Annotated in this window: 51 protein-coding genes and 1 pseudogene (2 of these 52 cut by a window edge); 44 read left to right on the forward strand and 8 right to left on the reverse strand. The window is 50.5% G+C overall.

From position 1 onward, the window contains the following. The 3 genes from FE784_RS12350 to FE784_RS12360 form a co-directional block, all read left to right on the forward strand. Positions 1-138 carry the end of an MBL fold metallo-hydrolase gene (locus tag FE784_RS12350; protein WP_139602503.1) on the forward strand. 750 nt of this gene lie to the left of the window's left edge, so 138 of the gene's 888 nt are visible here — the last part of the coding sequence; its start codon lies beyond the left edge, outside the window; its stop codon occupies positions 136-138. 85 nt (positions 139-223) lie between these two features. Beyond that, positions 224-1,195: a glycoside hydrolase family 43 protein gene (locus tag FE784_RS12355; RefSeq protein ID WP_139602504.1), complete on the forward strand. Its 972-nt coding sequence runs from the start codon at positions 224-226 to the stop codon at positions 1,193-1,195. A 56-nt stretch (positions 1,196-1,251) separates the two neighbouring features. After that, positions 1,252-2,412 carry an enolase C-terminal domain-like protein gene (locus FE784_RS12360; protein WP_139602505.1) on the forward strand — a complete coding sequence of 387 codons (1,161 nt, stop codon included), beginning with the start codon at positions 1,252-1,254 and terminating at the stop codon, positions 2,410-2,412. Between the two features lie 78 nt (positions 2,413-2,490). Here FE784_RS12360 and FE784_RS40820 read toward each other — a convergent pair whose 3' ends face one another. The 3 genes from FE784_RS40820 to FE784_RS12370 form a co-directional block, all read right to left on the reverse strand. Next, complete coding sequence (locus FE784_RS40820; RefSeq protein WP_176706150.1) at positions 2,491-2,637, reverse strand: hypothetical protein; 147 nt, start codon at positions 2,635-2,637, stop codon at positions 2,491-2,493. Positions 2,638-2,703: 66 nt separating this feature from the next. Then, entirely contained in the window at positions 2,704-3,603 is a 900-nt protein-coding gene (locus FE784_RS12365; protein ID WP_176706151.1) for a LysR family transcriptional regulator, read from the reverse strand. A 109-nt stretch (positions 3,604-3,712) separates the two neighbouring features. Next, positions 3,713-4,492, reverse strand: a complete 780-nt coding sequence (locus tag FE784_RS12370; RefSeq protein WP_139602507.1) for a helix-turn-helix domain-containing protein — start codon at positions 4,490-4,492, stop codon at positions 3,713-3,715. 211 nt (positions 4,493-4,703) lie between these two features. Between FE784_RS12370 and FE784_RS12375 the strand changes: the two genes are divergently transcribed. The 12 genes from FE784_RS12375 (at position 4,704) to FE784_RS12430 (ending at position 22,008) form a co-directional block, all read left to right on the forward strand. Continuing rightward, positions 4,704-5,453, forward strand: a complete 750-nt coding sequence (locus tag FE784_RS12375) for an SDR family NAD(P)-dependent oxidoreductase (RefSeq protein ID WP_176706152.1) — start codon at positions 4,704-4,706, stop codon at positions 5,451-5,453. Positions 5,454-5,788: 335 nt separating this feature from the next. Further along, entirely contained in the window at positions 5,789-10,459 is a 4,671-nt protein-coding gene (locus tag FE784_RS12380) for a hypothetical protein (RefSeq protein ID WP_139602509.1), read from the forward strand. A 205-nt stretch (positions 10,460-10,664) separates the two neighbouring features. After that, complete coding sequence (locus FE784_RS12385) at positions 10,665-12,005, forward strand: ABC transporter substrate-binding protein (protein WP_176706153.1); 1,341 nt, start codon at positions 10,665-10,667, stop codon at positions 12,003-12,005. A gap of 146 nt (positions 12,006-12,151) precedes the next feature. Next, entirely contained in the window at positions 12,152-13,165 is a 1,014-nt protein-coding gene (locus FE784_RS12390; protein WP_139602511.1) for a zinc-dependent alcohol dehydrogenase, read from the forward strand. 1 nt (position 13,166) lies between these two features. Next, positions 13,167-14,195, forward strand: coding sequence for a Gfo/Idh/MocA family protein (locus tag FE784_RS12395; RefSeq protein ID WP_139602512.1), 1,029 nt, complete (start codon positions 13,167-13,169; stop codon positions 14,193-14,195). A 12-nt stretch (positions 14,196-14,207) separates the two neighbouring features. Further along, positions 14,208-15,188 carry an NAD(P)H-quinone oxidoreductase gene (locus tag FE784_RS12400; RefSeq protein WP_139602513.1) on the forward strand — a complete coding sequence of 327 codons (981 nt, stop codon included), beginning with the start codon at positions 14,208-14,210 and terminating at the stop codon, positions 15,186-15,188. Between the two features lie 56 nt (positions 15,189-15,244). Further along, entirely contained in the window at positions 15,245-16,705 is a 1,461-nt protein-coding gene (locus FE784_RS12405) for a 4-hydroxyphenylacetate 3-hydroxylase family protein (protein WP_139602514.1), read from the forward strand. A 1-nt stretch (position 16,706) separates the two neighbouring features. After that, complete coding sequence (locus FE784_RS12410; RefSeq protein WP_139602515.1) at positions 16,707-17,468, forward strand: SDR family NAD(P)-dependent oxidoreductase; 762 nt, start codon at positions 16,707-16,709, stop codon at positions 17,466-17,468. A 25-nt stretch (positions 17,469-17,493) separates the two neighbouring features. Beyond that, complete coding sequence (locus FE784_RS12415) at positions 17,494-18,336, forward strand: 3-hydroxyacyl-CoA dehydrogenase NAD-binding domain-containing protein (protein ID WP_139602516.1); 843 nt, start codon at positions 17,494-17,496, stop codon at positions 18,334-18,336. Positions 18,337-18,347: 11 nt separating this feature from the next. Further along, the gene (locus FE784_RS12420; RefSeq protein ID WP_246132005.1) at positions 18,348-19,931 is read left to right on the forward strand and encodes a class I adenylate-forming enzyme family protein; all 1,584 of its coding nucleotides are present in this window, start codon (positions 18,348-18,350) and stop codon (positions 19,929-19,931) included. A gap of 77 nt (positions 19,932-20,008) precedes the next feature. Continuing rightward, on the forward strand, positions 20,009-21,187 hold the full coding sequence (locus FE784_RS12425) for an acetyl-CoA C-acetyltransferase (RefSeq protein ID WP_139602517.1): 1,179 nt from the start codon (positions 20,009-20,011) through the stop codon (positions 21,185-21,187). 8 nt (positions 21,188-21,195) lie between these two features. Continuing rightward, on the forward strand, positions 21,196-22,008 hold the full coding sequence (locus tag FE784_RS12430; protein ID WP_139602518.1) for an enoyl-CoA hydratase-related protein: 813 nt from the start codon (positions 21,196-21,198) through the stop codon (positions 22,006-22,008). Between the two features lie 97 nt (positions 22,009-22,105). Here FE784_RS12430 and FE784_RS12435 read toward each other — a convergent pair whose 3' ends face one another. Continuing rightward, on the reverse strand, positions 22,106-23,413 hold the full coding sequence (locus FE784_RS12435) for an FAD-dependent oxidoreductase (RefSeq protein ID WP_139602519.1): 1,308 nt from the start codon (positions 23,411-23,413) through the stop codon (positions 22,106-22,108). A 167-nt stretch (positions 23,414-23,580) separates the two neighbouring features. Between FE784_RS12435 and FE784_RS12440 the strand changes: the two genes are divergently transcribed. From FE784_RS12440 to FE784_RS12460, 5 genes are all read left to right on the forward strand, one after another. Further along, positions 23,581-24,357, forward strand: coding sequence for a helix-turn-helix domain-containing protein (locus FE784_RS12440; protein ID WP_139602520.1), 777 nt, complete (start codon positions 23,581-23,583; stop codon positions 24,355-24,357). Beyond that, positions 24,350-24,517 carry a helix-turn-helix domain-containing protein gene (locus tag FE784_RS42830; protein WP_139602521.1) on the forward strand — a complete coding sequence of 56 codons (168 nt, stop codon included), beginning with the start codon at positions 24,350-24,352 and terminating at the stop codon, positions 24,515-24,517. The genes FE784_RS12440 and FE784_RS42830 overlap by 8 nt, the downstream gene beginning before the upstream one ends. Before the next feature lie 151 nt (positions 24,518-24,668). Further along, a complete protein-coding gene (locus FE784_RS12450) occupies positions 24,669-25,805 on the forward strand; it encodes an amidohydrolase family protein (RefSeq protein ID WP_176706154.1) in 1,137 nt (378 codons plus the stop codon). Next, positions 25,802-26,209 carry a Rieske (2Fe-2S) protein gene (locus FE784_RS12455; protein WP_139602523.1) on the forward strand — a complete coding sequence of 136 codons (408 nt, stop codon included), beginning with the start codon at positions 25,802-25,804 and terminating at the stop codon, positions 26,207-26,209. The genes FE784_RS12450 and FE784_RS12455 overlap by 4 nt, the downstream gene beginning before the upstream one ends. Positions 26,210-26,661: 452 nt before the next feature. After that, on the forward strand, positions 26,662-27,963 hold the full coding sequence (locus FE784_RS12460; RefSeq protein WP_176706155.1) for an ABC transporter substrate-binding protein: 1,302 nt from the start codon (positions 26,662-26,664) through the stop codon (positions 27,961-27,963). A gap of 203 nt (positions 27,964-28,166) precedes the next feature. Here the strand turns inward: FE784_RS12460 and FE784_RS12465 are convergent, their stop codons facing one another. Beyond that, the gene (locus FE784_RS12465) at positions 28,167-28,946 is read right to left on the reverse strand and encodes an AraC family transcriptional regulator (protein ID WP_176706156.1); all 780 of its coding nucleotides are present in this window, start codon (positions 28,944-28,946) and stop codon (positions 28,167-28,169) included. 352 nt (positions 28,947-29,298) lie between these two features. Here FE784_RS12465 and FE784_RS12470 point away from each other — a divergent pair, with 352 nt between their 5' ends. The 9 genes from FE784_RS12470 to FE784_RS12510 all read left to right on the forward strand — a co-directional run bounded on the left by FE784_RS12470 (position 29,299) and on the right by FE784_RS12510 (position 37,805). Next, positions 29,299-30,351: a Gfo/Idh/MocA family protein gene (locus FE784_RS12470; RefSeq protein WP_139602526.1), complete on the forward strand. Its 1,053-nt coding sequence runs from the start codon at positions 29,299-29,301 to the stop codon at positions 30,349-30,351. 117 nt (positions 30,352-30,468) lie between these two features. Further along, on the forward strand, positions 30,469-31,446 hold the full coding sequence (locus FE784_RS12475) for a sugar phosphate isomerase/epimerase family protein (protein WP_139602527.1): 978 nt from the start codon (positions 30,469-30,471) through the stop codon (positions 31,444-31,446). A gap of 214 nt (positions 31,447-31,660) precedes the next feature. Then, a complete protein-coding gene (locus FE784_RS12480; protein WP_176706157.1) occupies positions 31,661-32,791 on the forward strand; it encodes an ABC transporter substrate-binding protein in 1,131 nt (376 codons plus the stop codon). A 117-nt stretch (positions 32,792-32,908) separates the two neighbouring features. Continuing rightward, positions 32,909-33,163 carry an MBL fold metallo-hydrolase gene (locus FE784_RS12485; RefSeq protein ID WP_139602529.1) on the forward strand — a complete coding sequence of 85 codons (255 nt, stop codon included), beginning with the start codon at positions 32,909-32,911 and terminating at the stop codon, positions 33,161-33,163. A gap of 481 nt (positions 33,164-33,644) precedes the next feature. Further along, positions 33,645-34,541 (forward strand): AraC family transcriptional regulator, encoded by an 897-nt coding sequence (locus FE784_RS12490; protein ID WP_139602530.1) that lies wholly within the window; start codon positions 33,645-33,647, stop codon positions 34,539-34,541. A 208-nt stretch (positions 34,542-34,749) separates the two neighbouring features. Then, the gene (locus FE784_RS12495; RefSeq protein ID WP_139602531.1) at positions 34,750-35,886 is read left to right on the forward strand and encodes an amidohydrolase family protein; all 1,137 of its coding nucleotides are present in this window, start codon (positions 34,750-34,752) and stop codon (positions 35,884-35,886) included. After that, positions 35,883-36,275: a Rieske (2Fe-2S) protein gene (locus FE784_RS12500; protein WP_139602532.1), complete on the forward strand. Its 393-nt coding sequence runs from the start codon at positions 35,883-35,885 to the stop codon at positions 36,273-36,275. Before FE784_RS12495 ends, FE784_RS12500 begins: the two co-directional genes overlap by 4 nt. Positions 36,276-36,468: 193 nt before the next feature. Beyond that, positions 36,469-37,572 (forward strand): ABC transporter substrate-binding protein, encoded by a 1,104-nt coding sequence (locus FE784_RS12505; protein WP_139602533.1) that lies wholly within the window; start codon positions 36,469-36,471, stop codon positions 37,570-37,572. Continuing rightward, complete coding sequence (locus FE784_RS12510) at positions 37,548-37,805, forward strand: hypothetical protein (RefSeq protein WP_139602534.1); 258 nt, start codon at positions 37,548-37,550, stop codon at positions 37,803-37,805. Before FE784_RS12505 ends, FE784_RS12510 begins: the two co-directional genes overlap by 25 nt. Before the next feature lie 345 nt (positions 37,806-38,150). Here FE784_RS12510 and FE784_RS12515 read toward each other — a convergent pair whose 3' ends face one another. After that, positions 38,151-38,936 (reverse strand): helix-turn-helix domain-containing protein, encoded by a 786-nt coding sequence (locus FE784_RS12515; RefSeq protein WP_139602535.1) that lies wholly within the window; start codon positions 38,934-38,936, stop codon positions 38,151-38,153. A gap of 216 nt (positions 38,937-39,152) precedes the next feature. Here FE784_RS12515 and FE784_RS12520 point away from each other — a divergent pair, with 216 nt between their 5' ends. The 9 genes from FE784_RS12520 to FE784_RS12560 all read left to right on the forward strand — a co-directional run bounded on the left by FE784_RS12520 (position 39,153) and on the right by FE784_RS12560 (position 48,866). Further along, positions 39,153-40,271 (forward strand): amidohydrolase family protein, encoded by a 1,119-nt coding sequence (locus FE784_RS12520; protein ID WP_139602536.1) that lies wholly within the window; start codon positions 39,153-39,155, stop codon positions 40,269-40,271. Then, entirely contained in the window at positions 40,271-40,666 is a 396-nt protein-coding gene (locus FE784_RS12525) for a Rieske (2Fe-2S) protein (RefSeq protein WP_139602537.1), read from the forward strand. The genes FE784_RS12520 and FE784_RS12525 overlap by 1 nt, the downstream gene beginning before the upstream one ends. 140 nt (positions 40,667-40,806) lie before the next feature. After that, entirely contained in the window at positions 40,807-42,111 is a 1,305-nt protein-coding gene (locus tag FE784_RS12530; RefSeq protein ID WP_139602538.1) for an ABC transporter substrate-binding protein, read from the forward strand. Between the two features lie 377 nt (positions 42,112-42,488). Next, entirely contained in the window at positions 42,489-43,343 is an 855-nt protein-coding gene (locus tag FE784_RS12535; protein ID WP_139602539.1) for an AraC family transcriptional regulator, read from the forward strand. Between the two features lie 367 nt (positions 43,344-43,710). Further along, positions 43,711-45,015, forward strand: a complete 1,305-nt coding sequence (locus tag FE784_RS12540) for an NtaA/DmoA family FMN-dependent monooxygenase (protein WP_139602540.1) — start codon at positions 43,711-43,713, stop codon at positions 45,013-45,015. 60 nt (positions 45,016-45,075) lie between these two features. Then, positions 45,076-46,131 (forward strand): NAD(P)/FAD-dependent oxidoreductase, encoded by a 1,056-nt coding sequence (locus tag FE784_RS12545; RefSeq protein ID WP_139602541.1) that lies wholly within the window; start codon positions 45,076-45,078, stop codon positions 46,129-46,131. Positions 46,132-46,151: 20 nt separating this feature from the next. Beyond that, positions 46,152-47,153: an ABC transporter substrate-binding protein gene (locus FE784_RS12550; protein ID WP_139602542.1), complete on the forward strand. Its 1,002-nt coding sequence runs from the start codon at positions 46,152-46,154 to the stop codon at positions 47,151-47,153. A gap of 250 nt (positions 47,154-47,403) precedes the next feature. Then, positions 47,404-47,889 carry an RrF2 family transcriptional regulator gene (locus FE784_RS12555; protein WP_139602543.1) on the forward strand — a complete coding sequence of 162 codons (486 nt, stop codon included), beginning with the start codon at positions 47,404-47,406 and terminating at the stop codon, positions 47,887-47,889. Between the two features lie 56 nt (positions 47,890-47,945). After that, entirely contained in the window at positions 47,946-48,866 is a 921-nt protein-coding gene (locus FE784_RS12560) for an NAD(P)/FAD-dependent oxidoreductase (RefSeq protein ID WP_139602581.1), read from the forward strand. A gap of 370 nt (positions 48,867-49,236) precedes the next feature. Here FE784_RS12560 and FE784_RS12565 read toward each other — a convergent pair whose 3' ends face one another. After that, positions 49,237-50,673, reverse strand: coding sequence for a DHA2 family efflux MFS transporter permease subunit (locus FE784_RS12565; protein ID WP_139602582.1), 1,437 nt, complete (start codon positions 50,671-50,673; stop codon positions 49,237-49,239). Between the two features lie 284 nt (positions 50,674-50,957). Between FE784_RS12565 and FE784_RS12570 the strand changes: the two genes are divergently transcribed. The 4 genes and pseudogenes from FE784_RS12570 to FE784_RS12585 all read left to right on the forward strand — a co-directional run bounded on the left by FE784_RS12570 (position 50,958) and on the right by FE784_RS12585 (position 54,224). After that, positions 50,958-51,560 (forward strand): TetR/AcrR family transcriptional regulator, encoded by a 603-nt coding sequence (locus FE784_RS12570; protein ID WP_246132006.1) that lies wholly within the window; start codon positions 50,958-50,960, stop codon positions 51,558-51,560. Between the two features lie 62 nt (positions 51,561-51,622). Further along, positions 51,623-51,895: pseudogene (locus FE784_RS41870) on the forward strand (C40 family peptidase); the annotation flags it as partial. Positions 51,896-52,193: 298 nt separating this feature from the next. After that, positions 52,194-53,171: a carbohydrate deacetylase gene (locus tag FE784_RS12580; RefSeq protein ID WP_176706158.1), complete on the forward strand. Its 978-nt coding sequence runs from the start codon at positions 52,194-52,196 to the stop codon at positions 53,169-53,171. A gap of 204 nt (positions 53,172-53,375) precedes the next feature. Then, the gene (locus FE784_RS12585) at positions 53,376-54,224 is read left to right on the forward strand and encodes a sugar phosphate isomerase/epimerase family protein (protein WP_176706159.1); all 849 of its coding nucleotides are present in this window, start codon (positions 53,376-53,378) and stop codon (positions 54,222-54,224) included. 180 nt (positions 54,225-54,404) lie between these two features. Here the strand turns inward: FE784_RS12585 and FE784_RS12590 are convergent, their stop codons facing one another. Further along, complete coding sequence (locus FE784_RS12590) at positions 54,405-55,199, reverse strand: helix-turn-helix domain-containing protein (protein ID WP_139602547.1); 795 nt, start codon at positions 55,197-55,199, stop codon at positions 54,405-54,407. 261 nt (positions 55,200-55,460) lie between these two features. Here FE784_RS12590 and FE784_RS12595 point away from each other — a divergent pair, with 261 nt between their 5' ends. Together FE784_RS12595 and FE784_RS12600 are read left to right on the forward strand one after the other, a co-directional pair. Further along, positions 55,461-56,414: a carbon-nitrogen hydrolase family protein gene (locus FE784_RS12595; RefSeq protein ID WP_139602548.1), complete on the forward strand. Its 954-nt coding sequence runs from the start codon at positions 55,461-55,463 to the stop codon at positions 56,412-56,414. Positions 56,415-56,462: 48 nt separating this feature from the next. Beyond that, positions 56,463-57,671, forward strand: partial view of an ABC transporter substrate-binding protein gene (locus tag FE784_RS12600; RefSeq protein WP_139602549.1) — the 5' portion only. Its footprint extends 102 nt past the window's final position; 1,209 of the gene's 1,311 nt are visible here — the first part of the coding sequence; its start codon is at positions 56,463-56,465; its stop codon lies beyond the right edge, outside the window.

The following is a 57,671-nucleotide window of genomic DNA, read 5'->3' on the forward strand; positions in this document are numbered from 1 at the left end:
GATCTCTTTACCGGAAACAGCGAGAAACCGGGGAATTTCGTGCAAGAGCTTTACGAACGATATCCCGAACAGAAGTGCCACGTCATGGCGCGAAGCGAACGTTTCATCTATTGTAGCCCCCGATCGTTCCTTACATGAATACGCCATAACATAAATGCAGCTGAGCTTTTCTTAAAAGACCGGCTGCATTTATGCATGAACCAAACCGGAGGGGATGAATGTCATGGACCAAACGGTAACGGAAGTTTATCGCAACCCGCTTGCTATTCAACGCATCGGTGATCCGTTCGTGTTGAAGGCTTCGGACGGAAAATATTATTGCTATCCAACGTCGGCAGGCGATCAAGGATATAAAGCTTGGACCTCGGAGGATTTGGTGAACTGGCGGGAGTTAGGCTTCGTATACGAGAAAAACGAAAAAAGTTGGGGCTATAAGCAGTTTTGGGCGCCGGAGGTCGTCGAGTATAACGGCCGATTTTATATGTATTATACCGCGAGATGGACGGAGAAGGACAGTCTTCGCATCGGCGTCGCCGTGGCCGACAAGCCGTTTGGTCCTTTCATCGACGTCTACGACCGGCCCATGTTCGACTTCGGCTATGCGGCTATCGATGCAAACATCCTGATTGACGAGGACGGCGGCAAATACTTGTATTACTCGCGCGATTGCTCGGAAAATTACATCGGTGAACGGCGCGAAAGCCATATTTATGGCGTTCGTCTTGCTGAAGATATGATAGGCGTCAATGGAGAACCTGAGCTGCTGTTGAAGCCGGAGCAGGAATGGGAAATGAAATCCGGTCCGAAGGTGTATTGGAACGAAGGCGCCTTTGCGCTTAAACGAAACGGAATTTATTATTTGATGTATTCGGCCAATTTTTATGCGAGCAAGCATTATTCAGTCGGCTACGCGATTTCGGAACATCCACTCGGGCCTTTTCACAAATATGAGCACAATCCGGTGCTGGCTTCGAATACGGACGATATTTCGGGACCGGGGCATCACTGCGTCATCGATTCGCCGGATGGCTCGGAGCTATTTGTCGTTTACCATACTCACACCGACGCTGCGCTCGGAGGCGGCAATCGCCAAGTTTGCATCGACAGGATGGGCTTTAGGGAGGACGGCTCGATCTATGTGAACGGTCCTACGCTGACCGATCAGCCGATTCCGTCCAATCGGATCGTTGAATGAGTGGACAGCAGTAGTCCTCGATCCTATGTAAAACAATAAAGGAGGGGGTCTCACCTATGGATTTGACAAGTTTGCAAGAGTCGTATCGGTTGGATGAAATCGAATGGGCGATGCTTCCAGGGGAACGTCCAAGAGAAGCGGGCTGCAACGCGAGACTTGCTGCACACGGTAAAAATCCGGTCGCCCGCATTGCTAAAATCAGGGTCGGGGATACGACGGGATTCGGCATTTCGAGAATAAGCAAGGAACAGGCTCAGAAGCTTGCAGGTACCCCTGTACAGGAAATGTTTTACGAAAACGGTGCTGTCAAGGAAAGCTTCAGAGTGCTAGAGTTTCCGCTATTGGACTGGCTGGGTAAGTTTACCGGCCGGTCTGTGCACGATTTGTTCTATCAACCCGGCGTTCCTCCCATAAAGAGGAAAAGGATAGTGCCATGTTATGATACGACCCTATACTTTGACGAATTGCATTTGACTGACGACCTAGCGGCCGTCGAATGGATGAAGCGTGAGGCGCAAGAAGGCAGAGATCGCGGTCACCGGAATTTCAAAATCAAAGTAGGTCGGGGAGCCCGTTGGATGGAAACGCGGAAAGGATTGCAACGGGACATCGACGTCATTCGTGCCGTAAGAGAGGTTGCCGGTCCGGAAGGGAAGATTATGATCGACGCTAACAACGGCTACACCTTGAATATGACGAAGGAATTACTGATGGAAACGAAGGATAGCTCTTTATATTGGATTGAGGAAGCGTTTCATGAAGACCGGGTGTTGTATGAAGATTTAAAAGAATGGATGACGAAGCATCGGATTACGGTGAAGATTGCGGACGGAGAAGGCCAGGCGGATCCCCGTCTGATGGAATGGGCGAAGGATAAAATAATAGATGTCGTTCAATATGACATCATTAACCCGGGATTTTCCGAATGGCTTACATTGGGCTCCATGCTTGACGCATGGGGAGCAGGCTCCGCGCCGCACAGCTACGGTAATATTATCGGTAACTATGTGAACGGTCATTTGGCCGCAGCCGTCAAAGGTTTCGAGTTTGTAGAATGGGATCATGCCGACGTGAATGGGCTTGACGGCTCAGCCTATCGTATAGAAGACGGTTTTGTCACTATTCCGGATTCACCCGGGTTTGGACTTCAGCTGGATGACGAGGCGTTCGGCCTTGTCCGACGTGAATCCGGTTGGGTGGTAAAGCGCGCAGACTGACCGCATCCGGTAAGCTGCGGAATGTTTCCTCGATAATAGGGTAACCGTATACTCTGCCCGTAGTATCGTTTACCCTATTTAATAATTCACATCGCCGTTTCCACGACTGTCAACTTCGGATCGTCCAACATCAACTGCTTCCTGAGCATGAATGCGCTCCATACGAACGGAGGCTTGCAGCAATCGAGCGATGGCGAGCTCTCTCCAGCCTTTCTTTTGATCCATGTATAGCTCTTCCAAGCAGAATGGATTACCTCCACCGTATGAGGCATGACCCACTTTTATCGTCTCTTAATCGGTCGTTCGAAGGGATAATTTCACGTTTTGGAGCAGATCCCGCGCGATTCTGGACAGGGTGTGCTTCTTTAGTCGTACCGAAGCGACTTGCATTTTGAACGGCTGATCGTTCAGCAGCAGCGGGACGGCTACTATGTCGCCGTTCGCCAGAAAGTTATGATTGCTAATAATAAGCTCGGGTATGATGCTGATGACCGAATCCTGAGAAACCTTGCGTTTAATGTAATCCAGATTGTTTGTCACCAGGGAATATTGGAAAGAGTCATCGTTAAAATAAAAGTTCAGCCAATCGACCATATTGCAATTGTAGCTGATGAGGCTTAGATTCAGCAGATCCTCCGGATACAACCGCTCCCGGTTAGCTAGTGGCGTGCTTTTGTTGACGCACACATACATATCGCTTTCCAGCAAAACATCGTATTTCAAATCGCGCTCGCTCATCAAGTCCGGGTTGACGACCATAAAGCCTATATGAATGGCATGATGCATGACGTCTTGCATAATTTCCTTCGATTTCTTCTCCGTGATATCAATCTGCGATTGCGGATTATTCTTCATCAGCAATTCCAGGGACTCCGACAGTATTGGGGTGAACAATGGAACACAGGCCAGCGATATTTTGTTGTTGGCGGAGCCGCTGCATTCCTCGATCAGTTCATCGAATTCTTGCATTTTTTCCAGGATTTCATTGGCTTTTTCGATAAAGCGCTTTCCCGTTTCCGTAGGTGCGACACCGGTTTGCAATCGATTAAATAACGGTAAGCATAAATGGTGTTCGAGTCGCAGCAACGACTTGCTGATTGCGGATTGGGACACGTGCAGATTGAGCGCGGCAGCCGAGATTGAGCCTGTTCGTGCAATTTCAACCAAATACCGCAGTTGTTCGATGTGCATGACGCTCCCTCCGGTATGACAATGATTCATAGTGGTCTGACTAATGTATATTTTAACAGTTTGGATTTATGAAGTACACTTCAAATTATTAAGAAAAGGCATCGTTTAGTTATAACAAGGTATGCTTTGCTGCATATTTTTTCGGTGTCATTCCCGTGCTTTGCGCAAAGCTCTTGTAAAAATGAGAAAGATTTGAAAAACCGCACGCTTGTGCGACTACCTCAACGCTTTCAAACTCACCGCTGAGCAGCGATTTTGCGCATTCTAAGCGCAGAGTGCCAATATACTCGGTGGGAGTCATTCGGTAAATACGGCCGAACATCCGTCTGAAATACGCAGGGGACATACGACAGTGGCGCGCAGCCTCAGAGGATGATACGGTTGGACTCTTGAAATTCTTTTTAAGGTATTGAACGCCTGCACGGATAAGCTCCGCGCGTGAAAGGTCAGCGTACTCAACGGCAAGCTGCTCGTCAATTACCGCGAGCAATTCATAAAGTACGGCGACTCCGCGGTAGCCCGCTCCCGCTTTGCTCAGAGGAAAAAGATCTTCAAATCTCGCGCATACAGAGTGCAACGCCGTCGGATTTGTCACCTTGATCTGAAATATTTCTCTGTCTTGCGGCTCATCGTTAAGCTCGAAGTCAATCAGTATGTTATCACCCGGCTCAACATTGACAAAGCTGTATGCGCTCGCACGCGGTAGTACCATGACGTGATACTCGTCGTGCACAAATTGTTTTCCGCCTCCGTGAAATAGGATCTTTCCCGAGGTTTTTACCGAAATTGCCCAATGACGGCGTGAACGGTTTGAATACACTTTATGCATTATTTGTCTGTCAAGTTTCACAGAGCACAGTTTTTTGATGTCAAAATAAACGCTATTCATACCTGCGCCACGCTTTCCATTTCAAATCTCCCCTGATGGAATCATAAGTAAAGCTTTTTCCCTTGTCAATCTCAAACTGGATCAAAAAACATCTTTTGTTTCTTACAGCATAGTTTTATACCGTTTGTGGTATTGTTTGCCGCGGTTCACATTTCTATAATCGTGTCAGCGGACAAAGGTCCGACGTTGATAAAGGAGTTCAAATATGAGGATGAGATTCGACAAAAAGACCGCGATTGTCACAGGCGGCGGGGGAAGTATTGGAGGCGCGACCGCAAAAATGCTCGCCGAGGAGGGCTGCAGTGTACTCGTTTGCGATTATGATTTTGAAAATGCCGCAGCAGTCTGTAATGAGATTTCAAAAAAAGGCGGCGTTGCGGTACCTATGCAGGTAAATGTAAAATCATCTGTCGAAGCTGATGCGGCAGTTGCAAAAGCAATGGAGCTTTGGGGGCAGATTGATATTCTCGTATGCAGCGCGGGCGGAAGCGCGCGTGAGCTTTGCGCGCCTCTGATCGATCAGACAGACGAGGTGATACAAAACATGATAGGTATAAACCTTTACGGAGTCATCTGGTTTAACCGGGCGGCGGCGCGCGAGATGGTCAAGCGTCGTTATGGCAAGATCATAAATGTTGCTTCCACCGTAGGCACCCAGGGAAGAAAACACATGGCGGAATACAGCGCCGCAAAAGGCGGCGTTATCGCCATGACAAAAACGCTTGCCATTGAGCTTGGCAAATCCAACATCAACGTAAACGCGGTTTCCCCCGGGGTCGTTCCGCGTGAGTCCGGCCACAACTGGAACTCTCAGTCTGTTATGGATAAAACGGCTGTTCCCGAGGATATCGGAGGCATGATTCTTTATCTCGCTTCGGACGCGGCAAACTTCTGTACAGGCGCCAACTATCTTGTCGACGGCGGCAACAGTCTCGGAGTTTTGGGAATCAGCATGAGATGAACACTTATTTTGCTTCAAAGCGACAAAAGGTTCATATGAGGTGTATTACCCGGCTTCCGCCGGGTTTTTTTGAACGTTAAAGAAAGTTTAAGTTCGCTAAAGCGGTATGACAATGATTCATAGTAGTATGAATAATGTATATTTTAACGGTTTGCATATATGAAGTACACTTCAAAGTATGAAACGTTTTCATGATGAATTCAACCGGGAAGGGAGATGATGCGTTTGAAACGAAGCGATTCCGAATAGGAATACAGGCCCAAGTAAAAACGCTGCGCTGAATGCAGCAATGGAAAACGAATTCCGAGAAGCTTAGCAAATGATGAGGTGAATACATGAAGAAAATCATGCATGTGATTATAACGACATTGTTTCTCACATTGATGATGGCTGCAAGCATTGCTGTATTGACGTCCAACGCCTATGCAGACGGAGAGCAAACGGTTTATCTGGACGCTTCGCAAGGGCAAGACACGAATTCCGGCGAGTCTGCATCAACGTCGTTCAAAACTCTTGACCGGGCAATCGGGGAAATGGGTACAGGAGGCGGTAAAATCGTTCTTGTATCCGATTATAACATTGCCTCGGATTACACCGAGCCGCAGCATAGCGCAGTCGTCACTCTTACTTCCCACGACGGCATGCAAGATTACGGCGGGGCGCTTGCTTTCGTAGGGTCAAGCGAAACGGTGTACAGACTTTCGGGTCCTACTACATTTAGCAATCTCACGATCGAGACCGCTTCATGGACTATCTTTGCCGCACAGTTCAATCCAATTGTTTTTGACGAGGGAGTAACTACCGTAAGCACTTCGTCGCCGGGAGCAAGGCAACTATTTGTTGTCGGAGGGTATCAGGCGCCGAATAGCAACAGCCTTCCACTTGATCTTGACTCGCACGTAACGATCAATAGCGGTACATTTTATAAGATAGCCGGGTTTACAAGAACCAAGGGGATTGCAACGCAGTTTTATCTCGGTACTTCTCACATTACGGTAAACGGCGGAGATATTACGGAGATCTATGGGGCTTCCTTGTACAATCACGGTTCCGAAAATACGGTGATCCGTGTAACCGGCGGTAAGATCGCCAAGATTAACGCGGGAGGAGACGTATCCAGATACCTTACCGGTTCGGCACATATTGAGCTGCTGGGCGGAACGGTTACGACTATTGATGTGAACAACGTCATTGGAGACGCAACACTTACACTTGATGGGGCGACGTATAGCGATGCTTTGGTCAGCTACTATAACGACACCATCCACAATCGCGCCATTCAAGCAGGCTCCAAGAAGACCGTTAGATACAATTCGATTTATTACACCGCAGCTCAGATCGCAGCACTTGAGCAGTCCTTTGACAAGGCGGAAAACTTTGCGCAGGTGTTTGTTCGCGAGGGCGCCGGCGGAGACGGCTGCACGGAGATCTATCCCTGCGCAAGTCTGAAGAAGGCTTTTGAGTATCTCAAGGTAAGCGGCGGAACGATTCATGTCAATGGCTCGGTTAATTGGGACTTGGGAGCTTCTGTGCCGCAGGCAAATGGGAATATTACCGTTAAAGGTGATAAATCGGGCAAGATTATATTCCCGCGCGATGCAAACGTAAAGTTTGAAAGCGGTATCACGTTTGAAACTATAAAGATTTCCCATGAAAACAAGCTTACGCTCGCAGCATATGGAAGCAATCTTGCATTCGGCGACGGGGTTGTCACGGATCGTTCGCAAGGGATTACCGTTTTCGGCGGTGCTGACCAGTCTTCCATAACGATCAACAGCGGCTCGTTTGAACATGTAATCGGTATTGCTGACATTAACGCTGATTTTTCCGGAACTGCTGAAATTGTTGTCAACGGAGGCAGGATAGACAATCTATGGTCCGGCACAACAGACCCCTATCATGTAGCACATGCGCAAACCTCGGTTTATGGCGGAAGCATCGGTACGATGTATTCTTCAGCGAAGCATATTACCCAATCTCTGACTCTTCGTCTTTACGGCGGCAGCGTGAATACGGTAAACCTTGACAGACTTGATAAAAACGTCACGCTGAAGCTGTCCGGCACGCAGGTGGCCAGCTTGTCGGCTTCGGAATGGGGCCAAGAATCGGCGCAAAGAACGCTGATATACGATCCCGATGCGTACGCAGCAACGGTAGCCGGTGTTGCGGGTCTGTTCGACAACAAGATAACAGACAAATATATATATGTAATGGACGGCGGAAAGGGAGACGGAAGCAGTGCCGTCAGTCCGCTCGGAGATCTGAACGAGGCGATCGCGCTTCTCGGAGAGGATGGCTATGTCGTCATAAGCGAAATGTATACGATCGATGCGACGTACACGGTAAATCCGCATGATTATAAGGTAACATTAACTTCTTATGACCATGATATGGATTACAGAAGCAAGGGAGCTGTCATTGATCTTGCGAAAAATTTGCTTCTTGGAGGCGAGACCGTCATAGAGAAGCTGCAGTTCAATTCTCCTGCTGCAGCAATCCTATATGCAATGGGGAAACCGCTTACAATAGGCGATGGTGTGGACACGACGCTTACGCTTGGAAGCACATCGTACATCCACATCGTAGGCGGACACAATCGCGATGTGGCAACGCCGGATATACGTCTTGTAGTCAACAGCGGAAACTGGGGAGTTCTTCGCGGAGGCACAGATTACACAAGATCCGTTGCGAGCGACTTGAACATTGATATTACAATTAACGGCGGTACGTTCAACCGATACGTTGCAGGAGCACAGAGAGGTCAGACTACCGGCACAATCAAGCTTACGGTGAACGGCGGAGTATTCAAGCAAGGACTGTTTGCCGTGTATGAGGAGGACGGCGCAGCTTACAGCGCTTCATACGATGTTGTGTTCAACATCAACGGCGGCGAGTTCTGGGGCATGATCGGCCCTGCGCGCAGCCAATCGACCATCATTAACGGAACGTACCACGTCAACCTGAACGGCGGCGATTTCAGCCATCTTACAGATTTTAACGGAACGGAACCATACGGGGGCGGCATGACAAGTTCTCTTGCGATAAGCCCTGACTTCGATATGGACAAAGAGCCTGAGGGCACGATCACCTTTACAAACTATCTTCGTCCCAGCGCGGACCCGTACTTGTTCTACTATAACGGATTTTATTATTACACCGCGACGGCCGGGTCCTCAATCGCCTTGCATAAGGCAGCGAACATACCGGACTTACAAACATCGGCCGGTTATACCATATTCAAACCTACAACTGGAAAGAATCTCTGGTCGCCTGAAATTCACTATTTTTCAACGGCTGACGTAGGAGCGGAAAACGCAGGCTGGTACATGTTTGTTGGAATGGATGACGGTACGACTGCCAATCAGCGCCAGCAGGTACTCAAGTGTCTTGACGGGGACAATCTTCTCGGACGCTGGGGCAATCCCGCAACAGGAGAAGTAAACGTACCGATCCGGATGGTCAATGAGGATAATCCGTCATTCAACAATGACGAGCTCACCGGAGGAATATCCGTAATGAGAATTAACGGTGAGGTATATTTTACGTACGTCAGTGAGGAAGGCCGCGGCACGCCGGACTTCCACCAGACAATCAATATAACCGAATTTAAAAATCCGTGGACCGTTACAGGAGAGCCTACCATCATAGCCGTACCCGAGTACGAGTGGGAAATGGGCGGATACGGACAGAGTTCAACGGATCCTAACGTATGGTATCCGAAAGTGGTCGAGGGCGCTACGGCGGTATATGGAAAGAACGGAGAGGTGTATCTTGCTTACTCGGCAAGCGGGTACTGGACGATCTACTATTCGATCGGGTTTTTGAAGTTTAGGGGAGGAGATCCGTTTGACGCGTCAAGTTGGGTGAAAAATCCGACGCCGATTCTGTCTCGTTCAAGCACGGTTAACGGAATTGGCACCGGCCCGATTTTTACAGACGCGGAGGGTAAGCGGTGGATCATTTACCAGGCTCGCCTGGGAGCCGATGCGTCAGGCGGCAGGGTGTCCATTGTCGAGCCGTACTATACCGATCATCATAAAGTGACGATCGGCAACGGTTCGGGTCAGCCGGCTCCTCTGGAGACCGAATATACGGTCCGTGTGAACCGTACTCCGCTGTCGGCGAAAGTGTCGGGTTTTGGAAGCGCGGCACCCGTCATGACATCCATAAGTTTTGGGGGAGCGGTTTCCCCGGCACAGGCAGGTACGGTGAAACAAACGGTCGTAACGGCAGCTTACAGCAACAACACGACGATCGATGTTACAGCTTGGGCTCGCTATGCAAGCTCGGACCCGAGCGTTGCGGACATATCGACTGCGGGGCTGATCCTGTACAAGAACGCCGGTACGACGGTACTGACGGCGACATACGGGGGACTCGTCTCGGATGCCGTTACCGTACAGGTGTACGGAACAACGAACAGCACCGCCAAGCCGGGCATACCGGTGCTGGCCGATAACAACGGTCACGATAACGGGATACCGGATGGAGCTTACGATATCACGATGAACTTATGGCATGGAGAAAATGGCTGGATCTATACGTTGTACGAGAACGATGTGCCGGTGGACACGAAGGTTTTAACCGACCGTACCCCTGCTGCACAGACGGTCGTAACCGCGATTGGCGGCAAGCCGAACGGCACCTATCGTTACCGCGCGGAGCTTGCGAATGCGTTTGGTACAACGAGCAGCGATACGCATGTCGTCACCGTCACAAAAGCGGCCCCGGACAAGCCGGTATTGGCCCATAATAATTGGGATGGAGACGGCAGCTTTCAAGTGAACATGAATATGTGGTGGGGAACGAACGGAGCGACGTATCGCTTATACGAGAACGAGGTTCTGATCGATACGCAGACGTTGACGGAGCATACGCCTTCCGCACAATCGGCTGTAACGGGCATCGCAAACAAAGGCTCCGGCACCTATGTGTACCGGGCGGAGCTCGTCAACTATGCGGGCGTCGCTTCAAGCGACAAGCTGACCGTGGTCGTCAACAAATAGAGGCTGGCGAATAAGTTATGCTGCGTAAATGATCGTTCTCCGATATGACAGAAATTCATGCTGCTATGACCAATATATATTTTATCGGTTTCGTTGCATGAAGTACACTACATTTCAGGGGAAGCTTTATGGAGGCCCTTATCGGTTGACTATTCCGGACGAATTATTCCAAAATCATTACACGAGAAAAGGGGTTTGTGTGCGAATGAACAACAAAACACGGATGAGTCTTGTAGGAACCGGATTGATCGCCTTGATGGTTGTAAGCGCATGCAGTAAGGAAGGGGGAAGTGAAGGGTCGAGCAAGACAGAGGACAAGACGCCATTCGAGTTGATATTTTATACTTCGGATCCGGCAGGCTGGGCCCAGGACAAGTTTGATCTTGTTTTTAAAGAAGCTCTTAAACAGAAATTTCCGTGGATCACCGTGAAAATTACCTCCAGTAAAACAACGGAGAATCCCGAATTGCCTGCTTCGGTAGAAGAGTATCTCGCATCGGGAGAAAGAATAGATGTCGTGTTGGCTTCCGCGGGTACAGCTTATGAATATGTAATGAAAAATCAATTACAGTTAGACATCTCCCCGTATATCAAAAAATATGAGTACAACATGAATCGGTTTCCCGATGCGATCGTTAAACAGGCCGAATCGATGGCCGGGAGCGGGAAAGGAATAATGGGTTTGCCGTTTGCGGTTGCGCCGCAAGCGTTGTATTACAATGTAGATATCTTCGACAAATTCGGAGTATCTTATCCCAAAGATGGCATGACATGGGACGATGTGTATCAATTATCGAAACGATTAAACCGCAAAGAGGGCGAAACGCAATACTTTGGCTTCGGTTTCAATGCTCTGCATGAATCGTTTCTGAACCAGTGGTCGATGCCGCTGCTTGACCAGACCACTGTGAAATCAACATTGGATACGAACCCGAGGTGGACAGATTGGATCAACTATTTTGTGAGGTTTTACAGTGACCCCGCGTACGCGACATTGAAAAGAAGCGAACTTTCATGGACCGCGGAAGTCAAAAGGTTTACGCACGATCATACTTCGGCGATGCTCCCGACGGTTACATCCTTGTACACGGATATCGACCTGCAAGGCATGAAGTGGGGGGTCGTAAGCCATCCGGTGTTTGCCGGCACCGATCTCGGACCGCAACCGTATCCGCAATATTTGTTCATCACCTCGATGAACAAACACGCGGAGGATACGTTCCAAGTGTTGAATTACTTGACCTCGGAAGAGTTTCAGATGCAGGCTTCCCAAAAGGGCCATTTCCTGACTTCTTTAAAAGATCCCAAGATCAGGGCGGCCTTCGGGCAAAATGAACCGCAATTCCAAGGTAAAAATGTGCAAGCTTTCTGGCCGAAAAATTATGCGGATGCGACATGGATCGGCGACTTGAATGGTTCCGGCTGGGGAGCCCGCGTATCGAGCGCCATGTTGGATGTTATATTTAACGTGAGCGATACGAATACAGCGTTGAGAAAATGGGCCGAGGAAATGAATCAAAGAGTTTTGACGCTTCAGGGAAAATAATAAATGGGAATCATTGGAGTCGAGCTCTGGTATGACAAAAATTCATAATGGTATGAATAATGTATATTTTATCTGCTTGAAATAATGACGTACACTTCGAATGAAGAAACGCTTGACGATTCGCAATAAGGAAGAGGTGTAGACCTATGAAAGGGTGCCGGATTATTTGGCCTGCCCCGCGTCAAATCGAGCTTGAATATTATACCGTACGTCCGCTCAAGTCCGGAGAGGCTTTAATCGAAACGGAATTCAGCGCGATCAGCGCAGGCACGGAAAAAGCATGGCTCACTGCAATGCCGAACACGTCGGATCGTTTCCCGCAAAGACCGGGATACAGCTCTGTCGGGCGTATAGTCGAGGTGGGCGAAGACGTGAAGCATTTACGGACAGGCGACCGTGTGATCGGCTATTTTACCGGACATGCAAGCCTCGCGATCAAGTCGGCCGAAGCGCTTGTGAAAATTGACGATGAATCGATATCATCGACGGAAGCCGCTTTTGCCGTCATCGCGGGCATTTCCTTGCAAGGGGTACGCAAAGCTCGCCTGGAGCTGGGCGAATCGGTGATGGTAATGGGTCAAGGGATATTGGGGTTGTTCGCTACCCAATTGGCCCGATTAAGCGGAGGCTTGCCGGTTATCGCCGCGGATTTAAGCGAAAATAGACGCAAGCTCGCCCTGGAGTTTGGCGCAGATCATGCCTTCTGCCCAACGGACAAAGGGTTTGCAGACGAGGTGCGGGAGGCTACGAAAGGCAAAAATGTGAATGCGGTCATCGAAGTTTCCGGCGCGGCCAAAGCATTGAATCAATCGTTGGCCAGCACGGCGCGCCAGGGACGCATCGTTTTGCTAGGCTGTACGAGAGTCAGCGACACTTCCATCGATTTTTACAAAGACGTTCATAGAACAGGAATTTCGATCATCGGCGCTCATACGTTCGTTCGGCCAGATCGCGACTCGTATCCCGGATATTGGACACATCAGGACGACAGCCGCACCGTGCTCGGCCTGCTCTCCGCCGGGAGGTTGAACGTATCGCCGATGATATCCGAAGTGGTCTCGCCCGAGCAAGCGTCCAGGGTGTATACGCGGCTTATGGAACAAGAACATGCTCCGCTCGGGATCGTATTCGACTGGACGAAGATCAACAGGGGGAATTGAAATGCGAGAAGTGAGCAAGGGGAAGATAAAAATCGGTCAGATCGGTGTCGGTCATGTTCATGCAGCGGGGAAGATGGAAGCTTTGAGACGGCTTTCAGACATCTTCGAGGTGGTCGGTGTAGCGGAGCCCGACCCGGTATGGCGCGAAAAAAATGGAGGCAAGGCCGTTTATAATGACTTGCCGTGGATGACGGAAGAACAGCTGTTGAACACTCCCGGACTTCAGGCTGTAGCTGTGGAAAACGACGAATTCGATCTCGTGCCGACAGCCTCCCGCTGCATCGCCGCAGGGATGCACATCCATTTGGATAAGCCCGGCGGAGAAACGCTTCCCCCCTTCAGGGAAATGCTGGCCGAGGCGGGAAGGAAAAAGTTGACGGTGCAGCTCGGCTATATGTACCGCACGAACCCGGCGATCCGGTTTTGCTTGCAGGCTGTCCGCGAAGGCTGGCTCGGCCAAATTTTTGAAGTTCACGCCGTCATGAGCATTACGCAGGACAAAAATGCCCGGGAATGGCTTGCCCGCTACAAAGGCGGCAATATGTACATTTTCGGCGGGCATCTGATCGATCTGGCGCTCAGCATGCTGGGGAAGCCCGACAACATCACGCCTTACCAACGCAGAACGCAACCGGAAAAGGACGATTTGTACGACAACGGGTTTGCCGTGCTGGAATATCCGAAAACCGTGGTGAGCATCCGCTCCTCGGCGATCGAGGTAGAGGGATTTTCCAGAAGACAGCTCGTCGTCTGCGGCGATCAAGGCACGATCGACATCCGTCCCATCGAACCTCCGCATCACCGTCTGACGGAATCGCCGAAGCTGCGGATGGCGTTGGCACAACCGCGCGGCGGCTTTCAAGCCGGTTATCAGGAGGTGCCGCTGCCGCCTTTGGGCAAGCGTTACGATGCACAGCTTATCGAGTTCGCGCGTATCGTTCGAGGGGAAATCGAAAACCCCTACACGCTTGAGCATGAATTGCTTGTGCAGGAATCGCTATTGAAGGCATGCGGCTATCCCATACAATAAGGAGACACAACGATGAAAGCAATTTTGCTGGATGAGTCGGCGCAACGGCTATATATAGGAAATACCCCGGAACCCGTTCCGGGCGATGACGAACTATTGGTTTCTGTGCGAGCGACGGCGCTAAATCGCGCCGACCTGCTTCAACGAAGAGGCCTATACCCGCCGCCTCCGGGGGCGTCGGACATTATTGGATTGGAAATGGCCGGTGTTGTGGAACGAGTGGGAAGTCAAGTGCAAGGCTGGAAGACAGGGGACAGGGTGTGCGCTTTGCTGCCGGGCGGCGGTTATGCGCACAAGTCGGTCATTCCTTCCGGGATGGCCATGGCCGTCCCGGAACACTTCTCCTTCGAAGAAGCTGCGGCGATTCCGGAAGTGTTCTTGACTGCCTACTTGAATTTGTTCGTCTTGTGCGGACTGAAGGCAGGCGAGCATGTGCTCATACATGCCGCCGCCAGCGGCGTCGGGACTGCCGCCATTCAATTGGCCAGAGAAGCGGGTGCGGTCCCGATTGCGACTGCGGGCTCCGGTAAAAAGCTGGAAGTATGCAAGTCGCTTGGAGCCAACTACTTGATTAATTACAATGAAGAAGATTTCGCCGCCAAAGTGTTGGAATATACGAGCGGTCGCGGAGCCCAGGTCATTCTTGATCCGATCGGCGCCTCCTATTGGGAGCAAAATTTCCGCTGCATCGGCCCGGATGGCAGATGGGTGCTCATCGGCGGTTTGGGAGGCAGCAAGGTAGAGCAATTGGACATCACTTCGTTCATGGCCAAACGAATCAAGCTTATTTTTTCCACGCTGCGTTCGCGCTCGTATGCGGACAAAATAGCCTTAACCGAGCAGTTCGTGCGTTTTACTGCCGATAGATTTGCCTCGGGCAAGCTGGTGCCGGTGTTGGATAAAGTGTTCGACTGGACAGAGGCGATGGCCGCGCATGAGTATATGGAAAATAATCGTAACATTGGGAAAATCGTATTGACGGTACATTCATAAACCGGATTTGATGAATCACAGACGGTTTTACCGAAACAAGAAAGGAGAGAACTGCTATGATGACGCCTGAGCAATATGTCGAGAGCTTGCGATCGCAGCAGAAGGAAGTTTATTTCATGGGCGACCGGGTGGACAATGTCGTGGATCATCCGGCGATGCGTCCGCATATTCATGCGGCGTCTGTGACTTACAAGCTCGGTACCGATCCGGAATACGAGCAGTTGGGGACAGCCCGGTCCCATCTGACGGGCAAAACGATCAACCGATGGACGCACATTCCGCAAAATCAGGAGGATCTGGTGAAGAAAGCGCAGATGCTGCGGGTTGCGGGACAAATTACGGGAACATGCTTTCAGCGATGCGTCGGGATGGATGCGCTGATCACGCTTTATACCGTTACATGGGACATGGATCAGAAGCTGGGCACGAACTACCATGAACGGTTTCGATCGTTTCTCGTCAATACCCAAGATCATGACTATATGACCGTCGGGGCGATGACGGACCCTAAGGGCGATCGCTCCAAACGGCCGTCTCAACAGCACGATCCCGATCTGTACGTCAGAGTCGTGGAGAAAAATGACCGGGGGATTATCGTAAGGGGAGCCAAGATGCATCAGACCGGCGCGGTCAATTCGCACCAGATTTTGGTGATGCCGGGGATGGGCATGTCGCCCGAGGAGGCGGAATATGCGGTTTCTTTCGCTGTCCCTGCGGATGAGTTGGGGATCGTGTACGTTTTCGGCAGACAGGTGAATGACAGCAGGAAATGGGAAGGGAGTATCGATCAGGGCAATCCGGTCTATGGCGTCGTCGGCGGGGAAGCGCTCATCATATTCGAAGATGTGTTTGTTCCGTGGGAACAAGTATTCATGTGCGGGGAAACGGACTTCACGGGTATTTTGGTCGACCGGTTCGCGTCTTATCACCGGCAAAACTACGGCGCTTGCAAGGCCGGCAATCTGGATGTCCTTATCGGCGCCACCACGGAAGTTGCCGAAATGCACGGCGTACTGAAAGCCGGACATGTCAGAGACAAGCTGGCGGAGATGGCTCATCTGGTGGAGACGATGTACGGCGGAGCTTTGGCGTGCTCCTACAACTGTTCGACCCTGGAGTCGGGCGCAGCATTCGTTGACCCATTGATTGCGAATACTTCCAAATACAATACGGGACGCTACTATCCCGAAGTTACGAGACTGGCCCAAGATATCGCGGGCGGGTTTATCGCCACCATCCCCTCCGAGCAGGAGCTGGATAACCCGAGAGTTTCCGGATATATAAGGAAGTATTACAAAACAGGCGAGCATGTCGACCCGGTAGAGCGCATCAAGATGGGGCGGTTGATCGAGAACATGACGGGGGCGACTCCCATCGTCGAATGCATGCATGGAGCGGGGTCTCCTCAGGCACAACGGGTCGTTGTGCAGCGCTCGATCAATTGGAATGAGAAAAAGCAGCTCGCCCGGAATATCGTGGGGAAGTCCGAGCGGCATCAGATGCCGGAGGCCGAATAGGATGGTATCGCCATTTGATTTGCAAGGACGAACAGCGCTTGTCACCGGGGGAAGTAAGGGGATCGGCTTTGGAATGGCATCGGCCTTAATCCGCGCCGGCGCCAAGGTGGCGATTGCCGGGAGGAACCAAACGGACGGGGTCCAAGCTGCCCGGCAGCTATGCGAGCATGGCGGGGAAGCGCATTTTTTCCAGGCGGACGTAACCGATAAAGCGCAAGTGGATCGGATGGTTCGCTCGGTGGCGGAGCGGTTCGGGCGGATCGACATTTTGGTCAATAACGCCGGGATGAATATCCGCAAGCCTCTGCTGGAAGTGGAGGAGAGCGATTGGGACGCCGTAATGTCTACGAATTTGAAAGGCATCTTCCTGGTGGGCCAGTCGGTAGTCAAACAGATGGCGGCACAAAACTCCGGGAGCATCGTCAACGTTTCATCGGTCCTGGGCGGTGCCGCGATGCCGAATCAATCGAGCTATGCCGCGTCCAAAGGGGGCGTCAACCAGTTGACGAAGGTGTGGGCGGCAGAGCTTGCGCGCTTCAACATCAAGGTCAATGCGATCGCTCCCGCCTATATCCGAACCCCCATGACGGAGAAGTGGCTCGAAGATCCGGTTCGTTACAAGGAGATCGTCGACAGCACGCTGATGGGTAGGGTCGGGGATGTATCCGAGCTTGCCGGACCCGTTGTATTTCTGGCTTCCTCAGCCTCATCCTACATGACGGGACATATCCTGTACGTCGACGGCGGCTGGTTGGCCAAATAAACATGTACAAGAGGAGTGGGGCGACATGTCCAAAGTGATAGTCGCAGGCGCGGGAACGATGGGCACCGGCATTGTCCAGGTAATCGCCCGATATATGCACGATGTCACCTTGATGGATATATCCGCAGAACAAGTGAACAGAGGTTTGGACACGCTTCACCGTCAATTTAACCGATTAGTTGACAAGGGGAAGATTAGCGAAGCGGAGAAATCGCAAATGTTGGGCTGCATTCGGACGGCGACGGAATGGCCGGAGGAAAACTTCGACATCATGATTGAAGCGGCTTCCGAAAATATGGATGTCAAGCAGAAAGTGTTTCAACAAATGGAAACGATCGCTTCACCGCAAACAGTGCTGGCCAGCAATACATCATCTCTGGGCATCAGTCAGATCGCTTCTTCCGTGCAATGTCCGGATCAAGTTATCGGCATTCACTTTTTTAACCCTCCGGCGGTAATGAATCTGGTAGAGGTCGTGAAAGGGATTCATACGCGCAGCGATATCGTGGAGACCAGCAAGCAGTTTGTTCTGTCCATCGGCAAGAAGCCAGTCGAAGTAAAAGAGGCTCCCGGTTTCGTCGTCAACCGAATGCTTGTGCCGATGATCAATGAAGCGGTCTTTATTTATTCGGAAGGCATAGCGTCAGCGGAACATATTGACGAGGCCATGCGATTGGGGGCGAATCATCCGATGGGGCCGTTGGCTTTGGCCGATCTCATCGGCTTGGATGTGTGCTTGCATGTCATGGAAGTGCTTTACCAGGAATTTGCCGACGGCAAATACCGGCCTGCACCATTATTGAAGCGGATGGTCAGGGGTGGAATGCTGGGGAGGAAAACGGGTCAAGGCTTTTATTCCTACCGCTAGGAGGATGTCGCATGTGGAGTGAGCTGGAGATGGCGGGGGTTGTGAGAGAGTCGGTCTTCCAACGGGATGTGCTGGTGTACGCGGAGCGCCCCAGGAGCGTGAATGAACTTCTGCAGCGCACAGTGACCCGATTCCCCGATAGGGAAGCATTGGTCATGCACAATGAAAGTTTAACATACGAGGAAATGCACCGTTTCATTGAATATATTGCAAGTCGGCTTCATGGCGGTTACGGGGTGAGGAAAGGCGAGCGGGTCGCAATCTTGTTAGGGAATTGCATGGAATACGCTCTTGTTTTTTTCGCCTGCTCGCGAATCGGAGCGATCGCCGTTCCTTTAAATACGCGGCTCGCGCCAAAGGAAATTCAATTTATGCTGGAGCAATCGGGCAGTATGGCGCTTATTACGGATATGGAATTCGCCGAGAAAGTGGCGGCTATCGATTCGGTATCCGCTAAATTTATAGTTGGCGGAGAACGGGAGGGGTTCGTTCCTTTCGAGAGGTTAATCGCTCCGGCGGAACCGGCTCCCCACACGAATATGGATGAACAGGAACCGCTGTACATTATGTATACATCGGGAACGACGGGGGTTCCCAAGGGAGCCGTCGGCAGTCATGCGGGTGTCATTCATGCGGTGATGAGCTACAGCCGGATTATGGGGACTACGGAGCAGGATCGCTCTCTGGATGCCGTACCCTTCTTCCATGTTACGGGTTTGGTCGGACAGTTGATCCACATGGTTTATACGGGAGGCGCCAATGTCATCGTCAGGAGATTCCGATCATCCGAATTCGTCCGGGTGATGTCGGAGGCGCGAATTACGTTTACGTTCAATGTTCCCACTGTGTATGTAATGATGCTGCTCGACCCGTCGTTTCATCGATATCGGTACGATGCGTTCAACATTCTCGCATACGGCGGCGCGTCCATGTCTCCGCACACGATTGAACAGCTCGAGAGGGAGTTTCCCGGCGTTCAGCTTTATAATGCCTATGGCGCAACGGAAACGACATCGCCCGCTACGGTTATGCCTCCGAGATATTACAAAAGCATGATGCTTTCCGTCGGACTGCCGATCCCCGTCATCGAAGTGAAAATTGTCGACAGCAGCGGGGAAGCCTGCGCGCCTTCCCAGATGGGAGAACTGCTGATCAAAGGGCCCAATGTCGTGCGCAGGTACTGGGATAACGAGGAAGCCGACGAGAAATCTTTCGAAGGAGATTACTGGCGTTCGGGAGATATCGCGATGATGGATGAGCGTGGTTTTATTTATATTATGGATCGCGCCAAAGATATGATTAACCGCGGCGGAGAGAAAATTTTTTCCGTGGAAGTCGAAAATATTTTGCTCGGTCATCCCAACGTGTTGGAGGCGGCTGTAGTAGGTATACCCGATCGCGTATTCGGCGAATCGGTGAAAGCCGTCATCGTGCCGAAACCGGGAACAACCGTCGATGAGGTGGAGATTCAGGAATTTGCCAGGCATCACCTGGCGGATTACAAAATTCCCCGGCAGGTTGAAATCCGTTCGGAGCTGCCGCGCAATCCAGGCGGCAAAGTGCTGAAATATTTATTGCGGAATGCGGTCTCTTAGGGTTCCCCGAAACATGATAAAGCATTGCGGAATATGGAGACTACAGACAAGTGGAGCTAGCGGAGGGAGGAGATCATATGGAGGAAATTTACATCCTTGGGGGTTCGAGAACCCCATTCGGTAGTTTCGGCGGCGCCTTAAGAGATGTCGGCGCTGCGAAGCTCGGCGTCATTGCCAGCAAGGCAGCGATGAACCGGAGCGGCGTTGAGCCTGGCGAAATTGATTTTGCGGTTGTAGGCAATGTGATTCATTCCTCCAGCAATGCGTCCTATATGAGCAGACACATTTCCTTGGAAGCCGGACTCCCCGTCGCCAGCACCGCGCTGACGGTGAATCGTTTATGCGGATCGGGCATGCAGGCGGTCATATCGGCAGCGCAGTCGATCATGCTTGGTGAGGGTGAAGCGGGTCTGGCATGCGGAGCCGAAAATATGAGCTTATCGCCTTTTGCTTTGCGCGGATCTCGTTTCGGCACCGGGATCCGAAGCCCGCAATTGGACGATATGCTGCAGGCGACATTGACGGACGAGTTTTGCGGGATCGGCATGGGGATGACGGCGGAAAATTTGGCCGAAAAGTACAAGATTACTCGGGAAGAGCAAGACGAATTCGCCTATTTAAGCCATAGGAGAGCGTCGAGCGCAAGACGGAACAGTGTTTTCGCCGAGGAGATTGCTCCGGTCGAGATTGCAGATCGGAAAGGTAATTTCCTGGTTGAAGCGGATGAGCATATTCGCGAGGATACGAGTCTGGCGGCGCTGGGCAAGCTGAGGCCCGCGTTCATGAAAGACGGTACTGTGACCTCGGGGAATGCCAGCGGAATTAATGATGGCGCAGCGTCGCTTGTTGTGTCAGGCGGCTCCTTCGTAGCCAGGCATAACAAAAAACCGTTGGCTCGCATCGTTTCCTGGGCTGTTTCCGGCGTAGAGCCAGCGATGATGGGAATTGGTCCTGCAACGGCAATTCCAACAGCGCTTATTAAGGCCAATCTTGCGCTCCACGATATCGATCGATTCGAAGTGAATGAGGCTTTTGCCGCACAGTATTTGTCCGTCGAGAAGATTCTTGGGTTGGATAGGGAGAAGACCAATGTTCATGGCGGGGCGATCGCCCTGGGACATCCGGTCGGAGCAAGCGGCGCCAGAATATTGCTTTCCCTCGCCTTGGAGTTGCGGAGAAGCAAATTGCGGTACGGCGTAGCATCCCTCTGTATTGGCGGCGGGCAAGGCATTGCTATGGTCATTGAAGCTTGTTAAGTGAATTTATGATCGGAGATGAGAGGGGGATTCGTATCAATCTCACGAATGTGCACGTAGAGGTAGTGAATCGGGTAGGCCGCATCGTAATCGACCGCCCGCCGGTGAATGCATTGAATCGTCCCACTATATTGGAGCTGCATCAAATTTTCGATTCCACTCAAGCGAACGTCGAGATTAAAGCGGTACTTGTGACGGGAAAAGGAAAATGCTTCGTCGCCGGCGCAGATCTGAAGGAATTGACGGAAGTATTCGACGATCAAGCGAAAGCTGAAGAGATTTCGAGAGAAGGCCAGCGCTTGTTGGACAAAATTGAAAGATCCCGCAAACCGGTGATCGCCGCAATAAACGGCGCTTGTCTTGGCGGCGGGCTCGAGCTCGCGATGAGCTGTCACATGAGAATTGCCGCAGAAGAGGCTATATTCGGGCTACCGGAAATCAAGGTAGGGATTATTCCGGGGTATGGCGGTACACAGAGGCTCGCAAAGCTGACCAATAGAGCAAAAGCATTGGAACTCATCTTGACCGGGGAAGCCATAGACGGGATGGAAGCCGCGAGAATAGGCCTGGTCAATCAGGTCTGCCCGGCGAATGAAGTATTGGCCAGAGCGGTTGCGCTGGCGGAAGCGATCGCCTTGGAGAGAAGCTCTGTCTCGGTGGAGCGAGCGTTGGATGCCGTCTTGGCGGGCACGAAGATGACTAGCGAGGAAGGTCAGGCACTGGAGGCGCAATATTTCGGCGAGTTATTTATGACCGGCGATGCCAAAGAAGGGATAACGGCGTTTCTGGAAAAGCGTAAGCCCGATTTTCACGATCTTTAAATCGCCCAGCTGACGCCGTTTGAAAACCGACGCCAGCTTGGCAAATGTCTATTACGCGTTCGGAGCGGGGCGCGGGAGTCGCAGCGTCAGTCCTCCGTCAATGTCCTGGAGAGCCGCTCGGATCAATGGAGCTATCGTCATCGGCTTGGCGTGAATAGTCCGGGTCTAGGGAAGTTGCCCCCGGATACTTCGCCTGCACGGGTTTATAATGGATGATGGCTCCGGCATCTGCCAATCTTCGCTGCAGCTCCCCGACAGGGATGTCCTGAATCGCACAGCCGAGCTCTATGGCCAGTTTTACGGCGGTGCCGGCGGCTTGCCCGGTGACGGCGCATGTCGAGATGAGGCGGGTGGACTCCCTTGCTTGATCGATGGAAGAGATAATTCTGCCCGCTGCTACAATATTGCGTATCCCCGGAGTGATCAGGGTGCGATAGGGGATTTCGAAAATATGAAAGGGCTTGTCTTCTTCCGTCGAACATCCGATGGAATCCTCGAAAACCACATTTTTGTCCGCATTCGTTAACACATAGTGTCCGTCTATGCGCCGCGTTGTCCGCAATTGCGGCAGCGTTGGTAACGTAGTCAACGATTCCGCTTTTGTGTCGAACTGTTTGACATGATCCAGCAGCAGCTTCCGGCCGGCTTTGACAAATTCGGAAATTTCCATGCCGTCATGAATGGTAAACCGTTTCATTCCCTCGGGATGCTTGCGTCCCGTTCTGCTTGAGCCATGGAATTCCAGCTTCAGCCCTTGATAAATGTCGTTTTTCTCTAACGCCGAAGCCATCTTGGATAAATTCGTGGAGTAAGCCCAATACGTAAGCCAATTGCCGTCTTCTACGCATGCGGCGCCTGATCGCTTCATAAGATCGGCATCGCCGGATGCGTCTACGAACATGGCTGCCCGGTATCCGATGCGCCCTTCTTTATTCTCGACAATCACTCCCTTGCACCAGCCGTCTTCAACGACAGCGGAGCTGAAGACGGTGTCGAACAGCACATCGATCCCTTCTTGCTCCATCAGTTCGTCCAAGGCAAGAATGAAAGCGTAGGCATTGAATGCCGTTGCATAACGATGCCTCGTATCTATTTTCTCCAGGTTATTTGCCCAAGCCTTTGGCAAGGTGTTGTACCCATATTTGATCGACAGATGCAACAATTCCTCCGCAATGCCGCTCATGATTTTACGTCCATAGCCGTCGCACAGCGCACATAGATAAAAAACGACCAAGCCGCTGGTAGCCAGTCCCCCGAGCGCAACGCCTTTCTCGATAATCAGCACCCGCATCCCGCTTCGTCGTGCCGCTAAGGCGGCACTGACGCCGGCAATGCCTCCGCCAATAATAATCACATCATACTCATCCTTGATTCGTATCGTTCGTGATTCTGCAAAGCTGTTCATGGAACGCCACTCCCTATGTGAATCGTTATTTTCTTCATGTTAAAGGACATGCCGGCTTGCGTGCCATTAAGAAAACAACATGAATTGGACGATTCTACGATCAATTGAGTTTCGTTGACTGCTATATTATACTGGGTTTGTCTTGGCGTCAGGGGGGAGGAAAGGTGATGAAGCTTCAATGGATCGGTTACGACAATCTGGTTCCAAACTGGCGCAGATCCAAGTTTGTCAGCAACCAGTACATTATTGTATTGGTTGTGTACGGGCAAGTCATGTATGAGATCGACGAGGTTTCGCTGACCTTGTCGAAGGGGGATATCTTGATTACTTATCCGGGCACGACCCGTTTCGGCACGAACGGACCATACCCGCCCCATCGGAAGTATTCCGCTCATTTTACACTGGATCCTTCGCGGCACGAGCTCCTGAACGAATTATCCGTGATTAAGGGATACCAGCATTTCAAATCGCGCAAGTTCGATTATTATCATCAACGATTCACTTCGATGCATCGACAGTGGAGGGGCTCGTCCCCCTTGCGCGAATTCGCGTGTCAGGGTATGGTTATGGAATTGTTTTGCTCCATGTTGACGGGGCTTCAACAGCAAAACATACCGGCGCATAGGCAATTAATCGTTTCGGAGCTCGAGGCTTATATTCAGGCCCATTTCAACGAAGATATTCGAGTCAGCCAATTGGCGGAATTGGTCAGGCTGTCCCCGAATTATGTTACGACTATTTTTAAAGAAATTACCGGGCAGAGCCCGATCGATTATGTGCACCATCACCGCGTGTCGGTGGCCAGTGACTTGTTGCTCCACTCCGATATGAACATTCGCGAAATATCCGATTACCTTGGATTTTGCGAGCCGGCTTATTTTAATCGTATTTTTAAGAAGGTAACCGGACTGCCGCCTTCCGAGTTGCAGAAGCAACATGTATAGCCGAAGCCAACGTCTGCTGCGGGAAGCACCCAATGCTTCCATTTCCGATATTGCCCACATGATCGGTTTTACGTCCGCATCCCATTTCAGCCGTCACTTCAAATCGTTGACGGAGGAAGCGCCGTCGTCATTTCGCCAGAAAATGCTTAGTAAGGGGTAGGTGCGCGAGCGCCGCTTATCGGTTTGAAACAGGTCAACTATTGAACAGAAACCCGTCAAACATCTGCAATCTTTTGTTTCCCCTCCTAGCTATAATGAATTTACAAGCCATAAGTTATATAAACAAGAACAGTCCTGGAGGGGATGAGAGAATGCAGGTCACAGAGGAAGGCGCTAAACCAAACGGCAAACGTTCGAAACTGAAACGGCCGATTATTGATTGCGATATACATCACTATACGGGGTTCGATGTGTTGAAGCCCTATTTGCCGCGGGCATACCGGGAGCTAATCCATACTTATGGAAAGGCTATGCCGGGCGGAATGCATTTTAACGGCGGGGTCGGCGGAAGAATGGTGGATTCGCTCCCGCCGGACGGAGGACCGGCCGGGGGCAATCTTGAATATATGCGGGAACATCATCTGGACCCGAACAATATCCACTACGGGATTTTGACCGGGGAGAGCCTGGGCGTTCAAGGAACGATCAACTTTGATTATGCGGCGGCTTGCTGCAGCGCGTACAATGACTACACGATCGACCACTGGTTGGCCAAAGACAGTCGGTTAAAAGGGTCGATCATGATCCCGAAACAAGACCCGATACAGGCGGCGAAGGAGATTGACCGAGTCGGGGGGCGGTCCGATATGGTGCAGGTATTGGTACAGAACGGAGCCTTCTTCCCATACGGCAACCGTTATTACTACCCGATCTACGAAGCTTGTGTTCGACATCATTTACCTTTTACGATTCACGTCAGCGGCGAAGGGTCCGGCATGAACGCGCAGCCGACAGGTGCGGGCCATGTCACCCATTATGCGGAAGCGCGGGCGGCGAGACCGCAAGTCATGATGGCGCACGTTGCCAGCTTCATCTTTGAAGGGGTATTCGAACGTTTTCCGACGCTGAAGGTAGTGCTGCAAGAGGCGGGCGTATTCTGGATCGTGCCGTACTTGTGGCGGCTCGACCAAGACTGGAAGTCGCTGCGGGTGCAAACTCCGTGGGTGCAAAAGAAGCCCAGCGAGTATTTCCGCGAAAATTTCCGCGTTACGACCCAACCGATCGAAGAGACGCCGAATCTTGAAGTTTTCAAGCATATGATGGACAGTTTGCATGCGAAAGAGACCATGATGTATTGCAGCGATTATCCGCATTGGGATTACGATTCTCCGCTGCTGGCATTGCCTCGAATGGAGGAGGAGCTGGCGCACCGCGTCTATTACCAGAATGCGGCGGATCTATACAACCTTCCTCCGTACCAACCGGAAGAAAAGGAGGAGCGGGTATGACGAACTCGTCGCAATCGCATCCGAATGTACCCTCGCAAAAGTATGTCGTTGCCACAGTATCGGAAATTGTTCCCGGCTCGAAGAAAATTGTTGAAGCGGGCGGACGGAGCATAGGCGTATATAATCTCGATGGACAATTTTATGCGCTGCGCAACGTATGTCCGCATCAAGGCGCCCAGCTGTGCAAGGGTCTGGTCAAGCCGCTGGTGGTTTCGTCCGGCCCGGGCAGCTTCGAGTACGAGCGGGAAGGGGAAATTGTTCGATGTCCTTGGCATCAATGGGAGTTTGATATTAAGACAGGCTGCATGATCGTCGATCCGGCGATGCGAACGAAAACGTACGAGGTAACGGTGGAAACGTTCGGCGTAACCGTGGAAGAGGGCCAAGTAATCGTGCATATGTAGTACCGTATTTATCCGGCAAGGCTTCTCCGAAAACATTCGAATCCTAACGGCGACTGAAAGCCTCCAAATCCGCATGAAAAGCGGCTTGGAGGCTTTCATGTCTTGTGTCGGCATGATTCGATCTGCATGTCGCGGCCCTGCCTGTCAAGTTGGAGGGTAACAGAAAGTGGTCAACTATAGTATATAAAGCGGTCAAACATTTGCAATCTTTTACCCTCCTTCAAAGATATAATGATCTTGTTCATCCATAAGGAACACCTAACGATCGATGATGGAGGGGAATTAGTCCAAGAAGGGAAGAGAATGAAAGACTGAGCCGCAACCCTCGGTCGCTCGCAGAGATGGCTTGTACGATTCAAATCTTGGAACCGACTTAAGTCATGGGGGAAAGCGATTTATCCGGAGGTAAGCGCTATACCGGAAAGCTATTATTTAGAATGGGGGTTGTTTGTTTGAGAACGATTATGAATAACAGATGGTCTAAATGGCTGTTGGCAGGCTTGATGCCTGCTTTGCTCGCCGCCTGCGGAATCAATGGAAGCAGCGGCAATGGAAGCGAAAAAGCTAATGGCGACGAAGGGGCCAAAAGCGACGGACCGGCAAATCTCGTTTTTTATTCCACCGCCGTTTGGAGCCAAGAAGCGTTTAACGAGCGATTCGGAGATGCGATCAGGAAAAAGTTCCCGAATTATACTGTCCAAGCGATTTTCAACGGCAAAGGAACATCGTTTGAAGATGTTATGAGCTCCGGCGTAACGATTGACATTGTTTGGCAAGACGTGAACAATACGATTCCCGAATTATTGAATTATGGACTGCAGTACGATATGACCGAATTGATCAAAAAATATGGAGTGCCCGTTCAGAATCTGGAGCCGACGGCCATCAACGCAATCCGCGAAATGTCCGATGGCAAATTGTATGCTCTCCCCATTGTCAATAATACCGCAGTACTGTATTACAACAAGGATCTGTTCGATAAGTTTGGCGTTCCTTACCCGACGGACGGAATGACATGGGATCAAGCGATTGATCTGGCCAAAAGATTGTACAGATCGGATGGAGGCGTGCAATATTACGGGATGAGGGGCGGTATTCAGCCTCACGCCAATTTAAGCCCGCTTTCGATTCCTTCCATAGATCCGAAAACGGGAAAACCGACCCTATTAACGGATGACCGCTGGAAAACGTTATTCAGCGAAGTTGTCGAAATGAAAAAGACGGTAGAAAACAAAGCGCTAAGCTTTGTGAAGGACCCCAAAGTAGCGATGTCGCTCGATCTGGCCAATATATTTATTAATAACGACATGTCGGCATTAAACTGGGACTTGGTCTCTTATCCCGCCTATAAGGATAAACCGGGCGTAGGCCCGCAGGCTCTGCCTACCCTTTTCGGCATTACATCGGCGAGCAAGCAGAAGGACGAGGCGATGAAGGTGCTTAGCTACTTGCTGTCCGTTGAAGCGCAAATGAGCTTTTCCGAAAGGGCGGTCATTCCGATCCTGCAAAATGAACAGGTGAAGGGAGCTTTCGGCAAAAATAGCCCGTACAAAAATAAAAATTTGCAGTCGATCGTGAAGACGAAATTTGCTCCCATTACTTCGAAGTCAAAGTTTGAAGGGAATATACGGACTATTTATGACAAAGCCATTCCCGATCTTGTGGACGGAAAAGTCGATTTGAATACCGCCTTCAGAAGTATGGATGAACAAATCAACAAATTGATTGCCGAAGACAAGATGAAATCGAAATAAGGCGTCAAGCGACAAGCTGACCGTGGTCGTCGACAATAATCCGCTGTTTATATAAAACAAACGGCTTTCCGGAGTTTCCCGGAAGGCCGTTTTGATTTTTGAAATCGGACGAACTGGGGAAATACAAAGCTTGGAAACACAACCAAGCTTGCCTTTTCGATGTAACGTTGACGAAACGGATCGCAGCATTCACGCTTGAAAGCTCAATAACGGTTCAACATCATTTTTCTATAATGTCCCGGGCTATTGCCGTACATCGATTTGAAAAAGCGGATAAATGGAAACGTACTATCATAACCGACCAAGTTGGCAATTTCTCTTACCGTCAAATCGGATGTTGAGAGTAAATATTGCGCCTTTTTAAACCGTTGCGATTGGATGTACTGCATCGGGGATAAATCAAACGAATCCTGAAACTCTTTATAGAAATGCGATGTTGAAACGAACAGAAGCCCGGCCAATTGGGAGACTTTTATTTTCTCGTCAAGATGCTCCTCGATATATTTGAAAACCGGTTGAAATTTTTGGAATTTGTTCATTTTTTCCAAGCTCCCCGCTTTATGACGGGATATCGACATCACGATTTCCAAAACGGAAAATAGGCGCTGCTTCACTTTGGCAGCGGCAAATAAAGCCGCGCTGTTATTCGTATGTTTGGCATGCACGAGGTCGGATATTTCTGCTTGCAGTTGCCCGATTTCGTTACCGATTGCATCGGAAGTGGTATAAGGCGTCTCCAATAGATCCAGGAGAGGGAAGTGTTCGAATAACGTGAAATTGAAGTTCAACCAATGCGTAACGGCCGTGTCCCCCAATAAATGGAAGGTGTATTTGACATTGGCAGGAATGATAAGCGCTTGCCCCGGCTCCACTTTATAGCTGGCGTTATCGATTCCGACGACAACGGCCCCGTCCGTAATTCGGGTTACGAGCGCAAATGGCTGTATGTGGATGGATGCAATAAATTGCGTATGCGTTTTCATGCCAAGTTTTGTTGTTCCGCATTGAAAATAGGCTAACTCAAGCGAGCTTAATAAATGGATTAAAATTTGCGAGTTCTGCATGCGGGAGCTCCCTTCCCTCAAAGGCATTTGTGCAAATATGAACTCGTTTACTAGGCAAATATGAACTAAATCGCGCAAATATCTCATTTTTAATTATATTGTATTATTGCATGCAGTCAATTCGAACAAACGGAACGATAGACGAAGTGTGTATACATATAGACGATATGTGATTTTTTACGAATATGGCATTGTGAGATAATGACGTTGCAATGATCCCTTATGCGCCAAAGCGGCGACAAGCCAAACTAACAAAGTTGGGAGCCTGAACATGACAAACAAGTTGAAAATCGGCATTTTGGGCGGAGGTGGCATATTAAACGCACACGCACCGGGTTTTGTCCGATTGAAAGACAAATGTGAGATTGTTATAGCCGAGTCGGATTCCGGAAAGCATGCACGTATTCGCAAACTGCTCGGAGACGAGGTGAACATTTACGGGGATTATAAGGAGGTGCTGGCGCTTCCCGACGTTTGTGCCGTAGACATTTTGCTGCCGCATCACCTGCATGAGCAAGCGACGATCGCCGCAGCGAAAGCCGGCAAGCATGTGTTGGTGGAGAAAGTAATGGCGCGCAACGTGGAAGAGTGCGACCGGATGATCGAGGCTTGCCGAGAAGCGGGAGTGACGCTGACGGTTTGCCACGACAGGCGCTACGACAGCGACTGGCAAGCTTTGAAACATATTGTCGATTCGGGCGATCTCGGCGAAATATTGTTTTGGAAGCTGGAGCATAACCAAAACGTCGTCACTCCGCCGGATTCGTGGATTCGCTCCAAGGAAAAGCTCGGCGGTGGCGCGATTATGAGCTGCTTGACCCACCAAATCGACGCTCTGCGCTGGTATGGCGGCGAAGTCCGGTCGGTAACGTCGATGTCGAAGGTCGAACCGGGTCGGATGGAAGGCGAGAGCATCGGTGCGGTTATCGCCAAGATGGAATCCGGGGCGCTGGCTCTGCTCTCGATTAACTGGTATACGCAGTCGCATAGCGCTCCGGACGGCTTATGGTACGAGTTCAACCATGTCACCGGAACGAAAGGCGAAGCTTACTACATGAGCGGCAAAGGAACGTTCGTCAAGCTTCATGGCGACAAGTCCGAATATTTCGAATACGATATGAGAGCAAAAGAAGGATTCAAGAAGGTGGAGACGCACAAACAAATGTCCGGTCATCAGAGCTGCATCGACGAGTGGGTGAAGCAATTGCTCGGAGAGCAAGCCAAAGTGGTGACGGATGGAACCGAAAGCCGGAAGACGGTCGAAGTCGCGGAGGCGGCTTACCGGTCGGAACAGCAAGGCAAAGTAGTAAGTTTGCCTCTCTGAAACCCTTGCCAGTCTGCGACTGGGCGGGAACAGCTTGTTCCAGTATTATCTTTTTGAACGATTGAAGCCGTACATGCACGCTTGCGCAACTATATCAATCAATTAAGGTGGGCACAGATGAAAATAGGAATCGATAGTTTTACGATCAGGGAATTGCTCCTTGATCCTTACCGTACAATCGATTATGTCAAAAGCCGGGGATTCGACGGCGTCCAATTCGACAATGGCAATTTTGGACGCACAAATGATAAGGCGCTATATAAAGATGTGCGCCAATATGCGGATGCGCATGGCATAATTACCTCGATGTCTGTCAGTTCCTGCAATCCGCTCATCGTCAAACAAGCGGAAGACGAACATGTACGGGAAGTCGCTCGGCAAATCGAGGCTTGCGCTGCCGCCGGTTGGCATGAGCTGAGAACGTATATCAGCTCCTATAATGAGCGATATGTTCACCCGACTCCATGGAACGTTCATTTGGAGAAGAGCGCTGCATTCATCTCGGCGTTGCGGCCAACGCTCGAACGGTACGGCAGCCGCATTAACATTGAAAACCACGGGGAGACGACATTCGAAGTGCTTCAAGTTGTCGAGCAGGCAGGTACGGATATTTGCGGCGTTTGCTTCGATACGGCCAACACGCTTGTCAATGCCGAAGACCCGCTGCTTGCGGCGCAACGTGTGGCTCCTTACACGCACATGACGCATCTGAAGGACGCCATTATAAGCTTTACGGATCGGGGCGTAAGGCGGCAAGGGAAAGCGCCCGGACAAGGCATCGTCGATTTCAAGTCGGTCATTGCCGAACTGGGAAAGCATTCTCCCGACCTCATGCTGTCGATTGAAGATCATAAGTGGCTGTTTGAATTCAATCTGTTCGAGCGGGACTGGATCGATCGCAACCCCGATCTTACGCCATACGAGATGGGTCAATATATGAAGCTCGCTGTTATGACGGAACGGAAGATTGCCGATGGGAGCATTCCCGACATCGACGAATACGAAACTATTCCTTATATGGAGCAGATGGAAGAACGGTTATCGATCGGACTCGCTTATATGAGGGGCATTTTGAAGGAGCTGCAGCTCGATTGACGATTACTTAGCCATAAATAAAAAAAATCGGGGTGACAAAATGAGGAAATAAAAGGGCGGTTTCTCGGCAACGGCTATGTGCATCCTCCTGTTTACTTCGGCATGCAGCGGCGGCGGCGACAAGCAGTTAACGGAACAAGGTTCGTCCGAACAAGACACGAAGCCGGTAAAACTGTTAGTTATAACGCCATCAGGCGGAACGCCCGAGTGGTTCATGGATCGGTACGGAAAGCAAATCCAGAAAAAGTATCCGAACTATGAGTTCGAGATCGTGGAAAGTGTCGGAAGCAACGTCCAGAATCTCGTCCTTGAGCAGCGCAAAGTAGATATTATCATTTCTTCCTTGAACAATTATCGCTCCAATCTTATGCCTTTGTACGGCGGCGACCTGTCGGATTTGGTGGCAAAACATAAATTCGATGTAAATCGGCTGGAGTCTTCCTTTATGGAAACGGTACGCAATCTGGACAGCATGAAGCTAAGCGCATTGACCTTATACGATCTCCGACTTACTTTATTTTACAATAAAGACATCTTCGATAAGTTCGGTGTTCCCTATCCGAAAAATCATATGACATGGGACAGCTTATATGACGTTGCCGCGAAGTTAACCAGGAACGACGGGGGCGTCCAATATCGCGGATTTGTAGCCGGTCCGTCCGCTTTGACGTTGGTCAATCAACTTTCTTTGCCCTATACGGATGCCAAAGGCGAGAAAGCCGTCCTGCAAACCGATCAATGGAAGCAGTACATCGGCACGCTGCTCCCGCTCTACACGGTGCCGGGCTATAACGCAAAGAAAGAGCTGATCTCCAGAGATTCCAGAGCCTCCTTCGTGAAAGAAAAGACAACCGGAATGTTCGTACTGTACAACTCCGATGCGCCGAAGCCGGAAGAAAACGTAAACTGGGACGCGGTTAGTTTGCCGGAGATGAAAAGCTTGCCGGGAGTCGGTTCGCAGCCGTTCTCCGTCGTTATTACCGTCGCCTCGACAAGCCAGCATCGGGATGAATCGTTCAAGAGCATTGCCCATCTGTTGTCAGACGAGGTTCAGACTGAGATAGGTGCCGACTTTGCCCAAATAACACCGTTGAAAAGCCAAACTGTCAAAGACGCCTTCGGCCGCAATGTAGCGCAATGGAATGGGAAAAATATTAGCTCCATTACTGCCTTGAAGCCCGCTTCGCCAGCTAGAGTCGGAGAATTTGACGGTAACGTGGGAAGCTCGCTGCAAAACGCTATCCTTTCGATCATCTATGGGGAGAAAGATATGAACACGGCTTTAAGACAAGCGGAAGAGGAAGCGACCAAAAAAATTGCCGAAGCGATCCAGATGAAAAAGTAAGGAAAGCGCATGACTGAAAAGCGCGAATAGAATGGAAGTGCCGTCGTATGGCTATGAATCGGAAGGTCGGTCATTTTCCTTGGCAACCGTTATGTTTGTTTTGCTGGTCGTATCCGCATGCCCAATCCCCATTCAGCCTCCTATAACACCACGATGGCACAAGTTGCAAGAAAGAACATCGTTCACAAGACGTTGGAGGAAGGCGATACGTTTCAACTTGGCGGCGAAGTTGCATTCGAGGTGCTCAGTCCGAACAAAGGCGAATTACCGGGCAATGTAATGAGCTCAGGGGACACCGCAATCAATAACCATTCGCTCGTGATCAAAATGCGTTACAAAGAAAACAGCTTTTCGTCAGTTTGGAAACGTTGAAAAGTTATGCCGCCACGAAAGCGAAAGCGTATTCGACGAAGCAAAACGGTTCGATTCTTCTTGTATCCGACGGCATGGGTTGGACGGTCGTTACGGAAAAGGACCCGGCATCTTGAATTGTCGGCTGCGCTCGGCAATCGCGCTGTTGGCGTTCGTTGTGCGGCGGGGGCATTTTGGATTGTTCAAAGACTCAGTTGGCGATCTAAGAAAAGATTTTATTCGGAAGGGGAGTTCGGAGCCCATTATCGTCTTCGATTCGGACTCCTCCTTCGGAATAGAACGGGGCAGGCAATGCAATATTGCTTGCCTCTTTTTTGTATTATCGGTCGAATGGATGACGAAGCGGCTACTCATCGTAAGGAAAAATAATAGGCGCGAGGTTATAGCGGGGCTATATTATAATTGAAAGAAGGTCTCTTTATGATTGTTAGAATCCGTCGGAAAAGACACCCTGCTATTGGACCGGGGAGGATCATTATTTATGGACATGAGAAATTTTATTTTCAACGAGAAGCCTCTATGGAAAACGGATATGGTCGAGAAGCTGAATCGTTTCCCGATCGCGATGTCTCAGCAGGGGGAATGGATGAGCGGGACTGATTTCCATTATCATCCCGGAGTGGAGATCCATATTACGCACGACGGCGAAGGCGTGATGGTCATCGGAAGACAAGTATTGCTGCAGTTCCCTCGCTCCGTGCTCGTTTTTCGCGGAATGGTGCCGCATCAGATGCTTTCCAAGTCTTCCTATAAGCGTGAAGTGATTTCGATTCATTTCGATGACGACAGTACGGCCCTGCTTCCGTCTTTGCATCGTTTGGTTGATTTTAGCTGGATTCCGCAACATTCGTGCTTGAATGTATCGCTCAATCCGAAGCAGTTTCAACATTTGGAAGAGATGTGCAAGGCGTTGAGGCACGAGCTTCGAACCGGGGAAGTCGGTTGGGAACGGATGGCGTTAGGGAATATGCTGCTCATAACCGCTTTTCTGCAAAGGAGCCTCGATGAACCGAAAGAGCAGGCGTTATCCGCTCCGTCGTCCGGCAAAAAAAGCGACCTCGTTCAGCAGTGCTCGAATTATGTATGCCGCAATCTTGGCGAAGATTTGACCTTGAAGACGGTTTCGAAACGATTTGCGGTGAGCGGGGAATATTTGACGCGCAGCTTTACGCGCGAGATGGGCATCAGCTTCTATCAGTACGTGCTGCTGCAGCGAGTTGCCGAAGGCAAGCGGCTATTGCGCGAAGCATCCGATGTATCCATCGAGGGTATCGCCTACATGATCGGTTTCCCGTCCCCTTCCCACTTCAACAGACATTTCAAAAAATGGACGGAAGAAACACCGTCATCATATCGGCAAAAGGTGCACGGCACGTAAGGGTGCGGATGGTTTCAGACGGGGCAGTTTCGATTTGTTCGAATGCGGTTTCTTGCAGTTTTCGTTGGTAGGCGTCAAATAAGTCGCGGACAATTGGTCAACAATCGATTAGAAACGCGACAAGGATCGGCATTCTCTTTCTCCCCCTCAAGTCTATAATGAAGATGTAAGCATCAATCGTATCAACATAAGAGACGGAGGGGAAAACATGCAAACAGCAAAGGAGTCAAGGTCCGATACGGTCGAACGAAAAAAGCAGAAACGCCCGATCGTAGACTGCGATATTCATCACTTTACCGGGCTGAATCTAATAAAACCGTATATGCCGCGGGAATACCGGGAGCTTGTCGAAACTTACGGAACTGCAATGCCGGGCTCGATGCACTTTAACGGAGGCGTCGGAGGCAGAATGGTCGATTCGTTTCCTCCGGAGGGCGGACCGGCCGGCAGCAGTTTGGCCTATATGCAAAAGCATCTGTTAGATCCGTATAACATCAAGTATGGCATTTTGACCGGCGAAAGCTTGGGCGTGCAAGCTACGATCAATTTCGACTATGCGGCGGCTTACTGCAGTGCGGTCAACGAATATACGTACGAGCATTGGCTTGCCAACGATAAACGGCTGAAAGGCTCGGTCTTGATTCCGAAGCAAGACCCGACATCGGCTGCCAAGGAGATTGACCGCATCGGCTCGCGTCCCGAATTCGTGCAGGTGCTCGTTCATAACGGGGCGATGCTGCCGTACGGAAACCGCTATTATTACCCGATCTATGAAGCCTGTGTGAGGCATAACTTGCCGTTAACGATTCATGTCGGCGGAGAAGGGGCCGGTATGAACTCGGCCGCGACAGGAGCAGGCCACGTTACCCATTACATCGAATCGCGGGCGGCTCGGCCGCAGGTCATGATGGCCCATTTGGCCAGCTTCATCTTCGAAGGCGTGTTCGAGCGGTTTCCGACGTTGAAGGTCGTGCTGCAAGAAGCGGGCGTCTTCTGGATTGTCCCGTACTTATGGCGGCTCGATCAAGACTGGAAGTCGCTGCGGGTACAAACCCCGTGGGTGCGCAAAAAACCGAGCGAATATTTCCGCGATCATGTTCGCGTCACGACGCAGCCGATCGAAGCGACGCCGAACCGCGAAGTGTTCGATCAGATGATGGAACATATCTACGCGAAAGATACGATGATGTTTTGCAGCGACTATCCGCACTGGGATTTCGATTCTCCCCAGCTTGCGCTGCCCCGTCTGGATGATGAACTGGCGGATCGCGTGTTTTATCAAAATGCGGCGGAGCTGTACGGTTTTCCTTCGATCGGCTCGGCGCGCGAGGAGGAGTCGGAATGAGCCAGCCGAAAGCTGCTTTGCAGCGGCATATTGTAGCGAAGCAATCGGAAATAACGCCGGGCACGAAAAAAATCGTCGAAGCCGGCGGGCGCAGCATCGGCGTGTACAATGTCAACGGACATTATCATGCGCTGCGCAACGTGTGCCCGCATCAAGGCGCGGAGCTGTGCAAAGGGCTCGTTACTCCGCTCGTCGTCTCGTCAGGCCCGGGAAGCTTCGAATACGACCGGGAAGGAGAAATTGTGCGCTGTCCGTGGCATCAATGGGAGTTCGATATTCAAACCGGCTGCATGATCGTCGATCCGGCAATGCGAACCAAATCATATGAAGTTACGGTGGAGAAGTTTGACGTTTCTCTAGAAGACGGCCATGTCGTTGTGCATATGTAGACAGAGCGCAGTGGGATCGGCTGTCGCAAGCCGACTTCTGCTGCGAACTGACCATCGCAATAATTGCGAACGCAATTTTTGATAGAGGCAAGACTTTAAGAGACCGGTGAATAAACGAGAGAAAACAAATTCCACACTTGCAAGTGACCTATTCGCCGGTCAAGCTAAAGCAATGATGAGGGGGTAAGCGGTTTTGCAAATCAAAAATGGTTCCAAGGACAAAGCGACTATAAAAAAATGGGTGTTAGGATTGGCGACGGGCATGCTTCTAGTGCCACTTGCGGCTTGCGGCAGCAACGGAGGTGCTGGAAACGAAAACGGCGACGAAGTCAAGGGCAAAGCTCTGGAAGAGGATAACACGCCGGCTAAGATTGTGTTTTATTCCACCTCGGGTTGGAGTCAGGAAGCATTCAATGAACGGTTCGGCGATGCGATGAGAAAGAAGTTTCCGCACTATACGATCGAGTATATCGCAACAGGCAAAGGCACTACATTTCCGGAAATGATGGCTGCCGGCACGGAGATTGACGTCGTCTGGCACGATGTGAATACGACCATCCCGCAATTGCTGGAGTACGGCCTTCAGTACGATATGACTGAGCTGATCAAGAAGCATGGGTTAAACATGACCAACTTGGAATCTACCTCGATCGATGTCGTGAAGCAAATGTCCGGCGACAAAATGTATGCGCTTCCACTTGTCATTAATACCGCGGCGTTCTACTACAACAAAGATTTGTTCGACAAGTTTGCGGTCGCCTATCCGAAGGATGGCATGACGTGGGATCAAGTGGCCGAGTTGGCCAAACGGATGCGCAGAACGGACAGCGGAATCGATTATTACGGGATCGTAAGCGGCACTCAGCCTCAGTTTAACTTGACCTCAATGGCGGTACCGTTCATTGATCCGAAAACGAACAAGCCGACCATTTTGACCGACGACAGATGGAAAACGCTTTACCAGCAGCTGATCGTGCTGCGAAAAACGATGGACAACAAAAATTTGGGCGAAGATCACTTCGTTAAAGATAAAAACATCGCGATGCTCGATTATTTGGCCAATACGTTCCTCAACAAAGATATGACGACGATGAACTGGGATTTGGTCACGTATCCGACGTTCAAAGAGCTGCCCGATAAAGGTCCACAGTCGCTTCCGACATTGTTTGGAATTACGTCAACGAGCAAAAATAAAGATGCGGCGATGAAGGTGCTCGCCTATATGCTGTCCGAGGAACCGCAGCTCGGCTTGTCCGAAAGGGCGATCATCCGGTGCTGCAAACGGATAAAACACTAAAGGCGTTCGCTACGAAAAGCAAGTATGAGGGTAAAAACTTTCAGGCGATTCTGAAGCTGAAGTTTACGCCAATCGCGCCGAAATCGGCAATCGAAAACAAAGCGAGAACGGCTTTTGCCAAGCCTGTAGTGCAATTGGTTGACGAGAAGCTCGATTTGAACACGGCGTTCCGGCAGGTCGACGAGGAAATGAACAAGATTATTGCTGAAGAAATGGTGAGATTGGCAAAATAGAAGCACGCTAACTAAATAATCGATTAAGACGAGGCTGCCGGCAAAGGAACGGCAGCCTCGCTGTGCTAGCGAGCAGGATAACGCAGTACATATTCACATACCTGTAGTAAAATATTACCAGTAAAACTGTTGAAAGGGAGTATGTCAGTGGAAAATCTCATCATTGAGCCCTGCAAACCCGAAAGGGATAAAACGGTGATCAGAGCCATGTTGTGTGGAAATGGCCAGTTTGACGAAATGTTTCAAGCACAGACCTCCATACGAGGGTATTTCATTGAACTAACGGAGTACGAGATCGCAGCCTCGTGTCGCAGCAATGTCCTCTTCCAAATCCATTGAATGGAATTAAATATGGTTGTTCCTTCTAAAATTCGAAGGATTGATCCCTACTTTGGAGCGGAATACGCGACCCAGGTACGAGCCGTTCTCATAACCGCAAAGGGATGCGATCGTATCCAAAGTGTAGTCTGTTTCAAGAAGCAGCTTTTTGGCCTCCTCCAGTCGCAAATTCGTTGCGTACTCGATCGGGGTGACACCGTATTCCAAACGGAAGCGGCGGGTCAAGTCGGAAGGTTTGAGTCCGAGATTGTCCGCTATGCGTTTCATACTCAAATCGTCGAAAAGGTGTCTGTGAATGTAGCCGGCTGCGAGCTGCATTCGAGGCTCCTTTTTTTTTCTGCGTTTTTCCATATATTTGTATTCCAACAAGGTTAAATGCAGCAAATCCATCAGCATGTGCATGGAAAGATGATTTTCCTTAGACAAGCTGCCGTATTCTAGCCATGTTTTGCGCAAGTAAGAGTATGTCGATGAAAGGCGGTTCACATCGTTGATCGTGACTTTGCCTGAAGGCAGCACGCCTAACGAGGGATCGGGTTCCATAAGCGGGGTAAATACGAGCATGTGAAAAGTAATCTCCCCTAAAGATTTGCGTTTGAACAGGGAGCCCGGCGGCACGATCACGAGATCTCCGAAGGAAGCTGTGCCTGTCTGTTTCCCGATCGTATATTCGAATGCGCCGGTCTCCATGCCGATAATGACGTGATGCGCATGAACTTCTTCAGGCCTGAAAAATTCCTTGCGAGGGCCGATGTAGTTGCACATGTGCAACTTATATGGATGCTGTAACACGATTGAACACCTCCCAATCAAATCCTGTACTAGAAGTTTAACACGGACAAAAACTAAAAAACATTGAAAAAAGTGATAAAAATATCAGAATTCCGTGTGTTTATAATGAAACTTTGTGGGTGTAACATGAAAGGAGAGATCTCGAACGACTATATAAACATCGCAAACCGGTTTCATGCATGAATCGGGCAAGGCGCTTGAAATGGAGTGGGGAAAATGGATATCGCATCTAGTCCGAAGGAAACGGCCAATCGTAAAACATCGGGGATTATCGATACGGATGTGCATCAATCGCCAAAAAGCAAAAAAGATCTGCTTCCATATTTGCCAAAAGTTTGGCATGAGCAATTTTTGACCGGCGGCATCGGATTGTCGAATTTTTATCCTACTCCGATAGGCGTCTCCCGTAAGGACGCGACGCCGGAAGGAGACGGAGCCGCAGGCTCGGACCCGCAATTTATGATCGAGCATCATTTGGAAGCGTACGGCATCGAATATGCGATTCTTACGGGCGGTATAGAGACGGCTTTAGCTTTGCATCCCGATGTGGACTACGGGAACGCAGTCATCCGGGCTTACAACGACTATATGATTGAAAACTGGCTTCCCGTCGATCCGCGCTTTAAAGGATCAATCGCAGTGAATGTAAGCGATCCGGCAGAAGCCGTGAAAGAAATCCAACGTGTGGGAGGACATCCCGACGTCGTTCAAATCATTGTGTGCAGCGGCGTGAAAACACCGTACGGCAATCGGATCTATCATCCGATTTACGAAGCGGCCGAACGTTTCGGACTGCCTTTTGCCATCCATCCCGGCTCGGAGGGCAAATTGTATCCGCCTACTCCCGTAGGCTACCCGACAAGGTATATGGAATGGCATAACATCATTCCGCTGACGTTTATGGCCCATGTCAACAGCATGGTGTGCGAGGGCGTATTCGAGAAGTTTCCCGGTCTGAAGTTTGTGGGCATTGAAGGAGGCGTAGCGTGGCTGCCTCATCTGATGTGGCGGATGGATAAAAACTATAAAGCGCTGCGCTCGCAAACGCCATGGTTGAAAATGCTTCCTTCCGAGTACATCAAGCAAAATGTCCGTTTGACGACACAGCCGATAGAAGAACCGGAGCGGCCGGAGGAGCTTGTGCAAATTTTCCGGATGATCGATGCGGAGAAGACGGTGTTGTTCTCTTCGGATTATCCGCATTGGGACTTCGACAATCCGAAAGTGGTTCTTCCTTCGATGCCGAGGGAAATGAAGGCGAGGATTTTGGGTGGAACCGCCGCCGAGCTTTACGGATTGACGCTTCGGTCCGAGCAATCGGGGGGGAACGGCTGATGGAACGTTACCCGGTTTTGCGGATCGACGAACTGCCCGAGTTCGGTCATAAGATTGTGGAAGCGAAGGGGATCCAGTACGGGATTTATCGGATTAACGGTCAATACTATGCATGGAGAAATGTTTGCCCGCACGCAGGGGCCCCGGTATGTGTCGGGAAAGTTTGCGGAACGAGACTTCCGTCTTTGGTTTACGAATACAAATACGGGCGCGAGAACGAAATATTACGGTGCCCGTGGCATGGATGGGAATTCGATTTATTGACCGGCGAGCATTTGGTTGATCCTGAAACCCGGCTGAGAAAAGGAAAGCTGGCGATAGGCGACCAGGAGCATGAAAATCTTGAGCCCGGCCATATCGAGGCCGATCGAGAGTACATTTATTTATTGATTTGACGCAACTATATTGCCTTGTGAGCTGAAGCTGCAAGGCAATCCCTTCTGGAATGGAATGAAACGTTAAAATCTATAGTTCAACTTACATAGTAACAGACTAGAGAAACCATACGAGTATATCAAAACAAGGCGGGTTAACGATGAAAAAAATGAAGTTGGGTTTGATTTTGGGGCTGCCGGCATTATTGGCTCTTGCAGCCGGTTGTGGTGCTTCGGACGGCGAAAAAGGGAAAACACCGGCAACTGAGGCGGCACCCGAACCAGTCACTTTAACGTTTAGGCCTTCCGAAACGATGACGGACGCCCAAGTTGAAAAATTTATAAAGGAGCCGTTGAAAAAGAAGTTTCCGCACATTACGCTCGAAGTAGTGAGATTCGGCAACGGTGTTACGTGGGAAAGCGCTGTATCGGCCAATCAAGTTCCCGATTTATTCGCGACAGCCTACAAGTCGACCGAACTATTCGTCAAGCTGCAGATCGCGGAGGATCTGAGTCCTTTCATCGCCAAACATAAACTCGATATCGGCAAGTTCGAGCCGGTGGCGGTCAACACGATCAAATCGTTCGGAACAAAGGGCGAGCTTTTCGGTCTTCCCTATGAGACGCATTATGGCGCGTTATTTTACAACAAAGATATTTTCGATAAATTCGGCGTGTCCTACCCGAAAGACGGGCTGACCTGGGATGAGGCAATCGCTATCGGCAAAAATTTGACCCGGACGGAAAGCGGCTTAACCTATATCGGCCTCGATCCTTCGAGCCCTGCGGCCGTCAATGTGGCGGTAGGCCATTCGGTCGGAACGGGCGATATCGTGAAGATCAATAACGAAAGCTGGAAACAAATATTTTCCATGCTCCAGAAAGCTTATGAGGTGCCCGGCTTCGTACAGGACAAGAAATATACGTATGGCGTCAATTCATTTTTGAAAGACAGAAATTTGGCGATGTTTTCGAGCTGGGAAAATGATTTGCTAGGGAAACTAAGCGATGCCCTAACAGAAGGAAACCCGATGAACTGGGATATGGTCACGCATCCGAACTTTAAAGAAAATCTCGGTCAAGGAAGAGATGCGGCTGCACATGCTTTCTTTATCAGCAATAAGAGCAAGTATAAAGAAGAAGCATTCCAAGTGATGAAGATGGTGACGGAGCCCGAAGTCCAGTCCCTGTTCAACCGCAATGGCGTGCTGACGGTGTTGTCCAAAACCGAAGAAGTGAAGAAGGAATACGGGAAAGAGATTCCGGTATTGCAAGGGAAAAATACGGCTGCCATATTCAAAATGACGCCTTCTCCCGTCGTGAGTCATACGTACTATTCCATCATAAGCTCGCAGCTGACAAAGGCGGCCAGCTCCGTAGCTTTGAAGCAAAAAGATGTGAATACGGCGCTAAGGGATGCGGAAGAAGAGGCGACCAAATTAATCGCAGTCGAATTGAAAAAATAACCTATACGTTGATGAGCGATTAGCGGAATTTCAGGGAAATGCTCGCCGAGGTCATTCGGATAACTTGTATTTATGGAAGCTACCGATGTTTGAGGTCTACGCGGAGTCACGAAAGTGGCTCCCTTTAGCGTTAACAAATGCAAAGGGCCGAGTTCGTTTATGGAACCGAATCCGTGATTTTGTAATGACGAAATTGTGAGAAAAATGAAGGGAAGCAACGCTCTGATGGGGAAATAGTAGGAATCCGCAAATTCCAACTATCCGTTCCCCAACAAATAGCGGCCAGTGTGAACCGCTAGGGATAGATCTGTTGTTGTTGTTTGGTATTATTGGAAGAGCCCGGTGTACAATTGTTGGATGGGGGCAGGTGAAGTACGATGATAGATCCGGATAAATTAGCGGAGATATTTGCCAGTGGTTCCTATGATATAGAAGGTGTCTACCGTTTCGTCATTCAACCCAAAAGCGCATCGCGTGAATTCAGGACTGTAAAGTATGGGTTTCTGTTTGCGATTGGCGGAGAGGCCAGAATACGTGCAAATGGCTCTGTCTACAGCTTGCGGCCAGGATCAGTCTTTCATGCGGCGCCGGACATACATCTGGAATGGCAGGTTGTAGGGTTATCCCAGTTCAAGTATGATTTGTTATTTTATAGCGTGGACAAGTCGGAGGATGGCAGCGGCGAACATTTTTGCGATTGCCATTTCATGCTGGAGCCAGGGGCGATCCCTGGAATGCTGGAATTGCTGGATATGCTGCATCAGAATATTCATGCTACAGGGGGGATTGCGAAGCTTCGTGTCAAGCAAATTTTTTTAAGCATCATGCATCAAGTGCTGGTAGTCTGCAAACTTCGGGAAAGCAGCGGTCCATCAACCAAGAGGGTGATAGAGGATGCCGTTGCCTACATGAATGGGCATTACATGAACACAGTGACGCTTGACGAATTGGCAGAGATGCACGCCATGAGTTCCAAACGCTTCTCGTATTATTTTCATAAGTATACTGGATACCGGCCGATTGACTACGTGATTCATTATCGGATGGAAAAAGCGAGTGAACTGCTGAAGACAGGCAATTTTCCCATTCGCGATATTGCGGCCAGTGTCGGTTATTCCAATCCTCTCTACTTCAGCAGACTATTCCAAAAGAAATTCGGGATGTCTCCTTCCGCCTACAACAAAACCTTTGTGACTGAAGCCCCCCTTTCACAGCCTCCCAATAAAAATTAGACAATTATTCATAATGGATTGGTTGTTTTTGCAATGAAGCGCAATTCTCCTCGCTTAGGTTGGGCAATTTTCATCATTTCGCGAATTCACGACTCTCCCGGAAATCCGACTTTATTTGACAAGCCCGTTTTTAGATAATTATTCATATTTCATTTGCGATTTGTGTATTCACATTTGTTGCGGTTCTTGCTACACTATTGCAGTGCATATTATTGATAATAATAATCATTATCATCAATGTTGAAAGGATATTGAACGTCCCGCACTCATCGGCGATTGGTTTGACTTCGCCAGCAGGCGGCCTTTGGCATTGAGGCGCTTTTGCCGATTCGGGCTCATTTTATTCGATAGGGAGGATGGACAAATTTTGAGAGAGAAAAAACAGCTCTGTATCGGACTGTCCTTGTCTGCTACTTGGAAGAAAGGAAATAGCGGACAGCAGAGCGACAGTGGAGCGAAACCGTTTTCGAACGATTCTTTCGTTCAACTGGCGAAAATGGCGGAAAAGGCCAAGCTTGATTTTGTTTTTAAGCCGGACGCACTTTTTCTCCACACCGAGGGGCAGGGTCATTCTTCCCGCTTCGCTAGTCTCGACCCGACGATTATGCTGACCTCAATTGCTCGTGAGACGGAGCGCATCGGGTTGGTTACGACGGTATCCACCTCGTTCAATCCGCCATTTGTAGTCGCCAGACAGCTTCAGTCCTTGCATTGGCTCAGCGATGGGCGTGCCGGTTGGAATATTGTTACTTCCATTGGAGGTGCGGAGAATTTCACCAACTCTCCCATGCCTTCATCTGAAGAAAGGTATGCGAAAGCGATTGAATTCACCGACGTCGTGCGCAGGCTCTGGGAAAGCTTTCCGTACGAGGCGCTTACGACGGATAGCGCGTCGGGTCAAGCCGATGCCGGCAAGAAGATTTCGGCAATCCATCATAACGGCGAATATTTCAGTGTCAAAGGTCCGCTCAATTTGCCGGCTCATGCATCGGGAACGCCGCCCTTGTTTCAAGCCGGCGCTTCGGATTCGGGACGCAATTTTGCCGCTTTGGTAGCGGATGCGATTTTTGCATCGACGCCCGACATGGCTTCGGGCATTGAATTGCGTCAAGACTTGCGGAAGCGCGCCAAGGCGCATGGCCGCTCTCCGGACGCGGTGCGCGTGCTGCCCGGGTTGTATTTTTTTCTGGCCGATACGCGCAGCGAGGCGCGCGACATGTATCGGGAGGCGCACGCCCATCTGAGTATGGAACGTCGGTATGCTTCCGTCCAGTCGATTCTTGGCCTCCGGCTTGACGGTATGCCGTTGGATCGGCGTGTTACGGCCGACATGCTGCCGGATCCCCGCCAGCCCGTGCGCAGTCGGACACACGCCGATCTGCTGCGCAGGTTTATTGTGAACCGGCAGCCGACTGTGGAGGAATTGCTGTCACGGCCGGAGGTTGTCGGTTCGGCGCATTGGGTGGTTGCAGGAACCGCCGAGGAAGTGATGCGGGAGATGATAACGTGGTTCGAGGCTGGCGCCATGGACGGCGTAATCGCTTTGCCGGGCGGATCTATCCATTCGCTGGAGTTGTTTCTCGATGAGCTGGTGCCGATGCTGGTCGAACAGGGGTTGTTCCGGAGTGAATATACGGGCACAACCTTGCGCGAGCATCTGAGGATCACGTAGGCCAAGTCACGGGCGGTCGATACGCTTGTACAATATGAAGAAAAACGAGGCGATTATACAATGCATGACAAGGATTTGTTCGACATAACGATTGTTGGCGGCGGTCCCGCCGGTTTGTTCGCCGCATTTTACAGCGGCTTGCGTGAAATGAAAACAAAAATTATAGAATTTCAGCCCTTTCTGGGCGGCAAGGTGCATGTTTATCCGGAAAAGATGATTTGGGACGTGGGCGGATTGATGCCTGCTCCCGGTTCCCGACTGATCGAGCAAATGGTCGCACAAGGCCTGACGTTTGAGCCGGAAGTAGCGCTCGGGGAAAAGGTCACCTCCATATCCAGAGATGCTGCGGGACATTTCATTCTGTACACCGCTTCGAGCCGATCGCATCGGTCCAAGACCGTGCTGTTGGCGATCGGGGGAGGTATCCTGAAGCCGATCAAGCTGGAAATCGAGGGGGCCGAGCGATTTGAGGTTGCGAATTTGCATTACACCGTTAAATCGCTTGCCCGCTTTAAAGGGAAAACCGTACTGATCTCCGGGGGCGGCCATTCCGCCGTTGACTGGGCGAACGAGTTGGGGCCGATTGCCAAGCAAGTGCACCTGACCTATCGGAAGGATGCGTTAAAAGGCGGCCATGAAGCCGACATCTCGCGGCTCAAGAGCAATTCCGTCGAATGCTTGCTGAACACTTCGATCGAAAGGCTGATCGCAACCGCTGATCATGAGAGGATCGAGACCGTCTTGCTGAAGCGAAATGAGGACGGGACCCTATTCAAGCTTGCGGTCGACGAAGTAATCATCAATCATGGCTACGAGCGAGACAAGGAATTGCTGGCCAATAGCGAGGTTAAGATCGTATTGCAGGACAATCGCATATCGGGTACGCCCATGAGCGAAACATCGGTGCCCGGAATTTATGCCGCTGGCGACGTATTGCAGCACGAAGGCAAGCTGCACCTGATAGCCGGAGCGTTCCAGGATGCGGCTAACGCGGTAAACAAAGCGAAACAATTTGTCGCGCCCGATGCCCAGTCGTACGGGATGGTGTCCTCGCATAATGAATTGTTCGCACAGAAAAACCGCGAAATGCTGAAGCATTTGTATGCAAGCAAATAAACCGGGAAAGAGGAATGGAAATGAACAGAATGACTGGCTGGATAATTTTGCTTGTTTTGCTGGCGGTCGTACTGGCAGGGTGTTCGGCTGCGCCTGCGGAAAATCGCGCCTCTGAGCAGGCTTCTGCATCAAATGGGGAAAATAACCAATCCGCCGGTGCGAGTCAGCCCAAAGCAAACGAGGCCGGGACGGAAGGCTGGCCCAGAACGATTAAGGATGCCGTCGGCCATGAGGTCGTATTAAAGAAAAAACCTGCGCGAATTGCTGTGCTTCATCCCGTGTATTTGGATTACTTCTTTGCCTTGGACGAGCCTCCGTTTGCCGCAGTAAACGCGGCGGAAGCCATGAAAAACTTCGCCACCCTGCAGCCCTATGCGGGAAAAGCCAAAATTCTGGATCTGGGCAGCGGACGAGAAGTGAATCTGGAAATGATCACGCAGGTCAGTCCCGACGTCATCGTGACGTTCAAAGGCCACATCGATTCCATTTACGATAATCTGGTCAAGATAGCTCCCGTCATCCAAATTGATTTCTCCGACAGCTGGCAGAACACGACAATGCTCTGCGCCAGAATCGTCGGCAAAGAGAAGCAGGCCGAGAAGTACATTCAGGAGACACGCGAGCTGATCAAGAAAACCCAGGATAAGATGGGCGAGCGCATGAAGCAGACCTTTGCGATGTTCCGCATTGACGGCAAAGCCAATTACTTCGCTCCGGGCACAATCAATACGATGTATTACATTCCTACAGGATTTGGCTTGCTGGCTCCGAAAGGATATCCGGAGGACAGCCAAACGATTTCATTGGAGGCTTTATCGCAAATGAATCCGGACTACATCATTTTCCAACATGATATTGAGGTTGCCAAAGCGTCGGTGAAGGAAAAGGAGTCGCTCCATGTGTGGAAATCGCTGGAGGCGGTTAAAAACGGCCATGTTTTGTTTTTTGACAATTCTCTCAATACGGCAAGTGTCCTGGCTGTCCGCTTGGCCGCAGAAAAGCTGATGGAGATCGCAAACTAAAGCATATCGTATATATGAACATCCGCAAATGAGCAGCAAAGACGATTCGCGACACGCCTATGCCTAGTGGTTTCGGATGCGTCTTTGCCCTCCGCAAGAACATAAAGAGTAGCGTGACTGATGCCTTGCCGCCAGCAGACGGTAATTGCAGATTGCGGACTATAATGTCATTGCAAACCGAAGTTGAATCGTTTATTATGGATATAACAGATCCGTATTAAGAGGAATCTTGGGAAGGGAGGAGGGAACCATGCAGTTCTCCAAAAGTACAGATTACGCACTACACGCCTTACTTCATTTGGGTCACTCGGATCGTCGCAACAATGTCGGAATCAAGGAATTATCTGCGAGACTTAGCGTTTCTGAAAGCTATTTATCCAAAATCATGTCCAAGTTGAGGCAGGATGGAATCGTACGTGCAGTACCGGGGGTGAACGGCGGTTATGAGCTGGCACGGCCGGCCGAACAGATTACTTTTCTTGACGTGATTCAAGTGATTGAAGGAAGACAGCAATTGTTCGAATGCTCGAATTCGAATTCGCAGCAGCATCAGTTGTTAGCGGAAGCGGGGGCCGTACCAAGCGAGCAGGAATGTCCAAAGAAGAGCGGATGTTTGGTTGAGAAGGTGATGGACGGCGCGGAACAAAATCTGCACCGATACTTGCGGGAGCACACGATCCAGTCGGTGCTGGATGAGGCATTCAAGCGTTGCAACCATGAGGTAAACAAGAAGTGATACGCTTCTTGCGTCTAATTATGGACATTGTAGATCTATGGAGGCTGATGAGAATGATGAAGAATCAACAACTCGATGCGGTGATTATTGGCGGCGGCCCAGCAGGGTTGAACGCCGCTCTCGTGCTGGGGAGGGCGAGGAAACATGTAGCGGTGATCGATGAAGGCCGTCCTCGTAACGCCGTGACTCGAGAGGCCCACGGATTTCTTACCCGCGACGGAATAAGCCCTAGTGAATTTCGGCAAATTGCGAAGGAAGAGATCAGCGCCTATCCCTCCGTGCTTTTCGTAGCGGATACGGCCGTGTCGATTGCGGGAACGGACGGTCATTTTCAAATTGCGACTGCGCAAGGAAATACATTTGCAAGCAAAAAGCTGTTATTTGCCATCGGAATGAAAGATCGGCCACTGGACATTCCTGGACTGGCGGAGGTTTATGGGAAAAGCGCATTTGTATGTCCGTATTGCGATGGCTGGGAATTAAGAGACGAGCCGCTCGTCGTCATTAACAAAGGAGCAGAGCTCATGCACTTCGCTCCATTGATATCCGGTTGGACGGACCGTTTTACTGTCTGCACGAACGGTCCCGATGAGCTGACGGATGCTCAGCGCGAGGAGCTCCAGCGAAATCAAGTGCCTATATTCGACTCGCCGATTCAGAACATCGATTCCGACGACGACGGGATCGTGCGTCAAGTCGTGCTTGAAGACGGTACGTCGATTCCGTGCAGAGGGATCTTTTTCAAGCCAGATCTGGTTACGGGATCGGACTTACCGCGAGCCATCGGATGCGACATCACGGAAACGGGATCGGTTGTTATCGACAGCTTCGGGAAAACGAACGTTTCTGGCGTCTATAGCGCCGGGGATGCGGCATCGCGAGTTCATCAGGCTATTGCAGCCGCTTCTATGGGCGCATTGGCCGCCGCAGCCATAAACAATGAATTGAATATAGAGGCATGGAGAGAAAACGGATGAATAGATCAGATACAAACGCGACGCCAACATCGAATGATTTCTTGCGAACGGGATCATGGCGCCGGTCTCGGGCAGGCTGTTCGATAAGTTCGGAGCGCGGGTAACAGCGACGGTCAGCTATCGCAGGACAATCCCTGTGATTGCTGACCGTTGTTTTGGCTTTCGATAGCAGCGGAGAAGCCGGAGGATATCGCATTCGCAATTGAAGACGATCGTCGGGCTACCGCCGATATCCCCGTCGGATACTTGGTGACGGCAAGCGCGCATGATCTTTCCTGGTTTTAAGAGGATAAAAATAAGACTACATCCCTTCAAATATAGGGAGTAGTCTTATTTGTTTGGCTTTGCCTACAACTTCACGTATACATGTCTAGGCTTCTGTGAGGATTGCCCTTTTCAACGCCGCTTTAGGTTCTTCCTCGGTCGCTTGTTTGACGCGTTTAATAAAGAAGGAAAGCAGCAAGCCGATGACGCCGATCCCGACAATAACGAGGTAAGCATCATTGATACCCTGAATGGAAGCTTCCATGAGCAGATGCTCTTGCGTAGCACCCTTTGCTGCGCCTGAAGCGATCATGTCCTGCATATGCGTCTTCGTACGGTTGGTCATAACGGTAACGAGAAGAGAAGTGCCCACGGCGCCGGCTACCTGGCGAATCGTATTGGAGATTGCCGTACCATGCGCATTTAGTCTATTCGGCAATTGATTCAAGCCTGCGGTTTGCACCGGCATCAGCAGCAAGGCCATCCCGATTCGGCGCCCCGTAGACATGAGAACCAGATAGGTATAGCTGGTCGAGTCCGTCAAGTTGATAAAGCCGATCGTGGTGGCGATCGTAATGACCAGGCCGACAATGGATAGCCACTTCGCGCCAAAACGATCGAACAGCTTGCCTGTAACCGGCATCAGGAAGCCCATCACAAGCGCCCCTGGGAGCAGCAACAGGCCGGATTCCAGAGCCGTATATCCGCGGGCATTCTGAAGGTAGAGCGGAAGCAGCATCATATCCGCGTACATCACCATCGTAACCGCGATATTAATGATCGTCGTTAAGGTGAACATCTTATATTTGAATGCGCGAAGATCCAGCAGCGGATTCCGGGACACCAGCTGTCGCCAAGTGAACAGGGCAAGAGCGACGAGGCCCGTCACGATGGACCCGATGACTTCCGGGCTAGACCATCCTTCGCTGCCGGCCCGGCTGAAGCCGTATAGCAACGCCCCAAATCCGACGGTGGAAAGAAGGACGCTGAGCATGTCAATTTTGGTATTGCCCCGCTCCGATACATTTCGCAGAAAAATAAATCCGCAGACAATCACAATGACGGCAAGCGGGATCATGCCGTAAAACATCTTTTCCCAGGCATAATTTTCAAGAATGTAACCGGCAAGAGTAGGCCCGATCGCAGGGGCGAATATAATGGCAAATCCCATCATGCCCATGGCGGCTCCCCTTTTCTCGGGGGGGAATAGCGTTAGGATGACATTCATGAGCAACGGCATAATAATGCCTGCGCCAGCCGCCTGAATCATGCGCCCGGTCAATAGAACGGGGAAGCTCTCTGAGAGGGCGGATACGACCGTGCCGACAAGAAAGATCATCATCGAGGCTTGAAATAGCTGCCTGGTGGTAAATCGCTGCATGAAGTAGGCTGTAATCGGGATCAGCACCCCGTTAACGAGCATGTAGCCCGTAGTCAGCCACTGGGCAGTTGCTGCCGTAATGTTAAAATCGATCATAAGCTCCGGGGTGGCAACGCTCATAATCGTTTGATTCAGCGTTGCAAGAAAGGCACCCAAGATCATAATGAACAAGATGGGTCCTTTTTTTATGGAATTGCTGTTTGTTTCCTTGCTTGTACTCAACTTGCCCCATCCTCTCCAAAATATAATCTAGACTTAATTTACAATGTGTAAGATAATTAACATTGCATAAATTAGATTATAATCAGAAAGCGTGGTCTTACAAGCAACACATCTTTACGAAATGTAAACTAATGATCACCATCTATATGTTGTGTAGTTTAATTTGAAAATATATGACGAATATCGGATTATTGTAAATTTCCAAATGGAGGAGTGAATAGGAAATGACAGAACATACAAAGCTGCGTATCGATCCCAGAAAAATTAGGACGCGTCAGCTGCTCAAGGATGCTTTCATTGATCTGCTGCAGGAAATGGATATTGAAAAAATAACAGTTAACCGGATCGCAGAGCGCTCTACCATTAACCGTGTTACCTTTTATCTGCATTATCGCGATATCCCAGATATGATGGAGAAGATGGCGGATGATATGGCTGAAGACATTCAGCGTGTTTTGAACCAATCCCCTGTGAATCATTCCGTTGAAGAGATCGATTCGTTGATGTTGGTGTTGGTCAGTTTGCTCGAGCATATTGCCGAACATTCCAAATTCTATAAAATCATTCTTGGTTCGAAACGAACGCCAATCTTTACGGAACGTTTGCTAAAGATGTTGTCGGGAACGATTGCCTCGCGAATAGACAAATTGGGAAGCGATTCCATCCTTACTAAATCGGGTATTCCAAAAGATATTGCGGTATGGTACGGCTCCGCGGCCTTGATCGGTACGATTGTGGCTTGGCTGAGAAACGATATGCCGTATACGCCGCTTTTTCTAGCCAAGCAGTTTTCAATGCTAGTGAGGAATCATCACGCGATAGAATAAAGGGTCTGCGGGAACGATGCGAGGAGCATGATAAAGAGTCGGCTAGAATAGCCGACTCTTTAACTTCGTTCACGCAATATGTATATAAGCTAAACGGGGTGTCGATTCCCCGTTCATCCAGACAACAGTCGAAGGCGGGAACTTATGTACCGCGCAGCCAGCTGCAGCCCGGAGATCTTGTGTTTTTCTATTCGCCCATTCATCATGTGGCGATTTATATGGGGAACGGCAAAATTTTGCACACGTACGGTAAAGGCGGGGTCACGATTTCCAACCTTAATTCCGGAAATTGGAACAGAAATTACACTACGGCACGTCGTGTGCTTCCGAAATAACGGACAAGCATCGGTAGCCGGCGCCAGCGCGTGCGAATATTGACAATTATCGATGAAACATTAAAGAGAAGTGAGTGGAAAAAGAGCTGCTTCGCTCTAATACCACTCACTTTTTCTTCAACAGAAGCGGATCGACCTTTCCTTGACTTCAACGATATTCGGGGAAGGCGCCGTCCAAGCCCGTCACCGCAAAACCGGAGGTACCGGACTGGGGTTTTCGACCGAATAGGTTAGTTGTACCTATCGAACCGGCGCACGACGCATATTATAGCTAAGAATAGGTATAGGGGAGATTCGGTTGACCAAATATCTCATCGTCAATGCTGATGATTTCGGATTATCGGTCCGAGTAAACGAAGGAATTCTCGAGGCCCATCGGAACGGAATTGTAACAAGCGCTACCCTGATGGCCAATATGCCCGGGTTCAATCATGCCGTTTATATGGCCAACCGGACCTCATCATTAGGCGTAGGGCTGCATTTGAATTTGAGCTCCGGCAAGCCGCTCTCGCCAATAGAAAGCGTGACCTCCCTCGTAGGAGCCGACGGCTGCTTCTCGGATAAGAGGAGCGGGTGGAGGGACGAGGACATTGAACGGGAATTGGATAAACAATTCAACAGGCTTGTATCGGCGGGAGTTATGCCAACCCATCTGGACTCCCATCATCATATCCATCTTGAAGTCCCCGCCGTTTATGACATCATGGTCAAGCTGGCCATCAAGAAACGGATCCCAGTGCGGCTGCATCCTTGGTCACCGTATACGGAGAGTGGCCTCGTCGGCACAGATAGTCTCATTATGGACACATACGATCAAGATGACGGAGCGGAGCGTCTGCTTGCGCATCTGCAAGATTTAACGGCAGGTACGACGGAATTGATGTGTCATCCCGGGTATGCCGACTCGGAAGCTCGATCGAGCATCGCCGCGCAAATGAAAAGGGAAGCAGAGCTGCGGACGTTTACCGATCGTCGGATTATGGAGGAGATTCGTCAAAGCTCGATCCGACTGATTGACTTCAGAAATCTTCCGGTAACCGACAATAGCCCGATACGGGGCGAATCCGACGTTTCTTTGAATTCGCACCCCCATTTATCCGAAGCAATCGAACCTGCACCCGACCCTTCCGGCGGACGCAAGCTTAACAAAAGGAAGCCGTTCTTCAAAAGACGCAAAAAAGGGATCATTCGAAAGAAACGATCTACCCGCGCCAAAATGAATAGAACGTCCCGACTTGCCGTCAAGAAGCGACGGCGGAAAACGAAGTCGCGATAATCGTTCCAATAGGGTCAGGCGTAATAGTAATGCCTGACCCGTCGCTTTGGTTTACCGAATCACACATAATGACAAGTAATGCGAAAACCGGACATTCGTTTCCGGCAATGGGCGTGGTAGGGTAAATATATTCCTGAACAAAGAGGTGGGCGCGACAGATGGAAATGTATCCATGCGGAGAATATGGTCTGGGAGGTAATCTCTATGCAAGCTATACATAGCTTGTTTCCGAAACTATTTCAAGGCGAATCGCTGGAGGGGCTCGCGGATAGCTTGCATGAGACGGGAATCGGCAGCGTCGATCTGCTTATTCGCGACGGCTATTGGGTCACGCCTTCGGGACTCGGGAAGGAAGCGCCCGACTATGTCCAGTACATGCAGCAGCGGCGAATCGAAGTGCCATTTGCCACTACCTCTTATACGCCGGAGATGCTGCTGAAGGATCCGGGTCCGCTGGAAGTAATGGCCGATTTGGGAATACGGAGCTTTCGCATGGGGTACTTGCAGTACGATGCTTCGGTTCCCCTCGACAGCCAATTAACGGACGCGCGGGTTCGAATGGAGAAGCTCGCCGAGCTTTGCTCGAAGCATCGAATGAAAGCGATTTATCAAGTGCATCACGGACGCTCCCAGCTGATCCAGCATTCGATGTCGGCGCTGACGATCGTACGCGATTTGCCCCCGGAGCATGTCGGCATTATGCTTGATCCGGGAAACCAGTACCATGACGGCAGAGAGAACAGCGGCAAAGCAGTAGCGCTGTTGGGACGGTATTTGGCGGCGATCGGCGTCAAGGATGTTGCCGTCATGCAGGATGCGTCCAAGCGCCATTTACCGAATAAAGGCTGGTCGACCGTATGGGCTCCTTGCCAGGAAGGCTTAATCGATTGGCATGAAATTAGCGAAAGCATGCAAGTGTTGGACAGTCCGGTTATCGTGAATTTGCAGATGCACTATCATTTGCCTGATCGAAGGGTGCTGCTGGATACGTTGAGGGAAGAGTGGGCCTATGTCGTAAACGCGTTCGGAAAGAGGGATGGCCGCTCGGCATGAACGAGGCCTCCGGCATTATCCAACGATTGTCTTGAAACGGCGTCAATTAGCCCGTGAACAAGGTGCGAATGAACATGAAACGGCTGCGAGCAACTGTCTGCTCTCGCAACGATAGTGTTCAACGCATCTTATTTCCGTTGCATCGAGGCGAAGCCGCATCCTTGCATCTTCAGGTGCGGTTCAGTCGTCCGGTTCATCGTAATCTGCGGAATACGCCTCTTGCGAAGCGGCCTTTTTCCGAAATTGCCGCGGGCTTGCGCCCGTATGCTTCTTATAAAATTTCGAAAACGAAAAAAGATCGTTAAATCCGAGATCAATGGCGATTTCGGATATGCTGTGCTCCCGGTATCGGAGCATTTCCTCCACTTTTTGCACCCGCACCTGATCGATATACGCCTTCAAATTTCCCCCGGTAATCTCTTTAAACCTTTTCGATATATGGCTGCGCGTGTACGACAGCTCATCGGCCAGTTCATTGATCGTGATCGCTCTTCCGTTTCGGATCAAAACCTTTTCCGTAATGAGCTTCACCAGCTGATAGGACAAATCGTCGGCTTTATGAAAGTCGTCGGACTGCACGTAACGAAACATCGTTTCCAGGAAGCCGTTGACGAATGCTTTCTCGTAGTCTTTATAGGCTGTACCGGGAATCGCCATTCGGAAAGAGGAAATGAGTCTGCTTGTGAACATGTTGCCGTGAATGTGCCCGCCCCATACGGGAGCGTCATCGACTTGCCGTTCGAATTTTAATGTAATCCAGGTGAGATCGGGCCTGTCGTAAGTAAACTCGTGAGTCCAGCCCGGAGGAACGAGCAGCATATCTCCCGTCTGGAGAGCAAGCGGCTGGCTGAGCAATCCGCTATGGACTACGCCTTGAGTAATGATCTCGAGCTGCCAATATTCGTGCGTGTGCGACTCGACGGCAAATTGCTTCTTACCCGAACTGCAGTATACGGAAAGTATGTTGGATTTCATGGGCGTCCTCCTCGCATCATCCGTAATGCTAACCAAGAGCACACATAATTACAAGTATTGCAAAATCCGAACATTCGTTTTGCACAGAGTGAATGGTAAATTAAATGTATTATAAATCAAAGAGGTGAGCGCTTACAATATGATGAATATCGGCGTTCTCGGATCGGCAAAGACAGTCAGATTTGCGTAACCGCAGCGCGGAGAAGAGGGGCGGCAGAAGGTAAGGATAAGAGATTGTATTGCGAGGGGAGCGCGAATCCGATGGCGAAATATGTGAAGATAAGCTGCTTGCAATATCCGAAATGGTCGATTAACCCATTGGCGGACATGGAGGAAGTCGTCCAGCTTGTCATCCGGGGCTGGGAGAAGCAGTTGGACAATGTGCTGCCCGACCGTCCGGACATGGTCGTACTGCCGGAATGCTGTGACGATCCGAGGAGGTCCGGACAAACATTGGAATGGTTGTACAGCTTTTACCGTTACCGGGGAAACCGGATCGCCGATTTTTTCGCCTCCGTCGCCAAAGCGAATCGGTGTTATATCGCCTACAGCGCGATGATCGAAGCGGCCGACGGGAGCGTCCGCAACGCTGCCGTGGTGATCGATCGTGCCGGGGCGGTTTGCGGCGTGTACCATAAAAACTTTTTAACGATCCGGCAAAAATCGACTTCCGGCACTTTATATGGCAAAGAAGCGTCGGTTATCGAGACCGATTTCGGGCGGGTTGCCTGCGTCATCTGCTTCGATTTGAACTTCAACGAGCTGCTGGAGCAATATGCGCGGCAAAAGCCGGACTTGATCTTGTTTCCTTCCGCCTACCACGGGGGCTTGATGCAGGCTTATTGGGCTTATGCGTGCCGCGCCCATTTTGCCGGTGCCGTATGGGCTCCGAATCCTTGCTCGATTGTTTCTCCTGTAGGCGAAACGATTGAGGAAAGTACGACCAATTATTCGTTTTTGACCCGAACGGTCAATTTGGACTGTGCCGTCGTTCATCAAGACTATAATATACCGCGATTGCAGGCGATGAAACAAAAGTACGGTCCCAAAGTCCATGTTCATGATCCGGGACGATTGGGAGCGATACTCGTTTCCAGCGAGACCGACGAATTTACGGTCCGACAAATGATCGAGGAATTCGACTTGGAGCTGCTGGACGACTATTTTACAAGATCGCGCGCCGATCGCTGCAAAAGCGGGCATATGGAAACGTAAAGGCTGGCCGGGAGCGGCAAACGAATTATCGAAAGGTGCGGATCAAGCATGAACATTTTTAAAACGACGGCATCGTGCGCGATGCTGCTGGCCTTGTTGGCGGCAGCCGGATGCTCAAGCGGCACGCCGAAGGCGACTGAAGACGAGCAGGCCAAGACAGCCCAGGCGGAGAAGCCACCTGAACCGGTGACAGTCAAATTTGCGGCACATGGCAGCCAGCTACCGGTCGAAGATTTCGAGAAATATTATAAAGCTCCCGTCAGCAAAAAATATCCTCATATTACAATCGAGCGGATCGATCATACCCAGAAAGGGACCGGACTTGCGGAGCTTATTGCCGCCAGGGAAATACCCGACATTTACATGAACGGACCGCTCGATTTGGCCACCTATTTCGAGCTGGGGCTGGAAAATTCGATCGACGACTTGATAAAGGCGAACAAATTCGATACGACGCGCATTAAGCCGGAAGTGTTAAGTACGATGACCGACACGTTGGGCAGAAAAGATCTGATCGGCGTCCCTTGGTACAATCAAGGCTGGGCCATATTGTACAACAAAGATTTGTTCGACAAGATGGCTGCCGCCTATCCGAAAGATAACATGACCTGGGAAGAAATCGGCGATTTGGGCGCGAAGTTCAAAAGAACCGAAGGCGGACTATCTTATTACGGTTTGGCGCCGAGCGACGTGTTTCGCGGAGCGTACCAGCTGCGCTTGCCTTGGGTCGATGCGCAAGCGAACAAAAGCATGCTGCTGTCGCCCGGCTGGAAAGAGGTGTATGAGCTGTATGCCGGCTTGCACGACAAAGCGGGCCTCGTTCCGAAAGGAAGCGACACGTTAAGCATGTTCACCAAAGGCAATATCGCGATGATCGCCACTTCCGCTACGCGGGCGAGATCGATGCGTACGATTCCGGGGCTAAGCTGGGACGCCGCCACGTATCCGCAAATGAAAAGTGTTCCAGGATACGGTCATCAGGTTGATCCGAGCGTGCTGCTCATTCCGAAGGGCGCGAAAAATAGGGATGCCGCCTTCAAAGTCATTTCGGTCGTGCTGTCCGACGAGGTGCAGCGCAATATGTCGCGCAATGTGTGGGTGTCGGTATTGGACAATCAGTCGATTCAAGACGAGTTTGGCAAAGAGTATCCGGATCTCAACTCCAAAAATATGGCTGCGTTTACAAAGCTGAAAAGGAACGGCACGATGCCTTCGTTCGGCGGGGTAAATGCCATATCGATCGCCAACAACGCATTA

Origin of the sequence: Paenibacillus hemerocallicola, from assembly GCF_006265175.1 — a bacterium.
GTDB classification, from domain to species: domain Bacteria; phylum Bacillota; class Bacilli; order Paenibacillales; family NBRC-103111; genus Paenibacillus_AB; species Paenibacillus_AB hemerocallicola.

What these genes read in the sequence shown, in the direction of transcription:
- FE784_RS12555 (WP_139602543.1), top strand. Translation starts at nt 47,404, where the DNA reads ATGCAGTTCTCCAAAAGTACAGATTACGCACTACACGCCTTACTTCAT.
- FE784_RS12365 (WP_176706151.1), bottom strand. Translation starts at nt 3,603, where the DNA reads ATGCACATCGAACAACTGCGGTATTTGGTTGAAATTGCACGAACAGGC.
- FE784_RS12450 (WP_176706154.1), top strand. Translation starts at nt 24,669, where the DNA reads ATGCAGGTCACAGAGGAAGGCGCTAAACCAAACGGCAAACGTTCGAAA.
- FE784_RS12355 (WP_139602504.1), top strand. Translation starts at nt 224, where the DNA reads ATGGACCAAACGGTAACGGAAGTTTATCGCAACCCGCTTGCTATTCAA.
- FE784_RS12395 (WP_139602512.1), top strand. Translation starts at nt 13,167, where the DNA reads ATGCGAGAAGTGAGCAAGGGGAAGATAAAAATCGGTCAGATCGGTGTC.
- FE784_RS12545 (WP_139602541.1), top strand. Translation starts at nt 45,076, where the DNA reads ATGCATGACAAGGATTTGTTCGACATAACGATTGTTGGCGGCGGTCCC.
- FE784_RS12475 (WP_139602527.1), top strand. Translation starts at nt 30,469, where the DNA reads ATGAAAATAGGAATCGATAGTTTTACGATCAGGGAATTGCTCCTTGAT.
- FE784_RS12520 (WP_139602536.1), top strand. Translation starts at nt 39,153, where the DNA reads ATGGATATCGCATCTAGTCCGAAGGAAACGGCCAATCGTAAAACATCG.
- FE784_RS12435 (WP_139602519.1), bottom strand. Translation starts at nt 23,413, where the DNA reads ATGAACAGCTTTGCAGAATCACGAACGATACGAATCAAGGATGAGTAT.
- FE784_RS12560 (WP_139602581.1), top strand. Translation starts at nt 47,946, where the DNA reads ATGAAGAATCAACAACTCGATGCGGTGATTATTGGCGGCGGCCCAGCA.
- FE784_RS12525 (WP_139602537.1), top strand. Translation starts at nt 40,271, where the DNA reads ATGGAACGTTACCCGGTTTTGCGGATCGACGAACTGCCCGAGTTCGGT.
- FE784_RS12400 (WP_139602513.1), top strand. Translation starts at nt 14,208, where the DNA reads ATGAAAGCAATTTTGCTGGATGAGTCGGCGCAACGGCTATATATAGGA.
- FE784_RS12465 (WP_176706156.1), bottom strand. Translation starts at nt 28,946, where the DNA reads ATGAAAACGCATACGCAATTTATTGCATCCATCCACATACAGCCATTT.
- FE784_RS12485 (WP_139602529.1), top strand. Translation starts at nt 32,909, where the DNA reads ATGCCCAATCCCCATTCAGCCTCCTATAACACCACGATGGCACAAGTT.
- FE784_RS12425 (WP_139602517.1), top strand. Translation starts at nt 20,009, where the DNA reads ATGGAGGAAATTTACATCCTTGGGGGTTCGAGAACCCCATTCGGTAGT.
- FE784_RS12375 (WP_176706152.1), top strand. Translation starts at nt 4,704, where the DNA reads ATGAGATTCGACAAAAAGACCGCGATTGTCACAGGCGGCGGGGGAAGT.
- FE784_RS12470 (WP_139602526.1), top strand. Translation starts at nt 29,299, where the DNA reads ATGACAAACAAGTTGAAAATCGGCATTTTGGGCGGAGGTGGCATATTA.
- FE784_RS12455 (WP_139602523.1), top strand. Translation starts at nt 25,802, where the DNA reads ATGACGAACTCGTCGCAATCGCATCCGAATGTACCCTCGCAAAAGTAT.
- FE784_RS42830 (WP_139602521.1), top strand. Translation starts at nt 24,350, where the DNA reads ATGTATAGCCGAAGCCAACGTCTGCTGCGGGAAGCACCCAATGCTTCC.
- FE784_RS12370 (WP_139602507.1), bottom strand. Translation starts at nt 4,492, where the DNA reads ATGAATAGCGTTTATTTTGACATCAAAAAACTGTGCTCTGTGAAACTT.
- FE784_RS12440 (WP_139602520.1), top strand. Translation starts at nt 23,581, where the DNA reads ATGAAGCTTCAATGGATCGGTTACGACAATCTGGTTCCAAACTGGCGC.
- FE784_RS12360 (WP_139602505.1), top strand. Translation starts at nt 1,252, where the DNA reads ATGGATTTGACAAGTTTGCAAGAGTCGTATCGGTTGGATGAAATCGAA.
- FE784_RS12565 (WP_139602582.1), bottom strand. Translation starts at nt 50,673, where the DNA reads ATGATCTTGGGTGCCTTTCTTGCAACGCTGAATCAAACGATTATGAGC.
- FE784_RS12430 (WP_139602518.1), top strand. Translation starts at nt 21,196, where the DNA reads ATGATCGGAGATGAGAGGGGGATTCGTATCAATCTCACGAATGTGCAC.
- FE784_RS12530 (WP_139602538.1), top strand. Translation starts at nt 40,807, where the DNA reads ATGAAAAAAATGAAGTTGGGTTTGATTTTGGGGCTGCCGGCATTATTG.
- FE784_RS12410 (WP_139602515.1), top strand. Translation starts at nt 16,707, where the DNA reads ATGGTATCGCCATTTGATTTGCAAGGACGAACAGCGCTTGTCACCGGG.
- FE784_RS12385 (WP_176706153.1), top strand. Translation starts at nt 10,665, where the DNA reads ATGAACAACAAAACACGGATGAGTCTTGTAGGAACCGGATTGATCGCC.
- FE784_RS12495 (WP_139602531.1), top strand. Translation starts at nt 34,750, where the DNA reads ATGCAAACAGCAAAGGAGTCAAGGTCCGATACGGTCGAACGAAAAAAG.
- FE784_RS12550 (WP_139602542.1), top strand. Translation starts at nt 46,152, where the DNA reads ATGAACAGAATGACTGGCTGGATAATTTTGCTTGTTTTGCTGGCGGTC.
- FE784_RS12595 (WP_139602548.1), top strand. Translation starts at nt 55,461, where the DNA reads ATGGCGAAATATGTGAAGATAAGCTGCTTGCAATATCCGAAATGGTCG.
- FE784_RS12570 (WP_246132006.1), top strand. Translation starts at nt 50,958, where the DNA reads ATGACAGAACATACAAAGCTGCGTATCGATCCCAGAAAAATTAGGACG.
- FE784_RS40820 (WP_176706150.1), bottom strand. Translation starts at nt 2,637, where the DNA reads ATGGATCAAAAGAAAGGCTGGAGAGAGCTCGCCATCGCTCGATTGCTG.
- FE784_RS12405 (WP_139602514.1), top strand. Translation starts at nt 15,245, where the DNA reads ATGATGACGCCTGAGCAATATGTCGAGAGCTTGCGATCGCAGCAGAAG.
- FE784_RS12590 (WP_139602547.1), bottom strand. Translation starts at nt 55,199, where the DNA reads ATGAAATCCAACATACTTTCCGTATACTGCAGTTCGGGTAAGAAGCAA.
- FE784_RS12535 (WP_139602539.1), top strand. Translation starts at nt 42,489, where the DNA reads ATGATAGATCCGGATAAATTAGCGGAGATATTTGCCAGTGGTTCCTAT.
- FE784_RS12415 (WP_139602516.1), top strand. Translation starts at nt 17,494, where the DNA reads ATGTCCAAAGTGATAGTCGCAGGCGCGGGAACGATGGGCACCGGCATT.
- FE784_RS12500 (WP_139602532.1), top strand. Translation starts at nt 35,883, where the DNA reads ATGAGCCAGCCGAAAGCTGCTTTGCAGCGGCATATTGTAGCGAAGCAA.
- FE784_RS12490 (WP_139602530.1), top strand. Translation starts at nt 33,645, where the DNA reads ATGGACATGAGAAATTTTATTTTCAACGAGAAGCCTCTATGGAAAACG.
- FE784_RS12585 (WP_176706159.1), top strand. Translation starts at nt 53,376, where the DNA reads ATGCAAGCTATACATAGCTTGTTTCCGAAACTATTTCAAGGCGAATCG.
- FE784_RS12480 (WP_176706157.1), top strand. Translation starts at nt 31,661, where the DNA reads ATGGATCGGTACGGAAAGCAAATCCAGAAAAAGTATCCGAACTATGAG.
- FE784_RS12390 (WP_139602511.1), top strand. Translation starts at nt 12,152, where the DNA reads ATGAAAGGGTGCCGGATTATTTGGCCTGCCCCGCGTCAAATCGAGCTT.
- FE784_RS12420 (WP_246132005.1), top strand. Translation starts at nt 18,348, where the DNA reads ATGTGGAGTGAGCTGGAGATGGCGGGGGTTGTGAGAGAGTCGGTCTTC.
- FE784_RS12380 (WP_139602509.1), top strand. Translation starts at nt 5,789, where the DNA reads ATGAAGAAAATCATGCATGTGATTATAACGACATTGTTTCTCACATTG.